Genomic DNA, 54,267 nt, shown 5'->3' with positions numbered 1-54,267 from the left:
CAGTCGGTCACGTACGTTAGTACGCTCCCTCTTTCGCTCGATCGCTTCCTAGCACTCCACAATGTCTCGCCAGTCAGTAGAATGAAAATTCGATTAGCTCGAGTTTCATTTGCTGGCATCAATTAAGATACTCATTTTGTTTATGTCAACGACAGAGTCGATGCACAAACGTTTATTTCGTTAACGTTTTGCTGTTCAGTTTTCAAGGTTCGTGTTGTACGCTTCTTTCGAAGGCGACTTCATTACAATACACTGTTCGACATAACCTGTCAACAACTTTTTCAAAAGTTATTTTTCAGTGTTTCGTGAGTGCCTCAAGCGACAAGAACTAATATACAATATAACGGATATAAAATGCAAGCCTTTTATGCAAAAAGTTTTTTCTTTATCGCTTTGAAGTCAATCACAAACAGCATAATCCCCGTCAGGACAACGATTGCACCTATCAATTGTGAAAATGAAATGCTTTCACGGAATATAAAATAGGCTGCTATAGAAGCAATGACCGGTTCGAATAATATAGCTATAGAAATTACATTTGTACTTACCCACTTAATCGCCCAGTTAAATAATGTGTGTCCTAATAAGTTAGGTAAGATGGCTAATGCTAGAAACCAGCCCCAATCGGATGCTGGATATTGTATAAATGATTGTTGTGAGCTGAGCACATAAAAAAACAAAGCAATTGAACTTGCCGAGTAAACAAGAAATGTATACGTCACAAGAGACACTCTCTTACGCACATCTTGTCCTACCAATAAGTAAGCTGTAATAAAAGCACAGGCTAATAAGGCAAGGGCATCACCAAATAGCGCAGATCCGCTCACCTGAAAATCGCCCCAACTGATAATGACACTTCCCGTTAATGCAATTAGAACAGAGATAAGCATTTTACCGCTAATGATCTCTTTAAAGAAGAGAGCTGTACCTGCCAATGCAAATATAGGTTGTAATGTGACTAAGACTGTTGAACTTGCAACAGACGTATAGTTGAGAGATTCAAACCAAAGGATGAAATGAATGGCTAAAAATATTCCTGCAATTGCAGAAAACAACCAATCCTTTTTAGTTAACTCATTTAACTCATGTCGGTAGGAATGTAAAAACAAAGGAAGCATAATAACTACCGAGAAAAACATACGATAGAAAGCAATGACTCCCGCATCAGCTGTTGCTAGTTTTACGAAGATCGCTGATAGTCCAACCGTTATAACGCCAATTGTAATCATAAGATATGGATTGACAACGGATTTATTCATTATGAATCACTTCTCTTTCATTCCCTATAACTCCTATACTAAAAAGGTAAGGCGCGTTTAGGGCAAATAACGTATGATAGTAGTATATAGGCAATCTCCCTATTTTGTCTGCAAAGGAGGAGGAACTATGCTCACCATACTAACAGAGTCATTAAATTTGGAATCAATCTTCAAAATCACAATTGCACTTTTACTAAGTATTATTATCGGTGTCGAAAGAGAAATTAAAAAGAAACCGATCGGCTTAAAAACGAGTGCAGTCATCGCCACTTTTAGTTGTTTACTAACTATCATCTCTATGGAAGCAGCTTATCTCGTACCCGCCCGTCCTGATATCAACATCACAATGGACCCACTACGTTTATCTGCACAAATTGTCAGCGGAATTGGGTTTCTAGGCGCCGGGGCTATTCTGCGAAGAGATAATGACAATATTACCGGACTCACAACAGCTGCTATGATTTGGGGGGCAGCTGGAATAGGAATCGCTGTTGGTGCGGGATTCTATTTGGAATCACTTTTCACAGTTATCAGCGTCATGATTGTAATTGAACTCATTGCACCATTTTTAAGCACATTCGGTCCAAAGCGACTTCGGATGAAAGAAGCTAATTGTACTATCATCATTACGGATAAATCCAAAATCGAGGCACTTATTCAATATTTACGAAAAGAAAGTATGGATATTGACCATATGCGCATCAAACAATTTCAAACAGCCGACCATCGCTATCGACATGAACTACAGTTTAAACTTTCCGCCTTACCTAAAAAATCAACTTCTTCGCTTTATGTAGAACTCACTACTCTTTCTTATGTAGAGTCTGTCGAATTGGTTATTTTTCCATAAAACGCGCCAAGTCCTATTCACTTGGCGCGTTTTAATCGTATATGAACATGTCATTCCTACAAACAAGCTTTTAATAACGTTAAAACTTCTTCTTGCGACAACTGTGCGTAACTACCGAGCGGTCCGTTGATAGCTGCTTTTTCAGCAATCAATTCCAATTTACTGTCATCTATATCGTAATCTGCAAGCGAAACAGGCGCACCGATTTTCTTCCAGTAAGCGCTCAAGCGATCAATACCTTCCATCGCAATCTCTTCATCCGTTTTGCCGCTTGGATTCACTCCAAATACATTGATCGCTAACTGCACATAACGCTTTGGATTACGTGAATAAGTTTGCTTCATCCAATGTGGGAAGAGGATCGCCAATCCACCTGCGTGCGGGATGTCGTAGACTGCCGATATAGCATGTTCGACATCATGCGTCCCCCAATCCCCTCTAGTTCCCATAGATAAGAAGCCGTTCAATCCCCAGACGCCTGATAGCATCATTGTTTCACGTAATTCTATATTGTCCGGATCTTCTACTAACTGTTCACCGGTAGCCATTACAGAACGTAATGCCGCTTCACATATTTCGTCTTGGAACGTTGCATTGTCTGAAGTATGGAAGTATTGTTCGAAAATATGCGACATCGTATCGACTATCCCATTTATCGTTTGATCCAAAGGTACCGTCAATGTGTACGTTGGGTCTAATATAGAAAACTTAGGATAGTTGAACGGACCGCCCCAACCATATTTTTCTTGCGTCTCTTCGTTTGTAATAACGGAACCTGCGTTCATCTCTGAGCTTGTTGCTGTTAGAGTCAAGATGGTACCGAAAGGCAACGCTTCTTGCGGGCTAGCTTTCCCCGTCACGAAATCCCACGCATCTCCATCATACTTCGCTGCGGAAGCAATCAATTTCGTACAGTCAATAACTGAACCGCCACCAGCCGCTAAGATAACATCTATATCATGTTGTTTACAAAGGTCTGCACCTTTTTTCGCAGTAGATAATCGTGGATTTGGCTCTACTCCAGCCATTTCAACTACTTCAAAATCATGCGCGCTCAACAAACTCATCAATTCATCATATAAACCATTACGCTTAATACTGCCACCTCCGTACACTAGTAGCACCTTTTTCCCGTAATTCGCAAGCTCTTCAGGTAATTTTCGTAACTGATCTTTACCGAATATTAATTTAGTAGGATTATGAAAAACGAATGTATTCATCTGTACTCCTCCTTTTCCTTCTCTCTATTATGAAAAAGATGTAATCACGATGCAAGTATACTGTTTCAAAATCGGGATATACTTAATAGTAGGAGGAGATCGTATGGAAACACTTCAAAAACTAGCACTAGCCATCACGATTATCGGGTCTTTAAATTGGGGAGTCGTCGGGATTTTCAAATTTGACGTGATTGCGCAATTGACGGATGGCGCATATCAACCGTTAGCACGATTCTTATATGTCATCATAGGATTATCCGGGTTGATGACGCTAAGTGTATTATTTAATTATTGGCAACGAACCGACGAGCCTGCTACTGTTCCTACAACAGACTAAAAAGGTGTCTCTTCTACTGTAGAAGAGACACCTTTTTAAAAATTATACCCAACCGCGGAAGCGACTTGCTTCGGCTGTTCTGCGTACACCAATCATATATGCAGCTAGACGCATATCAATATTACGTGTAGTTGCTATATTGTAAACGTTTTCGAAGGCCACAACCATTTTTTCTGTCATTCGTTCACGTACTTCTTCTTCCGTCCAGTAGTAACCCATATTGTTCTGAACCCATTCGAAGTAGGAAACCGTTACGCCTCCCGCACTTGCCAATACGTCTGGAACTAATAAGATACCACGATCTGTCAAAATCTTTGTTGCTTCTGAAGTTGTAGGACCATTCGCTGCTTCTACAACAATACTAGCTTTAATATTATGAGCATTTGCTTCAGTAATTTGATTTTCAATTGCTGCTGGGACTAGAATATCACAATCCAATTCAAGCAATTCCTCGTTTGTTAGCGTGTTGTCGAATAAAGTAGTGACTGTCCCGAAACTATCACGACGATCGAGTAAATAGTCGATATCCAAGCCGTTCGGATCATGTAACGCACCATAAGCGTCAGAAATCCCGATAACTTTGGCACCTGAATCATGAAGGAACTTAGATAAGAAGCTACCAGCATTACCGAATCCTTGAACGATGACACGTGCACCCTTCATATCGATATTGCGTCGTTTTGCCGCTTCGTTAATAATGATTGTAACACCTTCTGCAGTTGCACGTTCACGCCCATGAGAGCCCCCAAGCACAACTGGCTTCCCTGTAATAAATCCAGGGGAGTTAAATTCATCCATTTTACTGTACTCGTCCATCATCCATGCCATAATTTGTGAATTCGTGAAGACGTCCGGTGCTGGGATATCTTTCGCAGGTCCCATTACTTGACTCAGTGCACGCACGTAGCCACGGCTCAAACGTTCCAACTCACCCATAGACATTTCACGTGGATCACAGATAATTCCACCTTTACCGCCACCATATGGTAAATCCACGATACCCGCTTTAAGCGTCATCCACATAGAAAGCGCCTTCACTTCATCGGCATTTACACCAGGGTGGAAACGAACGCCACCTTTTGTAGGTCCAACTGCATCGTTATGCTGACAACGGTAACCAGTAAATACTTTTACTTTTCCATCGTCCATACGGATAGGAATCCTTACTTCCACCATACGTAGTGGTTCTTTAAGTAGTTCATACATCCCTTCATCATAGCCTAACTTTTCAAGTGCTTCTTTGATGACAACTTGCGTAGACGTAAATAGATTCAGGTTTTCTGTCATTGTATGGTTCGCCTCTTTATTTGGTATTGTCTTTCTCGCCCACATTGTAACACGTGGACAATGATATTTCCACCCTGCAATTCCAAACCTTTTCTGAATTCATTCAGAAGCACCTAGGAACCTTAGGGTGAACGTTTAATTACTTCGCAAAAACTGAACGGATTTTCTCAAGTGCCCAGTCTAATTCTTCTTTTGTGATGATCAAAGGTGGTGCAAAACGAATGACTGTATCATGCGTTTCTTTACATAACAATCCTAATCCCTTCAACTCTTCACAGTATGGACGAGCTGCTTCTGTTAATTCCATACCAATGAACAATCCACGGCCACGTACTTCCTTAATCGATGGGTGAGAAATTTTCTTCAACTCATCCATGAAGTAGTTACCTAACTCCTCGGATCGTTTAGCTAATTCTTCATCTTCCAATACTTCAAGTGCTGCAATAGAAACTGCACACGCCATTGGATTTCCACCAAACGTCGAACCGTGTGAACCAGGATTAAATACGCCTAGCACGTCGTCGTTAGCTAATACGCAAGAAATAGGGAATACACCGCCACCTAGCGCTTTTCCTAGAATATACATATCAGGTGTTACACCATCATACTCACAAGCGAACATTTTCCCTGTACGGCAAAGGCCTGCTTGGATTTCATCAGCAATGAATAGTACGTTTTCTTTTTTACAAAGATCAGAAGCTTCCTTCAAGAAACCAGCTGGTGGAATGATGATTCCAGCTTCCCCTTGGATCGGTTCAATAAGGAATGCAGCTGTGTTTGGCGTAATCGCCGCTTTTAACGCTTCGATATCACCGTACTCCACTAATTTAATGCCTGGCAATAAAGGACCGAATCCTCTTTTATACTCTTCATCAGATGATAATGAAACCGCACCAAGTGTACGACCGTGGAAGTTTCCAATACATGCGATGATTTCTGCATGATCTCCTTCTACACCTTTCACATCATACGCCCAACGTCTTGCTGCTTTCAAAGCTGTTTCTACAGCTTCTGCTCCTGTGTTCATTGGGAGCACCATGTTTTTGCCTGAAAGTGCAGCAATCTTTTCGTACCACGGACCTAATTGGTCATTGTGGAACGCACGTGATGTTAATGTCACGCGGTCCGCTTGGTCTTTTAGTGCTTGGATAATTTTCGGGTGACGGTGACCTTGGTTGACAGCCGAGTAAGCTGCCAACATGTCCATGTATTTATTGCCTTCTGGATCTTTTACCCAAACGCCTTCCGCTTCCGCAATTACAATTGGAAGTGGATGATAGTTGTTTGCACCGTATTTTTTCGTTTGATCTATAATCTCTGTTGTTTTTGTCATATTGTTACACTCCTCTTTATATCATTCGTTTTCTTATAGCATTTCAGATGTTGTTTTACCTTGCATATGCAATTGAAGGTAATCTGGACCACCTGCTTTGGAGTCCGTACCTGACATATTGAATCCGCCAAACGGCTGGTATCCAACGATCGCGCCTGTACATCCTCTATTGAAGTACAAGTTACCTACGTGGAAATCTTCACGCGCTTGTTCGATATGGTGACGATTATTCGTAATTACTGCACCCGTCAAACCGTAATCTGTATCGTTCGCGAATTCGATTGCCTCTGTAAATGAAGAAGCTTTAGAAATCGCAACTACTGGACCGAAGATTTCTTCTTGAGAAATACGTGCTGTTGGATCTACATCTGCAAATACTGTTGGCGCAACGAAGAATCCTTTAGAATCATCGCCTGTTCCACCTGCTACTAGACGACCTTCTTTTTTACCGATTTCAATATACTCCATCACTTTATCGTATGCTGCTTGGTCGATTACAGGACCCGCTAAGTTATCGCCTTCTTCTGGGTTACCCCATTTGAATGATTGCGTAATTTCTTCGACACGATTTACTACTTCATCGTAGACATCTTCATGAATGATCGCACGAGAACAAGCAGAACATTTCTGACCGCTGAACCCGAATGCAGATTTAACGATGGATTGTGCCGCTAGTTCTAGATCTGCTTCATTATCTACTACAATCGTATCTTTACCGCCCATTTCTGCAATTACGCGCTTCAACCATATTTGACCATCTTGTACTTTTGCTGCACGTTTGAAAATACGCGTTCCTACTTCACGAGATCCTGTGAATGAAATGAAGCGTGTAGATGGGTGATCTACTAAATAGTCACCGATTTCTGAGCCAGAGCCTGGAATGTAGTTCACAGCGCCTTTAGGCATACCTGCTTCTTCTAGTACTTCGATGAACTTATACGCAACTACCGTAGTTGTTGATGCCGGCTTCAATAGTACAGTGTTTCCTGTAACCAATGCTCCAACAGTCGTTCCTGCCATGATTGCGAATGCGAAGTTCCATGGAGATATAACAACGCCTACTCCTAACGGAACATAATCAAAACGGTTGTACTCACCCGGTCTGCTCTCTACTGGCATACCATCTTTTAATTTCAGCATTTGACGTCCGTAGTATTCTAGGAAGTCAATTCCTTCCGCTACGTCTGCATCTGCTTCATTCCACGGCTTGCCCGCTTCTTTTGTTAGCAATGCAGCGAACTCGAATTTACGACGTCTAACGATTGCCGCCGCTTTGAATAAAACATCCGCACGGAATTCCGGCTTCACTTTTCTCCACGTTTCGAAAGTTTCTTTTGCAGTTTCCATCGCCTTTTCAGCTAATTCACGACTAGCTTGCGACACATTACCAATTAGTTCTTCTTTATTTGAAGGGTTAGTGGATGCCAACTTCTTATCCGTCATGATGCGTTCGCCGCCAATAATTAACGGGTAATCCTGTCCCAAATAGCTTTCTACTAGTTTCAAACCTTCTTCATAGGCTTTGCGATTATCCTCATTTGTAAAATCAGTGAATGGTTCATGTTTGTATGGAATCATTAGTAATCAAATCCTCCTTCATATTTTAAACGCAAAATATACTTGCGTTTGTTTACGTTTACATTTATAATAATGCAAGAAACCATTGCACTTTGCAAGTGTTTTCGTAAAAAAAATTTTCTTTTCATTAAAATCATGCATTCTAGTGATGAATTTCCCAAGGAAGGTGTACTATATGAGCACAACAAATATGCTAGTTACTCTTTGTAATCAATTCGCTGTAGATCATGCCAATATAGGAATTCATGCGGTCGATCATAGCGGACGAACGATTATCTATAACCGAAAAATGAAAGAAATTGAAGGTTTGAATCTAGAAGAAGTCAAAGATCGTTCCATTTTAGAATTATTCAACTTCGATAAGGATGAGAGTACGTTGCTAAATGTTTTACAAAGTGGGCAACCGGCATTACATGTAAAACAAACCTATTGGAATACAAAAGATATGGAAATTACAACGATGAACGATACGTATCCTATCTATCATGAAGAAGAGTTGCTCGGTGCCATCGAATTCGCCCAAGACATTACCGCATTAGAAAAGTATGTCTTACAACCGTTACGAAGAACGAGCGGGCCTATGACATTCGATCAAATTACAGCCCAATCCGCTGCAATGAAATCTGTTCTTTCAACAGCAGAAAAGGCAGTAGACGCCGGTTTACCTGTTCTACTTATCGGGGAAACCGGCGTAGGTAAAGACCAAATTGCGGAAGGTATTCATCATGCGGCATCCACTACTGAGCGTATATTCCATACTTTTCATTGTTTAAACACGGATATCGAAGCCATTCAACGACTTGAACTGTTATTACAAGAACAGCCTGATATGACGCTATTTTGTGAACGAATCGATCGTTTGTCAATTCCGTTACAGCAAACGTTAGTTCATGTTTTGCAACAGGCAGATACAAGTCATCAGTTCATCGCAAGTATTGGCGATGATCCAGTTGAGTTGATCGCTTCAGGCGCATTAGTAAAAGAGTTGTATTACTTTTTCGCATCATTTGCGATCAGAATTCCCCCTCTTCGCAAGCGACCAGAAGATATACTACCCTTTGTTGAAGCATATATAACAAGTCGAAAAGAGATGCTAGGTATTGCGCTATCCGCAATTGACGATGAAGTTATGACACTCTTCTCCAGTTATAGTTGGCCAGGCAATTTGCGTGAATTGGAGCTTTTATTGGATGAAGTTTCGTCTATGTGGGCAATGGAGCAGACGTTGACAGCGGATATGCTACCTGCGCAATTTCGAGCGAAGATAGAAAAAAATTCAAACACAGAAGCTCAGCCTAGCGACTTTATCATTCAAAGCGAATCCAAGTTAGTGCCGCTAGATCATTATTTACGTGAAGCCGAAACGTATTATTTAGAAAAGGCGATGAAATTACATGATGGCAATATTACAAAAACCGCAAACGCCCTTGGGATGAGCAGACAAAATCTGCAATATCGATTAAAAAAGTTAAAACATTAAAAAAGTCACGGAAGCAGCTAACCGCTTCCGTGACTTTTTAGTGACCGGATTGTTCGATCCAGTCTTTCAACTTATCTTTCAGTGAGTTGAAACCATCTGCATCTTGTTGATCCACGCGTTCTTGTAGGGATTGGCGAGGACGTTGATAATTCAGATAGGAGCTTGGTGGTTCTTGTAATGCGCGAATGGATAAGCTAATCTTACTTGCACTGTCATCCACATCCAACACTTTTACTCGAACTTCTTGCCCCACTTCTAAAAATTCATGAATATCTTTGACGAATCCGTACGTGATTTCAGAGATATGTACCAATCCTTGCGTTGAAGCATCTAGTGCCACAAACGCACCGTACGGCTGGATTCCGGTTATTTTCCCGGTCAGCTCATCTCCTACTGCAAATTTGTGAGACATGTTAAACAGCTCCCAATCTATAGTAGTATCTAGTCTGCCAATATGGCCGCTTCATAGTATACCATATTTTAAAGTGTTGAACAAAAAACCGCCCTCTGTTGCAGCGGCGGTTTTGTTCTATATGGTATTAGACGATAGACTTAGCTTCGTATTTTACTGCTAAAAGTTTATATGAAATATCCATACACTTTTCTAAAGGTATCCAAATTTCATAGGAATGTTCATATACCTCACGAATACATTTCGCTAGGTCTGTCGGATGGTCGATGCGCTCAAGTTCTGACACGACGTCAGCAATTTCCAAGTCATATCCATCTTTGCCCGCTTGGAAAGGATCCCATTCCTTTAGCAACACAACAGCTCTTTTGTTCATTTCCATGGTTTGCACGATTCGTCACCTGATTTATTTTTTCTTTTTATCATAGCATAGCGTATCGAAAGAGCAAAGAGAGATGCCACATTTTCGACAAATTTAAAGTATTTCTTGATTTGTTTATAAAGGAATTGAAGTGGTAGAGGATCCCCTTATTCGAGAGGGCCTTTTATGAATATAAGCGTAGCGTTGGAAGCACATCTTTATCTTAAATCCCGGGCCACTACATAATTTAACTTTCCAATATTTATTACATAATTTCAAAGAAAAAACTGCAGAACAGGCGTCTGCAGTTTAGGTATACTTTTTAGTCTATAGTATGATGTGTTTCTTTACTTTGTTGACGTTCTCTCAAAATGCGTTGCTCAAGCTCTTTCGTTTCTTCTTCTTGCCGTTTGGATTTCTTGATGATCCAACGAAATACTAGCAGCATCAATGTCATGAAAATAACGAATGAGATGGCTGCTGGGATGTATTCTGATTTGTCTTCAGGAAAGTATAAGAATGGCATTAATAGAACGAAATCCATGCTAGTTTCCCCCCATTTGATATGTCAGGATTATTTTTGAAGGATTTCCACTGATTGAATTGAAATTTCTTCTTTCGGCTTGTTGTCCCGGTTACATTTCACACCAGCGATGTTATCTACAACGTCCATACCTTCGATGACTTGACCAAAAACTGTATGGCGCTGATCTAGGTGTGGTGTACCGCCGTTTGCAGCATATGCTTCAGCGATTTCATCCGGCCATCCACCTTTTTTCAATTGGTCAGGTGATGCACCAGCTAGTCCTGCGTTTTGAACGATGAAGAATTGACTTCCGTTCGTATTCGGTCCTGCGTTCGCCATAGATAGTGCGCCACGCAAGTTAAATAGATCCATTGTGAATTCATCCTCGAATGTGTTACCGAAGATACTTTCTCCGCCCATTCCAGTTCCAGTTGGGTCTCCACCTTGGATCATAAAATCAGGAATTACACGGTGGAAGATGATGCCATCGTAATAGCCATTTTCAGCGTGAGTCAAGAAGTTCTCAACTGTTTTAGGTGCTTTTTCTTTAAAAAGTTTTATTTTGATAGACCCCATTGTCGTATTCATGACAACTAGCGCTTCATTTTCTGCTACTTCGTTTGATAATTGTGGATACATGGAATTCCTCCTCTAATTTACGTGCATTGTTACTATCTACTCTGTTTTGTGCATGGAAACAGTCTATCATACATAGCTGGAAATTTCGATGTTTGTACTTGTGACAATTAGTTGACAATAGACAAGTCAAAACGGTTTCCTTCGCTTACCGAATTGTTTTATACTAGTGAATATACAAATACATGAGGGTGATCCCACTTTGAGTAGATACAAGAAGAATTTTATTATTATCTGGATTACCAACTTCCTCGTTGCAGGTACGATGACGATGATCATGCCCTTTCTTTCTCTGTATATAGAGACTTTTGGAGATTTTTCGGAAGAGTATGTTCAAAAATGGGCAGGGTTAATTTTTGGAGCGACATTTATTACAGCTTTAATCATGTCACCCATTTGGGGACGTTTTGCTGACCGTTATGGGTTTAAGCCGATATTGCTAATTAATGGTTTCGGGATTGCAATTTCTGTCTTTTTGATGGGGTTTGTCGATTCAGTTGGAGCCTTTCTTGTTTTACGGCTAGTGAATGGCTTAGTGACAGGTTTCTTACCGACTTCATTAGCATTCATTTCGTCCCAGACTCCGCGTGAACAAGCAGGAAAAATGCTCGGGACGCTACAGATGGGTGGTGTAGCGGGGATGTTGTTCGGTCCTGTGCTAGGCGGACTTATGGCAGATAGCTTTGGCTTTAGTTATACGTTTATCATTACGTCGGTTTCTGTTGTCATTGCTGCGTTGCTTGTATTAGTTGGCATTAAGGAAGAGCATCGCGTCAAAACACGGAAAGTCGTGGCTTATTCCCGGAAAGTTATTTTAGGTGGACTGTTCAAGCACCGCTTGATGTTCAATATCATGGTAGTGACAACGTTGATTCAAGTCGGGAACTTCAGCATTCAGCCTCTACTATCGCTGTATGTCGTAGATTTGACACACGCCGCCACAAACGTTGCCTTCCTTGCTGGTTTAACGTTTAGTGCGACTGGACTTGGAAATTTATTATTCGCACGGATGTGGGGGAAATTTGGCGATACCTTCGGCTACGAGAAAGTACTCGGGGTCTTACTTATCCTGTCTTTCGTCTTCATCATCCCGCAAGCCTTCGTTTCCTCATTATGGCAACTGGTGTTATTGCGTTTCCTATTCGGTATTTCTACCGGGGGGATGATTCCTATTACAACTGCACTCGTCAGACGAGAAGCGCCGCTTGAAGTGCAAGGTGAAGTAATGGGCTATAACACCAGTTTCCGTTTTCTCGGAAACATCATCGGTCCAATGTTCGGTGGGATCGTCAGCGGCTACATTGGCATTCCAGCCGTCTTCATCGTCACGGGGGTCTTATTCGTTATTGGTTATGGTTTCTTAACTTATGCTATGAAGCGACCAACCCAAGACTTTGAACATTACTTGGAAGACCAACAAGTAGCCGCCAATCACAAGGTTTAGATTGCATATAACTTATAGACAGCAGACAAGCTCTAGAAATACAGAGTTTGTCTGCTGTTTTTAGTTTGTTAGGCTGAGTTTGGCGAGTGCATGGGGATTTCCGTTCCGAGCGGGACGTTTCGCCTTCGCAAGCATAAGCAAAGCATTAAGAACACAACTTTAATAAAAATCCTTGACCACTTACTTTATCTCTATCCAACTATTCTGTTTTAATAATTCTGTTTTCTCTCATTCTTTGGAAATTCATGTTATATTTCATGCAATACACTATGAACTTTTTCTTGTAGGTAAGGAGGTAACCCCTTGAGGCAGTTACTTGGTTTATTGATCACGCTAGCATGCATTCCGCTCTTCTTATTCATCCAAAATCAAATACAAGCTGAGATCGTGCAGACGGAGGCGCTTCATGAGAATATTCGCGAAGCTGTGCAACTACAAGCGCCTGTCATCGAGGCACCTATTCAGATGAAAGATCGCAACGGGCAGTTGTTTGCGGAAGAGTATGTGGAGTGGCGGCGCCCTATTGACTTAACAGAGATGACATACTTCACTCGTCAAATCTTTCTACAAAGCGAAGACCGTTCGTTTTATGAACATCGTGGATACGATATTGCAGCTATCATCCGTGCCTTTACAATTAACGCGGCAGCAGATGATAAACGGCAAGGTGCATCTACGATTACGCAGCAAGTTGTACGTATGCGTTATTTAACGACCGAGAAAACGTATGAGCGGAAGTTTAAGGAATTATTTCTCGCAGCGGAACTAGAGAAACAATCATCTAAAGACGAAATTCTTGAGATGTATTTGAATGAAATGTACTTCGGTAACCAAGTCTACGGGATCGGCGGAGCAGCGACTTACTACTTCAGTAAACCACTGGAGAAATTAAATGAAGGTGAAATTGCCTTCTTAGCAGCTATTCCAAATAACCCTTCCCTTTACGATCCATTGAAACATTTCGATCGAACGAAAGAACGGCAAGAACGGATGCTAAATGTACTCGTCAACCAGCAAATCATTACGGCTGAGCAGTATGAAGAGTACCGTCAATTGCCGATTAGACTACATATCAAGAAAAAAGAACAAGATTTCCCGATGTATAGCTCGTATGTACTCGAAGAACTAAAACAATTAATTGCACGTGCAGAAGGACTGGACGTCTCGCTTGTAAAAGCAAAAACGGTGGAAGAACGTCAACACTGGCAAAATGTGATCAACCAACGCGTGGGTGAAATCATCAAGCAAGGGTTACTTATTGATACGGCATTGAATCCAAGTAAGCAACTACATGACCAAAACAGACTATCCGCCCTCATTGGTAACAGCGGTGTGCAAGCTGGAGCCGCCATTATCGATAATGAAGCGCGTGAAATCGTCAGTCTCTATGCAGGTGCTAGCTATAAGAGAGCAGACTTCAATCGTTCCTATCAAGCAATACGCCAGCCAGGTTCAGCGATTAAACCTTTGCTCGTCTATGCACCATTTTTTGAAAGCGGACCGTTTCATGCGTATACTCCAATTAACAGTAGTGATATTTGTATCCAAGGGTATTGCCCTCGCAATTTCGGAAAATATCAATTTGGAACGACATCGATTCGAGAAGCATTTATTAACAGTTACAATACAACAGCTGTTCGTTTGTTGCAACGGGTAGGTATAGACAATGCGTTCGCTCATTTGAAGCCTTTCCGCTTCCAGCACGTGTCAGAGGAAGACTATAGCTATCCAGCCGCATTAGGTGGTTTTTCAAAAGGTGTGACACCACTTGAGCTTGCGCGTGCCACGACCAGTTTTATAGACGGTATGTATTCAACGCCTTATGCGATACGAGCCGTGAAAGATTTAGACGGCAACATCTTATACAAATGGAATGAGTCGCCAGTAAACGTTTGGTCTAATTCTACGGTCAAGAATATTCGCTCGTTAATGCAAGACGTTGTGCTGAATGGTACTGGTAAAGGAATATCCTACACAACTAGTTATACCGGCGCAAAAACTGGCACGACCGATTCCTTTAAAGACTTATGGGTCATCGGCATGAACGACCGCTATACGTCAGCTGTTTGGATTGGGTACGATAAACCAACCCCGATTCCTAAACTACGCGACCAAAAATTGCATCTGCGTGCATTTTCCGCCACGATGCGCGAATACCCCCCCTTGATGTTCCGATGACTTCCGGAGCATCAGGGGTTTTTAGTTGACCGGATTAGATAACGGAACGCTAGCTAATACACCGTTATACAAACGTATTAAAATATAGACAAGCGCTACCAATAAGACACTCCACATAATGATTTGAAAGAATATCAAGCCGATTGTCTGGGTTAAAGACATAAACGGACTTAATTTATAGACGACGTAAATGAAGTAGACAAATGAAGTGATGACGAAAATAAACACCAGTGTCTTCCACGACTGAATACCTGCCGCTGAAGCAAGCGCACCGATAAAGTAAATAACAGCTCCAGACTTCGATGCACTATAGGATGCATCTGCCTCTTCTCTTAAAAAGAACAACAATGCCGTTTCGTGTATGGTCACAGCGATTAACTTAAGCGCGGCGAATACCATAAAGAATACTAATGTATACATTGTCAATAAAAAGATCCGTAGCTGGAAATCAGATAAAAACTCACGCATCCCTTGATATAGTCCAATTTCTTTAAAAAAAGTCATTGATTCCCCTACACTGTATACGCCAAACGTCAAACTGAATAACACGACAGTGACGAAAGGTAAATAACCGAACAAATATGGATTCTTCATACGACACCTCAAAAATATTTTTTACCCTACTAATAATATAGGAAGGAAGTCGAATAAAGCAATAATTGGTCAGTTGTTGACTATGCAATTTAAAATGTTTTGCGCTATACTAACAAATACGTCCACGCATATGCCTCTGGACTTTTAATTATGTATAGAAATTGTGCGGAAGGAGGATTCTTTTGGAATTCGTGTTATTGATTTTTTTACCTGTAATTTTTGCAATACTTATTCCTTTTGCTTATAAGCAAGTTAAGGGAATACATACGGGTTGGCTAGTGTTACTTGTCCCACTAGCGTTGTTCAGCTACTACCTTAGCTTCATACCGCTGGTGATGGATGGTGGTCATGCTATATCTGAACTAAAATGGATTCCCTCACTTGGAATTACGTTTACTTCTTACATAGATGGTCTTAGTTTATTATTCACGTTGTTAATTACCGGTATTGGTTCATTAGTTGTATTGTACTCTGTATTCTACATGGATAAGAAAAAAGAAGACCTAGGTAGCTTTTATGTCTATTTACTACTCTTCATGACTGCCATGCTAGGTGTTGTACAGTCAGACAATACGATAACGCTTTATCTATTTTGGGAATTAACATCCATTTCATCCTTCTTATTAATCGGGTTTTGGTATACGCGTGACAAATCACGTTTTGGTGCATTGAAATCGATGATGATTACCGTTTTCGGTGGTTTGATGATGCTTGGGGGATTTGCATTACTCAGCATTATGGGCAATACGTTCTCCATTCGAGAATTAATTGCACAAGCACCTGAATTAGTGAATCAACCTTACTTCACGTTAGCGTTAGTACTAATCTTACTTGGTGCATTTACGAAATCCGCGCAATTCCCTTTCTATATTTGGTTGCCGGATGCAATGGAAGCGCCTACTCCTGTCAGCGCGTATTTACACTCCGCAACGATGGTTAAGGCGGGTATTTATTTGGTCGCACGTTTTACACCGATTTTCGGTACATCGTCCACTTGGATTTGGCTCGTTACAGGCATCGGTTTACTGACGTTGTTCTGGGGTTCGTTTTTCGCTGTAAAGCAAACGGATTTGAAAGCAATCCTTGCGTTCTCAACTGTGAGTCAGCTTGGTTTGATCATGTCTTTACTTGGTGCAGGTGCGATTTCCTATCATACGACGGAAGCGATGTTCGCGTTCGCAACGTATGCAGCAATCTTCCATTTGATCAACCATGCAACCTTTAAAGGCGGACTATTCATGATTGCCGGAATTATCGATCATGAAACTGGCACCCGAGATATCCGTAAACTCGGTGGACTCATGAGTGTTATGCCGTTAAGTTTTACGGTTGCGTTGATAGGTTCATTATCAATGGCGGGCTTACCTCCATTTAATGGATTCTTAAGTAAAGAGATGTTCTTGGATTCCATGGTTGCCCTTCAACATTTTGAACTATTCAATTTTGATACATGGGGTATTTTATTCCCAATTATTGCTTGGGTTGCAAGCGTATTCACGTTTACGTATAGTTTGTATTTCGTTTTGAATACGTTTGTTGGTCAGAAGAAATTTGAACAGTTACCAAGACAGCCACATGAAGCACCGATTGGTATGCTAATTGCGCCAATGATTTTAGCTAGTTTGGTACTTATCATTTTCTTCATTCCAAATCTTGTCGGCAAATGGATTATCAAACCCGCTGTGATGGCTGTGCAACCTACTTTATATGCAAGCCCCGATGCGATCGATATTCATGTACAAGCATGGCACGGTTTTGGCTCAACTGCTCTTTGGTTGACTGTCGGTATCGTAATTGTCGGTTCGTTATTCTACGTAACGATTCCAAAATGGCAACCACTGTATAAAATTCAACCTGCAAAACTGTCGCTAAATGAAGGATACGATGCCTTAATGCGCGGAAGTGAAAAGGGAATGAATCGCTTATCACGTTTCTATATGGATGGCGTGATCCGTTCCTATTTACTGTATATGTTCGCGTTTCTTTCCGTCACAGTGATCGCGGTATTGTTCATCAAAGATGCGTTTGTTCTAGATATGACTAGCTTCGCTGCGCTTTCACTTTATGGCGTACTGAATGCTATCATTTTAGTATTGGCTGTTGGGTTCGTTGTGTTTGCTAACTCTCGTTTAGCTGCGATTATTGCACTTGGTGGTGTCGGCTATTCCGTCGCGTTGTTCTTTGTTATTTTCAAAGCACCCGACTTAGCGTTAACGCAACTAGTTATTGAAACGGTTTCAGTCGCATTGTTCTTGCTGGCGTTTAAGCACTTACCTGCGCTCAGTTCACACGGTGAAACAGCGAAGACAAAAATCGTTAACTTCGTGGTTGCTTTGAGTGTCGGTGTCATGGTGACATTAGTCGCCCTATCGAGTCACTCTCAAAAATTGATTCCTTCGATTTCACAATACTATAAAGATACGGTCGCAACGGAGGCGGGAGGCGGAAATATCGTCAACGTCATTCTCGTAGATTATCGTGGATTTGATACATTTTTTGAGATCGGGGTACTGGCAATTGCCGGGATCGCGGTACTCGGTATGATTCGCTTGCGTGTATCGAGAAAGGAGACTACTGATGAAAACAAATGATGTCATTTTACAAACAACAGCTAAAGTAGTGTTTTTCATCATCTTCTTATTCTCGATCCATATTTTCTTCACAGGACATTATGCACCAGGTGGAGGATTCGTTGGTGGTCTGTTGACGACCGGTGCCATTGTACTGTTGTTATTGGCGTTTGATTTGCGGACCATTCAGCAAATTTTGCCATTTAACTTTACCATTGTTACTGCGATTGGTTTATTATTGGCACTCGCTACGGCCGCAGGTTCTATTGTTTTCAATGTACCGTTTTTCACACACGCTTATGACTATTTTACGTTGCCGTTGTTCGGGAAAACTTCTCTTCATACGGCCATGTTGTTTGATAGCGGTGTGTATTTAGTAGTCGTCGGTTCCGCCATTACGATTATTCAATCGATTGGAGGAGATGACTGATGGAACTAGTACTTTCGATCATTATCGGTGTGTTATTTACAGCGGCTGTTTACTTGATACTTTCTCGTAGTTTATTGAAAATAATCTTAGGGACAGGTTTGCTAAGTCACGGTGCGCATTTACTAATTTTAACAATGGGTGGACTTGGCGGTTTAGCTCCTCCAGTATTGATTGATGGAGTCACTGATTTTGCCGACCCCCTACCGCAAGCCTTGATCTTAACAGCAATCGTCATCAGCTTTGGTGTAACTGCTGTGATGCTCGTCATGGCGTACCGCATGTATGCCGTGCACCAAACAGATAATATGAATGAATTGAGAGGGAATGATGAACATGATTAATCTTCTTTTATTTCCGATCATTATTCCTTTCTTTTTCGCGATGGTTTTATTGTTTTTCAAAGAGCAGGTGGTCGTCCAGAGAGTTTTAACACTGATCGGATTGGCTCTCAGTCTAGTTGCCTCTTGTTGGCTTGTCGCGACAGTGAAAGCAGAAGGAATCCAAACAGTGACTCTCGGAAGCTGGCCTGCACCATTCGGAATTACGATGGTGTCAGATATGTTCTCTGCCCTGCTCGTCACTACTACAATTTTACTCACTTTCTTTATTGTGCTGTATAGCTTTAAATCCATTGGTGTAGAAAGAGAGAAATTCTTCTACTATCCGGCAATTTTATTTATGATTACGGGTATTAATGGTGCATTCACAACAGGTGATATTTTTAATCTGTTCGTATTCTTCGAAGTGTTGCTCATTGCTTCATACTTACTAATTGTCCTTGGTGGCGAGAAAAGACAGCTTCGGGAATCGATCAAATATATTTTAGTGAATGTCATTTCCTCTGCACTTTTCGTCATCGCGGTTGCTTATCTTTACTCCGTGATTGGTACATTAAGTATGGCCGATATTTCTGTGAAGATTGCAGAAATTAACCAACCAGGTATAATCTCCGTAATTGCGATCTTATTTTTGATCGTCTTCGGAATTAAGGGTGCGATTTTCCCTCTATACTTCTGGTTGCCAGGTTCGTACGCAGCTCCACCAATTCCTGTATTGGCGTTGTTTGGTGCGTTGCTGACGAAAGTTGGTGTCTATGCGATTACGCGTACATATACGTTATTTTTCGTGCATGATATTGCATTTACGCACCAATTCTTGCTTGTACTGTCGTTGTTGACGATTGTAGCAGGCTGTATCGGAGCGCTTGCGTATTTCGATTTAAAACAAATTATTATTTACAACATCATTATCGCGGTAGGTGTCATTCTGTTTGGTGTAGCACAGATGAACACGTCAGGTATGGAAGGTGCCGTCTATTATTTAATTCACGATATGTTAATCAAGGCTGCATTGTTTGTCTTGATTGGGATAATCATTTTTATAACAGGCACTTCAAATTTACGCGAAATGGGTGGGCTCATTAAGACACACGCATCGCTTGGATGGATTTATCTGATTGCGGCATTTGGCTTGGCTGGAATTCCGCCGCTGAGTGGATTCCTTGGTAAATTGCTTATTGTCAAAGGCGGTTTTGAAGCGGATCATGCAGTCGGTAGCATTGTTATTTTAGCTTCCAGTTTAATCGTCTTGCTATCTGTGATTCGGATCTTTATCTATGCTTTCTGGGGCGAACCGACTCAACCATTGCCAGTGACGAGCAAAGGGACGTACCGTGCGATGATGATACCCTCTGTTGCGCTCGTCGTGATTTCGATTGCGTACGGTGTCGGTGCAGAATGGCTAATGCCTTATATGTCGGATGCGGCTAACGTGCTTACAGATCCGTCCATCTATATTGATGCGGTGTTAAAGGAGTAGATGTCATGGCTTTTCAGATACTATTAAATTTCTTCATTGCTGTCGTTTGGATGTTCATGACGAGTTCATTAACACCTTCTACGTTTATCATTGGATATATTATCGGTTTGTTAATGATAATTATGACACGCCGTTATTTCAAACATCGCCTGTACGTTTGGCGAATATGGTCCGCAGTTAAATTGACTTCTATTTTCTTGAAAGAGTTAGTCATGTCGAATATCTCGGTGCTCCTGTTAGTCATTAAACCTGACCTTTCTAAGATGCAACCGATGATATTCGCCCTACCGACTGAACTCGAACACGACTGGGAAATTACGTTGTTATCAAGCTTGATCACGCTGACACCTGGAACAATGGTTATCCATGTTTCAGACGATCAGCGGACGTTATATATTCATGCAATCGATGTCGATGACGTGGATGAAGCAATCGATTCGATTAAAAATACATTCGAGAAAGCGATTATGGAGGTGAGTCGGGGATGAATATGTTTTACTCAGTATGCTTAGTGTTAGTGATTCTTTCCATGCTCGGATTACTCTACCGTGTCTGGAAAGGTCCATCTACGCCTGACCGACTCATTGCACTGGATGCAATTGGCGTAATGCTCATCTCCGCCATCGCCTTGCTTTCTATCTTGTTTGACACGCCGTTCTTTATCGATGTGATTTTATTGATTGCGATTATGTCATTCATCGGCACGGTGTCCTTCTCGAAATTTATTGAGAGAGGAGAGATTATCGAACGTGGATCTGATCGCTAATATCATTATTGTGTCTCTCGTCATAGTGGGAATCATCTTTACGATTATCACAGTCATTGGGGTTTTACGATTGCCTGACGCATATACACGCGCGCATGCAGCTTCAAAAAGTGCAACGCTTGGTGTCATGAGCTTGTTACTCGGTGTGTTCTTGCACTTTTGGTGGAATGAAGGACACTTCAGTATTCAGTTATTGCTCGGGATTGCATTTTTGTTCATCACGTCTCCTATTGGCGGTCACTTGATGGCGCGGGCGGCTTATATGTCAGGTGTTGAGCCTACTAAATTAACGGTTGGCGATGCGTTAAAAGTAGACCTAAAAAAACAACGAGAAGAAATGGAAAAAAACACGCAGAAGGAGTAATTTCCTCTGCGTGTTTTCTCGTTTAATAGTATGGATAAAATGAATGATAGTACGGCGGATAGTATGGCATGTTGTAGTATGGTGGGTAGTAACCTCCATATCCACCGCCGTAGCCTCCACTATAACCGCCACCATAGCCGTAACCAGGGAAAAAGGCGTTACCTAGAAATCCTCCGACTAGACCTCCGAGGAATGGACCACCAAAACCGAAACCTCCTCCAAAGCCGCCGCCATGGCCACCACCGTGACCACCTCTATAATTGTTTCTCGACATATATGCTCCCCCTTTCTCTTTATCCTATGCCCAAGATAAATTGTGGTTTGGGGAAAGTGCCTATATGTGTTTATTCCTGTTGTTCTACAGCTAAGCGCTCAACGAATGTTGCAAGCGTACGAACCATTACGCCTGTTCCTCCTTTAGGTCCAAGAACGTGCGGGCTCGCTGCCTCTGAAGTTCCTGCGATGTCCAAATGAATCCATGGTGTATCTCCCGCAAATTCTCCTACGAAACCGCCACCGAAAATCATATGACCGTCGCGTCCTGGTGAATTGTTCAAATCTGCTACTTGGCTTTTACGGATCCGTTTCTTATCACTTTCCGTCAGTGGTAACTGCCAGATAAATTCCCCTGTCTCTTCTGCCGCCTCTTCAAACTGTTTGTAGAAGGCTTGATCATTCGTCAATGTTCCAGTCTTGTCGTGACCAAGAGCGACGATTACACCTCCTGTAAGCGTTGCTACGTCGATTAAATATTCAGCACCTGCTTGCTTTGCATACGTCACCGCATCCGCTAGTACTAAACGTCCTTCAGCGTCTGTATTCAACACTTCAATCGTCTTGCCGCTTAATGAAGTAATAACATCATCCGGTTTGAAAGCTGTGCCGGAAATCATATTATCTGTTGATGCAATGACCGCAATGACGTTTTTCTTCGGGCGTGACTCTCCTATAATGCACATAGCGCCCAGCACGGCCGCTGCACCGCCCATATCACCTTTCATACCGACCATACCTTCACGCGGCTTCAGCGAGTAGCCACCCGTGTCATACGTGATTCCTTTACCGACTAAGCCGATGACATCTTCCCATTGTTCTGTCGCTTGATATTTAAGCACAATCAGTTGTGGCTCTTCTACAGACCCCTGATTGACCGCGAGAATGGCACCCATCCCCAACTCTTCCATTTCTGCTTTGCCTAACACGTCGATTTCGAAATCATAGCTTTCCGCTAACTCACGTGCATAGTCTGCCATTTTAGTTGGCGTTAATAGGTTCGGTGGCACATTAACTAGTGTCCTTGCTTCGTTCACAGCATAGGCGCTGATCATACCGACTTCCCCTGCCGTTTTGACTTCTTGCTCGTCTGCGGTAGTAATAAACGTTACCGAAGCCAATGATACATCGACTTCATTGGATGACGTTCGGAATCCTTCGTATGTGTATGCTCCCATGCTAATTCCTTCTGCTGCTAAATAAGCGACATCAACACATGTCAACTCTTCATTACAGAAAGGTGCTGTCCATACCGCAACCGATCGCACACGGTCTGTATGCACTTGTTTACCTACTGTCGCAAATAGTTCACGCACATGTTGCTCCGTTAACTCTTTTTGCTTACCGACCCCCACAAAGTACACACGCTCATAATTTCTCTTCGATAATGCAGGCATCTTCGTTAATTGTTTGAAGTCTTGCTTAATATCCCGTGACTTAATCCATTCTGATAATGACGGATGAAACGCTTCTACAACCGCATCCCAACCTTCAACATTCTCCGGATGGTCAGGTACCCCAATAACTAATACTTCAACTTCTTGCTGTTCTAGTGTGGATGCTGTTGCAATTGTAATCATCTGATGATGTCCTCCCTTTTCTATCAACTCTCCCCTACAGTATAGACTAGTCAGATGTACCGTTCCAATGACAAGGATTGTTGTTTAAACCAACGATTTCAACTAGATTATGGTATACTGTCCCTATTATCTTGCCTGAAAGGGTGTGGAACCATTTGGCTATATTTGAAAACGTACCGCTTCTTGCAGCGTTATTCGCCATTCTATTTGCTCAATTTGTAAAAATTCCGATTCACTTTTTATTGACACGTAAACTTGATTTTGGACTGATGACATCCACAGGCGGCATGCCTAGTTCGCACTCGGCTGCTGTTACCGCACTGACGACTGCCATTGCTTTTGAAGCAGGATTAGATTCACCTTTGTTTGCTGTATCTGCTATCTTTGCGGTGATTGTTATGTTCGACGCGACAGGTATACGTTACCAAGCAGGTCAACAAGCAGTCATCATCAACCAAATGCGCTCAGATTTCCAAATATTCGTGGAGGACATTAAGGGCTGGCCTCAAAAGGACAACGAAACAAAAATTCAAGAGCTCAAAACCTTACTCGGCCACAAGCCAAATGAAGTATTTTTCGGCGCACTAACTGGCATCATCATCTCAATTATTACGTATTCTTGGATTCTTTAAATGGGAGAAAAAGTAATAAACACTTACTAAGCGGTCCGAGATTTACTCTGTAGAAGGGGAAGGTTGGCTCACCGCCCGCGCGACCATAAGACACACGTCCGTCTGAAACGTAGCGTAACGTTTTTTGTTCCAACCACTCCTATATTACTAGACATAGAAAAACACCAATGAGAAATTCTCACTGGTGTTTTTCTGTACTATTAGTTTGTCAAAACATTTGATAGCCTGCCTTGCGTAGTGCCTTCATGACGAATCCTGAGATGATCGCTCCGACAAGACCACTCGCCAAGATGACGATATCTACTACATGAAGCGACATAATACTTGCTCCAAGTTCACTAAAAGCATGGCCCGGCTTCGTAATGTAATGAAACATTGGTACATCGTCAATAATGAAAATGACGATAATCGGATAGACGATTGCCATAAGCCACGTCATGCGTAACAGCATATTGATTAAGAAACCAATACCAAAGAACATAACAATAAATATTAAGATCGATAGCAATACTTGCGCTATGGATATAGTTTGCATTGCCGATAACCTCCAGTTCATCACTTTAACATTTTACAGCATGGTGCAATGGCTTTCAATAGAATGAGATAGAGAACATGAGCCGTTCTCTTCAGTTGTCATGAAATCTTAAAATATGAAACTTCAAATAAGGGAGCAAATCATACGTCAAATTTGACTTACTAGACGTTTCATTGAAGATGACATAAAAAAGACTGTAGACACTCTCTAACTAAGAGCTTGTCCACAGTCTCAAACATTCACTAGGATACATATTTTTTACAGAATGTTAAATTTACCTTTTTTGATTGTTAATCCGACGCCGCCTACCATGAATAGCGCGCGGTTATCAATCATTTTCTTCATAAATGAAGCTTTTTTACCAGTCAATTTCTTATCGAATACGACACCGATCGCATCGTCATCACCTAATGAACAAACACTACCTTTTATATCAGGTACGAATTCCATCGTCGGCTTGCCTTTGATCAACGCGATAATGTTGTTTGCACATACATCACCTTGTTGCATCGCAATTTGAGCTGTTGGAGGGAATGGACGATTAATTGCTTCGTTAATCATTAATGAACAGTCACCGATTACGAACACATTATCATAGCCAGGTGCGCGCAAATCTTTATTCACTTTAACTCTAGCACGCATATTTTCGATACCAGACTCTTCGATTAAACGGTTACCACGTACACCAGCTGCCCATACAACTGTTCCAGCTTTGATGAATTCGATATCATCTTCGCCTTCGCCAGTTTTAATCATAACACCTTCTGCAGTAGCTTCAACAACCGGTGTACCGATTGAGAATTCTACTCCTTTAGCGCCTAATTGACGAACTGCATACTCAACAAGTTCTGGGTCGAATGATGGTAATACCATAGGTGCTGCTTCTACGCAAAGGATACGTACTTTTTTAGCAGGTACGTCATATTCTTTACATAGTTCTGGCACACGGTTTCCTAGTTCACCAAGATACTCAATACCTGTGAAGCCTGCTCCACCGACAATGATTGTTAAACGGCTATCGTCTTTTACTTCTTCCGTAGACCATGTAGCGAATTGATATTCCATATGATCACGAATTTGACGAGCTGCTTTTACATTAGCGATAGATAATGCATATTGATCAAGACCTTTAATACCGAATGTTTCGCCTTCGAAACCAAGAGCAATTACAAGGTAGTCATATGTATGCGAACCAAGGTTTGTCTTCACATTTTTCGCTTCTACATCAATACCTGTAACTTCTGCTTCGATGAATTTCACTTTGTTGTTGTTGATTACACTAGCAATATCATAACGAACTTGCTCTGGTGTAAGAGTACCGGCTGCTGCTTCGTGCAACCATGTAGATTCATAGTGATAGTCATTTTTGTTGATTAAGACGATATCAGCATCGTCTGCCCCCAATGACTTTTGTAAATTAACAACGGTCATCAAACCACCGTAACCTGCACCCAATACTAAGATTGTCGGCCTTTTCACGTAAATCGAAACCACCTTTTAGTTTATTAAATGCCGAGTACGTGTAAAATCGATCAATCATTGGTTTTACGCGATGTCGGCATTTAGTTTTAATATGAAATAACTTTTCCTACTTAATATTAGACCTTTTGGGCACTATTTTCAATAGGATTCTAATAGTGCAAATAATCAATTATACAAGGAGTTTGTAACTACTATTTTATTCGCAATCTGCCGGTGCTCCTGCTTTTTGAGCCGTACGGAAAGACGTGCCGCATCCACAGTTCGCAATCGCATTCGGATTATCGATTGTAAAGCCTCCACCCATCAAAGATTCTTTATAATCTACTTTCGTACCGACTAAAATAGCCGCATCCTCACCTTTGACTAGTACAGGAATCCCATGTTGCATATAAAACACATCATCTTCTTCCTTTTCTGCCGTAAAGCCTAGTCCGTATGTTAATCCGCTACATCCGCCTCCATTGACGGAAACGCGTAAATAAGAGCCTTCTTCTTCATTATGAGTCATCATTTTCTTTACGTGAAATGCTGCTGCTTCTGTAATTTCTACTGGATTGTTCATTGACCTCACTCACTTTCCACGATTTGTTCTATCATATCAATCTTTTCCACCAAATTGCAAACAAACTCCTCCACACTAGGACTATTTTTCTGTATACTAAGTCTTAGGTATGAAAGGAATGAATATAGTGGAAATTAGCCCATTTTACGAAAAAAGGATGCAGTGTTTGCTCTGTAAAGAACATTTTCCCACTACCCGCATCCGTTCTAGACAAGTCAGAGTTTCACAACATGATAGTGATTTTAGGCCTATATATATCAATAAGGAAATCAATCCTATTTTTTATAATGTTGCTGTATGCCCGCAGTGTGGCTTTGCTTATACAGATGATTTCTCCCCTTATTTTGGTCCAGGCGTAAAGGAAAAAATCGCTAAAAACATTACTGCTAAATGGCGTAGTCGCTCATTTGGTCATTTGCGCTCAAAAGAAGAAGCCGTTCAAACTTATAAGCTAGCGTATTTAAGTGCTAATTTCAAAAAAGAAAAGCATTTAACGATCGCGGGTATGATGCTGAGGATCGCATGGATTTATCGAGAATCGAAAGAAACTGAAAATGAAATGCGCTATATACGAATTGCGCGTGATCTATATATACAAGCCTTTTCAGAAGGCGACCACGTCGGTACACAAATGTCAGAAACACGTGTACAGTATCTCATTGCCGAGCTTTCATGGCGCATTGAGGATCGACCAGAAGCGATTAGAAACTTCTCGCGGGTAATAGAAGCTCAAAAGAGATCTACTGAACCGAACATTATCCAATTGGCTAAAGATCGTTGGCAAGAAATTCGCGAAGATGAAGCTACCAACACACTAGCAAAATAAGGAAAGCCGTGCAGAGAAGGTTTCACTTCTTTACACGGCTTTCAAAATAATAGGTAGGAAATTAAAAGACCTGTTCTACCTCTACGACACCTGGAACTTCTTCAAGTAACGCACGTTCAATACCTGCTTTTAATGTGATCGTTGAGCTTGGGCACGTACCGCATGCACCGAGTAAACGCAATTTGACGATCCCTTCGTCAATGTCCACAAGTTCGCAGTCCCCTCCATCGCGCAATAGGAATGGGCGTAATTTATCTAGAACTTCTTTTACCGGCTCATATAATTTCAAATCTGTTGTCATTGTAATCGATCTCTCCTTTCCTTATACTTATTATAAACTGCCGAGCAGAAAAAATCCAATAATGAATCGGAGGATTGATTTTTTTGTCACAATTACCTGTAATAATCGAAGTGTACGGTGCAGAAATTCAATGCGCAAGCTGTGTCAATGCCCCTTCTTCTAAAGATACGTACGAGTGGCTTGAAGCTGCTCTTTCAAGAAAGTATCCTGACCAGCCTTTTACGATTACGTACATTGATATTGACCAGAAAATCACTGAAGTGTATCAACAAGAAATTGCGCATAAAATTCGAGAAGATGAGTACTATTATCCACTCGTAATGATCAATAACGAGATGGTCGGAGAAGGTCACATCCAGCTAAAACCTGTTTATCAGGCAATGGAAGCTAACGGCTACTATGCAGGATAAAATGATAATTTTGTCGATTAATTGAGAACTGAGCTAGCCTTTAATGATATCTATCAGAAAATGTGCGACCGCCATGTTGGCTGGTCGCTTTTTGTTAGGCGTCTTTTATATAAATTGTCCAGCCATACTTTTTGCGTAACAAATCAGCTGCTTTTTCTGCCGCAACTTTCGTCTTAAAGGTTCCGGTGACCAATCTGTATTCGGTCGTCGTTTGATTGGCCGCTCCAACGTTCCCTATCTCTACTGTTTTTTTCTTCAACTTAAAGTAAGCAGCCAATCCATCCGCGACCGCCACTCCTTGCGCTATCAATCTGTTGGATGATCGTAACGCTTGTATATCGGTCAACGAATCGTAAAAGCCACCTTCAATTAAAATCGCGGGCATATTGGACTCTCTTAGCATATGCAGATTTCTTTTCTTAATTCCACGATCGCGTAAGCCCATCGCTTGAACAACTTTCGGATGAATTAGCTCTGCTAATTGGAATGATGTTTTACTAGCGGTAGGATATACAAATGTCTCCACCCCACCCCAATTTCCCCACTTTCCCGTATTTGCATTATGATGAAAAGAAATTAACACATCTGCCTTCCATTGATTAGCACGGTCGGTGCGGTTTTCCAATGGCTGATCTATTTTACCACTTGCATCATCTAAGCGGAGTAGAGAAACATTTTCATACTCTTTTAGTCTTTCTACACAAGCTAGCAACACTTGATTATTAAAAAACCATTCTCTTTCTCCTATCGGCGAACGTTTCCCGGCTGTAAATAAGCCATGACCTGCATCTAAAGCAATTCTAACCATTTCATTCACCTCCCACGTCTGTCCTACTATTTTATGAAGTCCTAAGAGTAAGTGTATGTATTTTAAGGCAATAGAAATAGCCACCAAGATTTTTGATGACTTCGTTTGTTTTAATTAATTTATGAAACTTTTCATCAACTTCGACAGATTTAGTATATAATCATAGAGGATAACAGTCATAGGGGGAATAGGATTGACCGAAACAAAAAAACCGCTTTATAAAAGACTTTGGTTCATTGTACTTATAGTGATTTCTTTATTTAGTTTTGTATTAGGGGTTTTGGATTCAAAAAATAAACGAGCAGAAGAAAATAGACTTCCTATAGAAGAACAAATAGCAAACAGTAATAAATATATTGATGAAGCAACTTTCGATGAAGACGGATTGTTAACTTTGGTTTCTACCATTACGTCCACAACGGATGAAGTTTCAATTGCACCTACTTCTGTCACGTGGTCTTTCAAAACTTTGCAAGCCTCATTTGAACATCCGGAAGTTAAACAAACGAATATCCTGATCAAGGTAAATATAATTGATGAGCAGGAGAATTCAACAATAAAAGATTTAGCCAGTATCCTTTACACACGTGAAGAGTTCCAAAAACTAACTTATAAAGAATTCGCTGATGCTGTGATTAACCAATAATGTTCAAAAAAATGAACTACCTGCCACTTCAAATAACCGATCAGGTTAGTAAAGGGTAAGTAGTTCATTTTCACACTATAGAAACGTTTAGCCATTATGCCATTTGTACATCCAAAGTAAACCGGATTTCATCAAACGCGCGATTCGACCGGTAACGGTACGATCCGCCAAATATGCAAATCCTTGCTTCTTCCCTAATGAACCCATAAAGCCTTTTAGTTTCAACTCTGGCATCTCAGCCATTAGCGGCTGATCTTTCCAAATCAAACGAAGCACTTGGACAATTTGTTCCGCTTGCACTTCCGCTAATTGAGCACTTGGTGCGTGTGGAAGTGCAGCGATATCACCGACCACATAGACGCTCGGATACGTTGGTATTTGATGATATTGGTTCAGTACGACGCGTCCGGAACGGTCTTTTTGAACAGCCATTTCATCAATGACTTGACTCGGCTTAATACCAGCCGTCCAAACGACCGCGTCAACTTCAATCGTCTCTTCATGATTGTAAAGTGCAAACTCTCCAACTTTTGTGATATTCGAATTGGCGACCACTTCTACTTCATTTTGATCAAACCAACCTTTGACGAAATTACTTAAGCGTTCTGGGAAATCACGTAAAATACGCGGACTGCGGTCAAATAGTTTAATTTTCAAATCTGGTCGACTTTCACGTAGTTCACTCGCTAATTCAATACCACTTAAACCCGCTCCAACGATTCCTACTGTAGCTCCACCACTTAGTCCTAAAAGCGTTTGATATGTAGTTCTAGACTTACCGATTGTCTGGATGCTTAATGTGTGCTCTTCTGCACCTGGTACGCCGTGAAAATTATCTACGCTACCTAAGCCGATAACTAGATCATCATACGTAAGTGTCTGTCCATCTACTAGTACAACTTCTTTTTCTTCTGGCTTAATTTCTTTAATCTCGCCTTCTACTACTGTTAATTGCGGATGAGTAGGAATCGCCACTCGCATATCCGAATCAGGAGCCGTTCCCGCTGCCAATGCATAAAATTCTGTTTTCAGACTATGGAATGGCGTTCTGTCCACGAGCGTTATTTCAATATCGCTTGGTAGTTCTTTATTCAGTAGACGTAGTAATATTCGCATATTACCATAACCGGCACCTAATAATAGTAATTTCCTCATAATGTTCTCCTTCTATGTGTAATGTCAATTTTTCGATTAAACCTCATTTGTAAGTATATCAGTTTGTGATTCCTTTCACAATATGTCTACTCATTGACGGACTACTTAAAAAAGAGTACCATTTCTAGTAGGCGAGGTGAGAAAGATGAATCCCATCGTGGAGTTTTGTATTAGTAATTTGGCGAATGGAGCCTATCCGGTATTTGAAACTTTGGAAAGAGACCCGAATATAGATGTGCTCGAGTATGGTTGTTTGAGTTATTGCACAAAATGCGCAGATACCTTATACGCACTTGTCAACGGCGAACTTGTCGAAGCGGATACACCCGATGAATTGACTAAACGCATTTATCAATTCATCGAAGACAATCCTCTTTTTTAATTATATAATGAACGCTAAAAAGACTGTAGATAAACTCTTGGGTGAGTTATTTACAGTCTTTTATTTAGTGAGGTTGCTATAGCTTATCGCAGGGGATTTAAGGTAAAGATGTGTTCCCAATGCTATCGAAAACCCGTTTCAAGTCACGACTTTCGCTCTCAGCTGGCGCGTTCAAGAGCGCCCGCGGTAAGCCTCCCATGCGAAATATTATGCCCAGATCACACACAAAATCATTCTCCCCAGTCAGCAAGTGTAGAAAGCACGTAGGTCGGTTGGATTTCCTTTTGTAGTAGTTCTTCGACTGGCGTGACACCCGTTGAGACATAGGCTGTGTCGATGCCGTAGCGGATGCCTGCCAAGATATCAGTGTCGTAGTTATCACCAATTAGCACCATGTCTTCTTTTGCGTAGTTCCCTTGCTGCTGGATGAACTGCAACATAAAAGGTTCTGGCTTTCCTACGATAAATGGTTTCGTGTCGGTAGCTGCTTCCATCAATTGAAGGAATGAACCATTGCCTGGTACGAGCCCTCTTTCAGTAGGAAACCTATAATCAGGGTTAGCCCCTAAGAAATGCGCACCGTTGCGAATCGCAAGACAAGCTTCTGACAGCTTACTATACGTAATCTGACGGTCGAGACCCATCATTACAACGTCTGGATTCGTCGTTGTGACGGTAATCTGCTCTGCCGCTAACGCTTCTTCTAGTCCTTCTTCACCAATCATCATCACGCGTGCACCTGGATACTGCTGTTTGCAGTATTTAGCCAGAGCCATCGGAGAATTCATAATATACTCAATGTCCGTTTGTACACCGAAGCCTGCTAATTTCTGTTGCTGTTCCGATCGAGTATATGCTGCATTATTCGTAATAAAATATGTCTCTGCGCCCTGTGCCTGACAGCGAGACACGAAATCTACAGCTTCTTGAATAGGTTCTTTTCCACGATACATTGTCCCATCTAAATCGAGACAATACGCTTTATATGATTTCATCGCTGTCACTCCGTTGGTAAAAATGCAGATACCGGTCCTAATTCATTCGTCAAATAATCTCGGACTTGTTGTGGGAACATTTTTAGTTCATTCACTGTTTGGCGGATAGAGTTTTCCACTTCTGCGGTCTCAACTTCTGTAAATTGACGGACGATCATCGGACGAATGGATATAAATGTTTTTAGCGGCACAGCTTGTTTTGTTTGAATCACTTTTTCATCTTCTAAAATATCGATAATATCGTCGTAACTCCCAGGATCACGCATGATAAATCCATCGATCATGGCATTCCCTACGTCGATAATTCCTTCAATCAATCCATGTGCAATGCGTTCCACCGCTAGCTTTTTCACTTCATTTTCATGCCAGTTACTTTCACTTTCAAAAGTTCCGATTAATTGCTCCATATAATCAAGTGTTTTACTAATTTGTTTTTGATCGACAAAATACATAATATCTCTTCCTCCTCATGTTGTACTCACTCTATCTTACCATATTTTCAACGAAACGAATAAAAGCTCCGAGCCATTGCCCGAAGCTTTTATTCTATTCCTTCTCTCGTGTTTCAATCTTCTTTTCAGCTACGGTTTCTAGTTCAGTTTCAGGTTTCACTTTACCTATTTTCTTTAGAATAAAATAGGCACAACCGAAGTTGCAGTATTCATAAATATAATCCTGCACGGTACTGATTTTCGTTTCATACGTAGATTTGGAATTGCGATCTTCAAAAAATCCCTTTAACCGCAATTGTCCGTATCCCCAGTCGCCCAAAATATAATCATACTTCAACAATACTTCGCTAAAGCGTTCGTTCAATACTTCTTCCTCAAAGCCTTCCCGAAACTCTGCCACTATTTCATATCGTGTGTTCTCTAAAATGACCATCTGTTTCACTTCCATTTAACTGCTCGCTTGTCGTTCTAGTTCCAGTTGCTCGTCGCCTTGACGCTGCTTTTCTTTCGCTGCAGCATTCACTTGTTCATCTGCATGATAGCTAGAGCGTACAAGCGGCCCTGCCTCACAATGAGAGAACCCTTTAGACATCGCAATTTTACGCAATTCACCAAACTCATCAGGAGAATAATATTTTACCACTTTTGCATGTTTTTTTGTCGGTTGTAAATACTGGCCGATTGTCATAATATCCACGTTATGTGCACGCAAATCATCCATTGTTTCAATAATTTCTTCCACAGTCTCACCAAGCCCTACCATCAACGACGACTTCGTAGGAATTTCTGGATACATTTCTTTTGAACGTGCTAATAATTCCAATGAACGATCATACGTTGCACGCGCACGAATTCTCGGTGTAAGACTGCGCACCGTTTCGATATTGTGATTTAAAATATCTGGTTTTGCATCCATTAAACGCTGTAGATTGTCACGGTCGCCACCCATATCAGAAGGCAATACTTCAATCGTCGTAAACGGATTTCTACGACGAATTGCACGAATTGTCTCCGCAAAAATAGCAGATCCGCCATCTTTCAAGTCATCACGTGCTACTGCTGTAACGACTACGTGCTTTAAGTTCATTAATTCAACTGATTCTGCCACGCGCTCTGGTTCTGCCGTGTCCAGTTCATTTGGTAGGCCCGTTTTAACTGCACAGAAGCGGCAAGCTCTTGTACATACAGCTCCTAAAATCATGAAAGTTGCTGTTCGACGCTCTCCCCAACATTCATGGATGTTTGGACAACGTGCCTCTTCACAAACTGTATGTAAATTTTTCTCACGCATTAATTTCTTTAAACCTGTATAGTTCTCATTGGTGTTCAGCTTAATCTTCAGCCAATCAGGCTTCTTTACATGCTCTGATTTTCTTCCTGTTTCAGGTCTACATGACAACGCTACCGACTCCATTCTGTTCATAGTTTCTACTCATGTCAATGTAACATAAATTCCGATAAGCTTCAATTATAGATGGTGCTAAGAAGCTGTAGATAATTGAAAAGGGATGTGCAAAGATCTCGTTTCACTGCGCTCCAGGCGGACGCGTTCAGGAGGGCCCGCGGTGAGCCAACCGGTCGCTTCTCTCCCCTGGTTGTCTCACCTGTCGGGCTAATCCTCCCTGAGTCGCCGCCTTGCGCTACGTTTCACTGATGTGTTCTTCTGAATATAGCGAGGGAATGTTCAGCTTTTGACTTAGACCTTTCATTTGGACTTAAAAAATAGGGAACAGACATTAAGTTACTTGATCGCTACATATGAAGTCTCAAATTAGTAGAGTCTAAGTGTAGGATTTAAGTGATAGAAGGGGCGAAATGCAAAGATGTGCTTTCAACGCTTCGCTTCCTTTTAAAGTCTAATTTGAATTTTACTATGTACAAAAGATGACCAAAATTACACTGTACTCATTAGCGTAGGCACAACTGCGGGGTCGGCCGGAGCCATGAGACAACTAGCGCGCCCTTTGCTAGCTGGCTCATGGCGGGAGGCAATCCCCCACGTGCCGCAGTGGCGATAGAAAGCTGGCCTTCATGAAAATTAGTATCGAAAAAGATTCGATCAACGACCCAACACAAACTGGTTTTCTCCTGTAAGCGAGTAAAAGCGTAGCGATAGGAGCAAAGTTTCCTTAGGCCACGCCCATAGGACTAGCGTCCGCCCCTAAATCATAAATCCCGAACCACACATTCACTTCCCACTTTTTCTTTTCTTTTACTGACAAGCAAAAAACGTCCGCAACCAATTCCCCGGTTGCGGACGTTTGTTGTATTTACTGTTCGACCTTAAATTTCTTCTTAAATTTCGTCAGTATAGAGGCATAGAAGACACTCAAAAATAGACCGCCCCAGATAATGATTATGCCAACGATCATCATGAGAATCGCAGAACCACTCATTCCAGTAACCATTTAATGTCCTCCTTTGTCATCTTCATAATCCGTAGAAATACGTGTATTGTTTTTCCACTTCAGAGAGGTGAAGACGATTGCCATTACAAACGCACCAATCGCAACCGGCCATCCAATCGTCCATAAGAACGATGTTGGATACCCTTCGTAGTTTTCAGCAATATTATCTTTAATCAAGAAGAATAACATCGTACCAAGTACTAATGGCGTGATGAATGTTAAGGAAACTTTCCACCACCAGCCTAAACGAATATCTGATACGGCATTCGCATGTTGTTCGAAAACGCCAAGTTTTCTGAATACCCATGCCAGCAAGATGACTTCGACTAGCCCGATGACCGCAATACCGAATTGGTTGATGAAGTAATCTGCTACGTCTAGGAAGTATAAACCGCCATTTGTTGCATATAACAAGGAAATGGCTGCCGATAGTCCAACACCGATCGTTACGGAACGACGTCTAGAGATATTGAATTTATCTGACATACCTGCGATATACGTTTCACATATTGAGATGAGTGAAGTAATCCCTGCAAGTACGAGTGACAGGAAGAAGAATGTACCGAACAGGCCATTCAATCCTGGCATTTGATTGATGATTTCAGGGAACACAACGAACGCTAGACCTACTCCAGCAGTTGCTACATCCCCCACGTCTACTCCTTGTGTAGTTGCCATGAATCCTAGTACCGCAAACACTCCGATACCTGCTAATAATTCAACAGATGAGTTCGCAAAGCCTGTGATGAAAGCATTGTTTGTTATGTCCGACTTTTTCGGCAAATAACTGGAATACGTAATCATAATAGCAAACGCGATGGATAGACTGAAGAAGATATGTCCATAAGCTGCAACCCACACACGTGGATTCAATAACTTATCTACATCTGGTTTGAAGAATGCATCCAAACCTACCATCGCTCCATCAAGTGTAATCGCACGGATCACGACGAATAAAAAGAGAATAAATAGGACAGGAATAAATATTCGATTTGCAAGCTCGATCCCTCTTTTAACTCCGCCTAGCAAGATGATGTAACAAATGACCCAAACGAGTAGTAAAGGAAGAGCTACGCCTCCAACTAATCCGCCAACATCTCCTGGATTATCTGCTAATTTTAGGACATCCCCGAAGAAAAAGTCTTGTGGCTTATCGCCCCACGATAAACTAAATGAATAAATCGTGTACTTCATTGCCCATGCAATGATAACCGCGTAGTAAGTAGAAATAACGAAGGATACGAAAATCCCCCACCAACCTAGAAACTCTGTCTTCCTTCCATTTAATCGGAAGAAAGAAAGTGGTGCCGATCCACGATACTTATGACCGATTGTGAACTCCATGATAAGAATAGGTATTCCGGCTGTTAAAAGTGCAAATAAATACGGGATGAAAAATGCGCCGCCGCCATTCTCATATGCAACATACGGAAAGCGCCAAATATTACCTAGTCCGATTGCCGAACCAACTGCAGCCAATATAAAACCGGCTCTCGTTCCCCACTGTGAACGATTTTCCATACACCTTTCTCCTCTCTTTTTGTTATTTTACAAAACTTATCACCATTTTATTTATTCTGACAACTCGAGTTCTGTATATTTAGTATAAACAGGTGATTCATAGATGTCAAAACAAATTTAGACTAAGAATGATGTGCACACCACTCTTAGTCTACTGTTGTAATTTTATATTGTACTGGCTTCGCTTCGTTTTCCTTTTATACTCCAGAACGTAAATAATACTATTAAGACAATAATAACTGCTACTAATCCAATCCACACAGAACCTGTTAACCCAAGAACGAAGTACCCTGTAGTCGCCACACTTGCCGCAACTAATGCATATGGCAATTGAGTCGCTACGTGATCCATATGATTACAGCCTGCTCCTGTAGACGAAAGAATCGTTGTATCTGAAATCGGTGAACAGTGATCGCCAAATACCGCTCCAGCTAGCACCGCTGCTAATGCTGGTAATAATAGCTCTGGTGCCGCGTTCACCATGATCGTACCTGCAATCGGCATCAGTATTCCAAATGAACCCCAAGATGTTCCCGTAGAGAATGCCATCAGCCCAGCTAATATAAAAATCAGGACTGGTAAGAATGCTACTGGAATATTTAATCGTTCCACGGTTTGTGATAAGAATAATCCCGTATCTAGCGTAGCAATTAATTCCGTTAACCCCCATGCGAAAATTAAAATTAGAATCGCTGGCATCATCGCTCTCAATCCGCTAACAAACGCGCGGCCCATCCACGAAGCACTCGCTGTTTCATTATCCTTCATTTGAGCTACATATAATAGCATCGCAAGCAGAGTCGCTGTGACGCCACCTACTACTAATGACTTTGGTACGTCCGTATTTTCGAAAATAGCCCAAATATCGAATACGCCTGCTTCTTTATAGCCTGTGAAAATCATCATACCTAGCGTCACAAAGATTAACGTCACGATCGGCAACACTAAATCACGTACTTTTCCGTGCGTATGTTCAGGAAACTCTTCCTTTAATTGACCTGGAATTTCTTTTGCCGGATCAAATAATTCACCTTCTTTGTTTGCACGATCTTCATGCTTCTTCATTTCAAAGAAGTCATTATTCGTCCAAGCGAAGAAGAATACTATCGATAATGTCGCAATGACGTAGAAATTCATCGGTGCCATCATGATAAACGCCGTCAACGGTGAATAGCTAACCGCTGCGGTTGTTCCTAGAATGATTGCCAATTGTCCAATCAAGAATGCCCCCCAGCTCGAAATCGGTGACACTACACAAATTGGCGCAGATGTAGAATCAATAAAATAGGCCAATTTCGCACGTGAAATCTTGTGTTGATCTGTAATTGGTCGTGCAATCTGTCCGACCGCAAGTGCATTAAAGTAATCATCTACGAAAATCGCAATTCCTAGAATCATCGTCAGCAACTTCGCACCACGTTTCGTCCGAATGCGTGTAACAGCCCAGCGCGCAAATGCCGCACTTCCTCCCGACAAACTAACGAATGCTGTAATCACTCCAAGTAGCAATAAAAATAGCATGATGAATATATTATACGTATTTAGGCCATCATCCCAAAACGAAATTGTCATCGCCGTCCAAACGCCCTTTAATGTTTCTGTTGGGGCAAATTCAGCGATGAGTAAAGCGGCTGTAAGAATCCCAGCGCCTAAAGATAATAACACTCTCCTCGTCACCAACACCATCACAATGGCGACTACAGGAGGTAATATGGAAACCCATGTTCCAATCATAGTAATTCCTCCTTTTTCTAGTTGCAGATTCTATCGAACATGTAAAAAGGTCAAACGAAAGCCGACTCCAACAAGTTGTAACTAACGAGTAGGAGTCGGCTGTGCAGTGCATCTGCATATCATCAATGTGTGCGGATCATCTGGCGGTTGTAGCTCTCCATACATTATCGCTGTATGACAGTGCCATTCCTCTTCGAAATGACCCCAACTTGGGAAGTGGACCCTTCCCAAACTTCGGCATCGCTTCCTTTCACTCGCGGTCTTAGACGTCACTCTCTCGCAAATTACTTATAAACTATGCAGCCTCTACGGTAGTCTCGATATTCTTCTAGTAACAAGTGTAGCAATAATCGACATTGTACACAACACTCATTTACTCCAGATCCTGCAATGGTACTTCGATCTGTGCAGGCAACTGCTCCCCTTTCGAATAAATTTGTGGAACTTTTCCTCTGATTAATCCTATAGCTACTGGAATCCTTTGCTCTACGACACTTTTACTCGTTGCGAGCGGTACGATAATCTGGACATTAACTTGGATAATGACATTGACTTCTACATGTGCATTATTAATACCAAATTCAGTGATTTTCGTATCTACTGTAGCATGGACATCACCGACGACATGGAAGCGAATGGGTATTTTCGGACCTAAATTACCGATCAACGGAATATTCGTCGCTTGCCCGAGTGGAACGAAGAAAACAATTCCTTGACCTTTTGCTGTCATATCAGGGTTATATTCTAACTCTCCAAGTGGTGGTAACATATCTAACTCCCCACCTTCCGCACGTTCTAAATGATCTTCCACTAATTGATGAATTTCAGCCATCACATGACCAATAATATCTGCATTAAACTTCGTTGTGACAGTATCTTTCGAGTCATCCGGCACGTTTTCTATAATGTCATTGACGTCATAAACACTTGTCGAACGCGATTTAATTGCTTGGCTAATGACGTGACTCGCTATTTTCTGTGTTTGTACTTCCGCATATTGTGTATAAATAGGAGTCAGCTGTTTATTGACTATATAAAAAAACAAGGCCACTGCCACAAAAATAGTTGGAATGATAAAACGCAGGATATTTTTCGCCTGACGATTTTTTCTCGGTCGTTGGTGATTAGTATAAAACCGCATAAAAACGCCTCCTGCTTCACTTTATGCGAAGCGGGAGGCGTACATTCTGTTATTCATTGAAATATTTTTTTCCATACCAGCCAAGTATATCACGAATCATTTCGGGCATGATATATTGTTTTGGCGCTTCTTTCAACAGCGGAAAGAAGTAGCCGAATGTGAACATATCAAGTGTTGCGAGTGAATAGTTTTCACCAGGTTTTACTAGCCGATTGCCCGCAAATAATTGTCCTTCATAATTGCGGAATAAATGTTCATGTATCATGCTGCCCATGAACGTTCCACGAAAACCGAGACCTTTAATTTCAAGCTCTGTCCATTTCGGATTGAGTGATTGTTCATAGATTTCTAGTAAATCCGCACCGTCCAATTGTACGATACATGGATTAATCGGATGTGGCAGTAATGAATGTAAACTGCCTTTCGTTACCCAACCTTCGTCTAAACTACCAAGGAAAATCCCCGCATTGAAAAGCGCACAATCGGCTTTCGTATAAGCAAGTAGCGCACGTCCGAAAAATGAAGACAATGGGCTATCTCCTGTTAGACGTTGGGCTAGTGGTGATGGATTATAAAATACCGGCACCTGTAATGCTTGATCACCCGCTGTGATATAGCTGTTGATTTCTTTCACATCTTCTACCGTTCGCTCCATTGTGTCGGTAGGAAATACTTCCGCTTCCATATGGACGACTTGATTTGTTAAGCGATCAATATCCACTCGTATATGCCCAACGTATTGACCGAACTTTCCTGTTGCTGCAATGAGTGTATCATCTGACCATTCACCCGTTTGCAGAAGGTGATGTGTGTGTCCACCTAAAATAATATCTAGTTCAGGACATTCAGCAGCGAGCAGACGATCTTCATTGATACCTAAATGCGACAGACAAACGATAACGTCCACTTCTAGCCGCAACCCGCGAGAAATCTCTCCAATTTCAGCACGGGGTTCCAATACATCCCAGCCCAGTTGACGGTAAAATGCTTTATAGGGCGCAGTAGCCCCGACAAGTCCGATTCTCACGCCATCCGTAGTTTCCATGATTTTGGAAGACTTCGACCAATAAGGCTGCTCCCCGTTCAGTTCTTTTAAATTACATAGCACGACGTCGAACATAGCTTCTTCATATAAGGAATCCAGCTCTTGTTTAGACATAGTAATGCCTTCATTATTACCGATTGTTACGGCGTCATAACCCGCTTCATTCAATAAAGCGATATTGCCTTTTCCTTCCGTACCTTCTGTAAACGGATGGGATCGATCGACATGATCACCGATATCAAATAGAAAAACAGCTTCTCCCGCTTCTTCAGCTTGCTCTTTCCGTTGCTGCAAAAACCGCTTGATTTGCGGCCAGTTTTCGAAATGACTATGTATATCATTCGTATGATAAATATGAATCGTCGTTACCGTTTCTTTCATATACGTCAACCCCAAATCCCCTCATAAATGGAACGTAATCCAAAGACGAGTAAAATGATGCGTATGACTAAGACGAGTGTTTCTGATTTCATTTTGCCATTTAAATAAGCTCCTAACATCCCTCCAATGTACGCTCCAGGTACAACAGGAATCGTATAGAGCCACGGCACATGCCCGAGTGAAATATGCGAAATCGAGTTCACGACAGCAGATAAGAACACCATCAGCATCGAAGTCGCAACTGCTACGTGTGGTGGGAATAGGAATAGCAAAATCATTGCGGGCACAACCATTGTCCCGCCACCGATACCGAATAATCCCGATGTTACCCCGATGAATAGTGACAAGATGATCGCGAACCAGATTGGATAACCGTAAATATGCGTTTTCCCTTGTGGATCGGTAAACTTAATCTTTTTACCGTTATCTACAAACCAACGTATCGGCTTTAAATATTTCCTTGTCAGTAATAGTGTTGACAAGACGATCAATAAAATCCCAAAATATAGATTAAATGATTGCAAACTTACACTTTTATTAATCCATGCACCGAATATGATACCTGGTATACTTGCGACGAAAAATAGAAAAGCACTGCGATAATCGATTGTTCTCACTTTCATATAAGAAACCGTCGAGCCGAGTCCATTCGCTATCATCATGATGACCGACAAGCCAACAACACTTTGTGGCGTGATGCCCGGAATCATCCCTAGATTTAGACCTACAAATAATGTGACAGGTACTAAGATCGTTCCACCACCAAGGCCAGCGATTGAGCCGATGACACCTGATGCCAATCCAATGAGCGCGAGTATTACAAATTCCATTACTGATCCTCCTCAAACAAATCCATCTGCTTCGTAAGCGGCTGACCATACTTTATGTTGACTAGACTCGCAAACTGCTTCGCGTTCTTCGCTGCATGCTGACCGGAGTTGTTATTAAAAATGACAAATACGTCTTGCGCTTGTCGCTGAAGGGTATTGATGATTTCACGCATTCCTTGAAGTTCTTTTTCATTGTAATCATATAAATAGCGGACTTTGCGCCACGCTTGGTTGTCTTTCATCGTATTGACCCAGCCTTTGTCATTGCGACCATGCAAACGCAACAACACTTTCGGATCTGTCGCTACTGGAACAAGCGGCACACTACCATCCCCTACTTGCGGTTCATCACAGACTACGTGGATAATGTTTAGGCTTTTAAGAAAATCCAATGTCTTCTGGCGGTATGCCGGCGAGTACCACGATTGGTGGCGGAACTCAACCGCGATCGGCAACGGCTGCAATTGCTCCTGGACATAACGGATGCGATCAACATTTTCCTTCTGACAATCAAACCACGGAGGAAACTGTACGAGAACCATCGCTAGTTTACCAGATTCTGCAAATGACGTCAGCGATAGTTTAAACAGCGAAAACATCTCTTCTTCAGAATCATAAGGTAGTTTACCACGCTGATGTCCTGTAATGCCTTGATATGCTTTGACGATGAATTGGAAATTCGCGGGTGTTTCCTCAGTCCACTTATCCATCACTTTTTTAGATTGTATCGCGTAAAATGTCGAGTCCAGCTCGACAATCGGGAAATGTTTGCTGTAGTCTACTAGTTTTTTATTCGCTACTGTACTTTCATTATAGAGGCTCGGATGGTCTCCCCAGCCTGTCAACCCTACATGAATCATGGAAAGCCCCCTCCTTTTACCTTTAGTTTAGTGTATCATATCCTATGTATTTTCGGAAAAATCGATGCTTTTGATTTGGAGGTGACTTAGTAAGCATGGTGGGTGATTGTAGAAACGCGGTGGGCAATCTATTGGATACCACGACTCAACGCTCATAGAAACACCTCAAGCGATCATAGAAGCCGGATCAACGCTCATAGAACTCCCTCAAGCGATCATAGAACCCGCCCCAACGCTCATTGAAACACCCCAACCGATCATAGAACCCGGGATCAACGCTCATAGAAACACCCCAACCGATCATAGAACCCGGCTCAACGCTCATAGAAACACCCCAACCGATCATAGAACCCGGACCAACGCTCATAGAAACACCTCAAGCGATCATAGAACCCGGACCAACGCTCATAGAAACACCTCAAGCGATCATAGAACCCGGACCAACGCTCATAGAAACACCCCAACCGATCATAGAACCCGCCACAACGCTCATAGAACTCCCTCTAGCGATCATAGAACCCGGCTCAACGCTCATAGAAACACCTCAAGCGATCATAGAACCCGGCTCAACGCTCATAGAACTCCCCAAGCGATCATAGAACCCGGACCAACGCTCATAGAAACACCCCAACCGATCATAGAACCCGCCACAACGCTCATAGAACTCCCTCAAGCGATCATAGAACCCGGACCAACGCTCATAGAAACACCCCAACCGATCATAGAACCCGCCACAACGCTCATAGAACTCCCTCAAGCGATCATTAAACCCACTCTAACGATCATAGACCACTCTCCTCCCCACAAAAAAAGCATCTCGGGCAATCCCCCCGAAATGCTTCTCTATTCAGCCTTGCCATGCACTCATTCCACCACGAACATTCGTGACGTTCGTAAATCCCGCCTTTTTCAATTGGCCGGCTGCTTTTAAACTACGCATACCGCTTTGACAAATAACTACTACTTCCTGATCTTTCTTCAAACTGGCGACTTTGCTATTTAACTCGTTCAAAGGTATATTGTTAAACTTTTTAATATGTCGTCCTTTATATTCTGCTGGTGTTCGCACATCTACAAACTGAACGTTCTTGTCTCTCAACAGATTTTTCAGTTCATCCGTTGATATGGTGCGTACACCTTTTGCTGGCTTCATTCGCCAAATGAAAAATACGACGACGAGCGCAAATAAAATCCAACCACCCATTGTTGTGGCCTCCTCTTATTAGTGAGTCAATTCCATGATGACTAGGAACACGCCCATTGCCGCGAATGCTACATGACCGATGCAGAAGCGGGGAAAGAACTTTTTCTCTAGTTCCTCTGACGTTTCCAAGGTGCACGTCCTGCAAACGAAAAGTCGTTTAATCCAATTCATGCGTCTAATGCAGCTTTCACGCCTGCCGGATCAAACCCTAAAATCCATTGACCGTTTAACTCTGTTTGCGGAACTCCCATCTGGCCGGTAGTTTGCACTAAACGCTGACCCGCCTCTGGATCCGTCGAAACATTGATTGTTTCATAAGGTACATGGATCTCATCTAAATAATTCGTCATCATCGTACAATATGGGCAAGTGGATGAAACATAAACCGTTGCTTTTGCTGTCACAAATAAATCCCCTTTTCTATTAGTTTGTACTTACATTATATACCCCCGTTGGTATACAAGCAACTAATTAGTTTCCTGAATGTAATGGGCGTAGCGTCGTTGCAACATCAAAGAGACGAACTCACTTCAACCTCAAGACTATTCCCACGTAATACATATAGAAGAAACCGAAGTATCAAAAATGACACTTCGGTTTCTTCTATATAAAATTTTCGATAGTTTTATATCGTTCAACGAAAGGAAAGACGTCAGTTATGAGCTCATAATCCACTTTGCATTTCATTTGATTGAATCACTGAATAACGTGCGTTTCCAAAATTATCTGCTTGATGTGTTCACCTTGTCGCCTACTAATTTATCTTTCGCTTGATTGTATTGGTGCACTAATTGGGCGACATAGTCTTTTGTAGGCTGTACTTTGTCGATTACACCAATTCCTTGGCCGCATCCCCAAATATCTTTCCAGGCTTTTTTTCCGGCATCTCCACCAAAATTCATTTTCGTCGGATCACTTTCCGGCAAGTTGTCTGGATCCAAGCCAGAAGCACGAATGGACGGAGCTAAATAATTCCCGTGTACACCAGTGAAATAGTTGCTGTACACGATATCATCGGAATTTGCGTCTACAATTGCCTGCTTGTATTCTTCAGCAGCTCTTGCTTCTTCAGTAGCAATAAACGGTGACCCAATATAAGCAAAGTCCGCCCCCATTGCTTCCGCTGCTAAAACACTTCCTCCGGTTGCAATTGAACCTCCGAGCGCCAATGGACCATCAAACCATTCACGAATTTCCTGAATGAGAGCAAACGGACTTTTCAAGCCTGCATGCCCCCCTGCTCCTGCGGCTATAGCGATTAAACCATCTGCACCTTTTTCAATTGCTTTCTTCGCGAACATATTATTAATTACATCATGCAAGACAATCCCACCATAGCTATGAGCAGCTTGATAGACCTCTTCTCGCGCCCCAAGAGATGTAATAAGGATTGGAACCTTATACTTCACACAAATCTCCATATCTTCTTGAAGTCTTTCATTTGACCGGTGAACGATTTGGTTAATCGCAAACGGTGCTGCCGGTTTATCTGGATTTTTTGCATTATAGTCTGCTAATTCTTCCGTAATCTCTGCCAGCCACTCATCGAATTGAGATGTCGGCCTAGCATTCAGAGCCGGCATAGAGCCGATAATTCCTGCTTTACACTGCGCAATTACCGTTTTAGGATTACTAATAATAAACATTGGTGAAGCAATCACCGGAAGACTCATACTCTTTTTCAGTTCCAGTACATTCATCATGAACACTCCCCTTCGTTTGTAAACGTTTTCAATTATCCCTCTACAAATTTCTCTTGGAAAGTATATAACCAAATACTTTCTTTCGGTAATTCTGCAAAAATACTATCCTTCAAAGAATCTAGAATACTGTAAGCAACTTCACAATACATGTATATGCATGTATTTTACTTGATTTTTCCAACTTGTCAATCAATTTATGAATCAATCTTTATATTTCCGCATGAAGATAGCTGACCCCATTTTAAATATAGTACCAGCTCACACATTTCCTGCTACTTAACTTTCATAATTGTCTATCGCTTTCTGCAATTCCCCTAGTTTGTTTAATAAATTCATATATTCTTCATTTCCGATAGAGCCTTCAATCTGTTCTTGTACTTGCATCCAGATGGGTGTCGCATGATTTAATTTCTCATACCCCAACTCTGTGATAGTAACCACTTTTGTTCGAGAATCATACTCAGCTCTCTTAACTTTGACATAGCCGGAGTCCTTAAGAATATTCAAATTCCGGGTTACTGTTGTTTGATCGAGCAACATAATCTCCCCCAGTTTACTAATCGAAAGATTTGGAGAGGTATAAATATTCCCGAGCATATAGTATTGGGTGATTTTTAATCCAGTAGGTTTTAACAGCTTATTGTATAGCTGCGTCAGAGATCCTGTTACTGTTCGAAGGTTTGCACACGCACAAACTTGGATAATATGATCGGCTTGGTTCTGATCTAAATTACTTTTCATGAGCCTTTCTCCTTTCCCAACGAGAAAATTATCTATCTTTTCAGTTATTCTTGACAAATTATCTATACACTCTACTATTGTACATGTACAGATACTTATTTGAAAGTTAGATTTACTAGCATGGTTGTTCATTTCCACACCGACACATGCATAGTGTTAGATGGCTATTTACGTGAAAAACATTGTTACATATCTAGAAAGTGAACGAAGCGACAGTATTCATCAAATAGAAGGGAGAGGAAATTATGAAAGTACTTAATTTATTATTTGAAAATGATTTGGACGAGACACTTATTGGCGCATTAGGAATTACATTCAAAGAGGCGGGACCTGACAAGGTAGTATGCGAAATGCCTGTAGGACCAAAAACTATCCAGCCGATGGGATTATTGCACGGAGGTGCTTCAGTCGCTCTTGCTGAAACGGCTGCCAGCATAGCCGCTGCCTTGAACCTAAATCTAGAGACTCATTATCCAGTAGGTCTGGAAATAAACGCAAACCATATAAGAAGTAAAAAAGATGGCGTCGTTACCGCAACTGCCGTCCCTTTTCATAGAGGTCGCACATCCATGGTATGGGAGATCCAAATAACTGATGAAGAAGGTAAATTAATCAGTGTTTCAAGATGTACGATTGCTGTTGTGAAGAAAAATAAGGATGAACGTTAAAACCTAAAAATATGAATTCTTTTGTTTCCAATAAGAAAAACCCTGCCGCGTCTGGCAGGGTTTTGTTGCATTATCCGATAGAACCTTCCATCTCGAATTTAATCAAGCGGTTCATCTCTACCGCATATTCCATCGGTAGTTCTTTTGTGAATGGTTCAATGAAGCCCATAACGATCATTTCAGTCGCTTCTAGTTCAGGAATTCCGCGGCTCATCAAATAGAAGAGCTGCTCTTCCGAAACTTTTGATACTTTTGCTTCGTGTTCCAATGAAATATTGTCATTCAAAATTTCATTGTACGGAATTGTATCAGAAGTTGATTGCTTATCCATGATCAATGTATCACATTCAATGTTCGCACGCGCGCCGTCCGCTTTACGTCCGAAGTGGACAATTCCGCGATACGTTACTTTTCCGCCGTGTTGAGCGATTGATTTGGATACAATCGTTGAAGATGTGTTTGGAGCTAAGTGCATCATTTTCGCACCTGCGTCTTGGTGTTGGCCTTTGCCAGCCAATGCGATGGATAATGTTAAACCACGTGCGCCTTCACCTTTTAAGATGACCGCTGGGTACTTCATCGTTAACTTAGAACCGATGTTGCCGTCGATCCATTCCATTGTCGCGTTTGCTTCACATACTGCACGCTTCGTTACCAAGTTGTAGACGTTGTTCGCCCAGTTTTGGATCGTCGTATAACGGCAATATGCGTCTTTTTTGATGATGATCTCAACGACCGCACTATGCAATGAGTTCGTTGTGTAAACCGGTGCTGTACATCCTTCTACGTAGTGAACGCTTGCGCCTTCGTCTACGATGATAAGTGTACGCTCGAACTGTCCCATGTTTTCCGAGTTGATACGGAAATACGCTTGTAGCGGCGTTTCTACTTTGACGCCAGGTGGTACATAGATGAAAGACCCACCGGACCATACCGCAGAGTTTAACGCTGAGAATTTATTGTCTGAGTTCGGAATAACCGTACCCCAATATTTTTTGAATAACTCTTCATTTTCACGAAGTGCGGAATCTGTATCTTTAAAGACGATACCGAGATCTGTAAGTTCTTCTTTCATATTGTGGTAAACCACTTCAGATTCATACTGTGCAGATACACCTGCCAAGTACTTTTGTTCTGCTTCAGGAATACCTAGTTTGTCAAACGTACGCTTGATTTCTTCAGGTACTTCATCCCAAGAACGTTCTGTAGCTTCAGATGGTTTTACGTAATATGTGATCTCATCAAAATTCAATGATTTCAAGTCTCCGCCCCACTGTGGCATCGGCTTGCTATAGAAAATTTCGAGTGATTTCAAACGGTAATCCAACATCCATTGTGGTTCGTCTTTCATACTAGAGATTTCTTCCACTATTTCACGTGTCAGTCCACGTTCTGAACGGAATACAGATACGTCTTTGTCATGGAAACCATATTTATAATCGCCGATTTCAGGCATTTGTTTCGCCATTATTATTCCTCCGTCCCGTAATTGCTCGTACTATGGCCAAGGTCACTGCGACTCACCAGAGACTCCCTTTTCCATCGCCTTCCAGCTCAATGTAGCACATTTAATGCGGGCAGGGAATTGTGCGACACCCGACAATGCTTCTAGGTCATCAAGTTCAATCGAATCATCCAAATCTTTGCCTAACATCATATCTGAAAAGGTGTGAGCTAATTTTACTGCTTCTTCTGTCGTTTTGCCTTTGATCATTTGTGTCATCATGGAAGCAGATGCCATCGAAATGGAACACCCTTCCCCTTCAAACTTCACTTCTTTAACAATATTGTCTTCCACGTTCATTGTTAAATGAATGACATCACCGCAAGTGGGGTTGTTCATGTCGATTGTGACATTGCCACTTTCAAGAATCCCTTTGTTTTTCGGGTTTTTATAATGATCCATAATGACTGAACGATACAGCTGGTCAAGTTTGTTAGTAGACATCGTTAAAATACTCCTTTGTTGTGCGAAGTCCTTCCACGAGGCGGTCTACGTCATCCGTGGTGTTATATAGATAAAAACTTGCGCGTGCGGTCGATGAACATTCTAGCCATTTCATCAATGGCTGTGCACAGTGATGACCTGCACGTACAGCAATTCCATTCATATCGAGTACAGTTGCGACGTCGTGTGGGTGAACATCATTCAAGTTGAATGTAACTAGCCCTGCACGTTTTTTAGGATCAGTCGGACCATAAATAGTCAAACCGTCGATTTCAGACATTTTTTCCATCGCATAGCCAGCCAATTCATGTTCATGCTGTTCAATAGCGTCCAAACCGATTTCTTCCAAGAAGTCGATCGCTGCACCGAGTCCGATTGCCCCTGCAATGATTGGTGTACCACCTTCAAATTTCCAAGGTAGTTCCTTCCAAGTAGATTCGTATAAACCGACGAAATCAATCATCTCGCCACCGAATTCTACTGGCTCCATTGCGTTCAACAATTCCTTTTTACCGTAAAGAACACCGATTCCGGTAGGTCCACACATTTTATGTCCGGAAAATGCTAGGAAATCGCAATCTAGTTTTTGTACATCTAATTTTACGTGTGGTGCTGCTTGCGCCGCATCCACACACATAATCGCGCCATGTTCATGGGCAATTTTTGTAATTTCTTCAATCGGGTTCATCGTGCCGAGAACGTTTGACACATACATGATCGATACGATTTTTGTACGATTTGTAATCGTCTCACGTACTTTCTCAAGCGACAGTGTACCGTCTTCTTCTAAATCAATATATTTCAACACAGCGCCTGTTTCTTTAGCTAATTGTTGCCACGGAATGATATTGGAGTGATGCTCCATATGCGTGATAACAATTTCATCACCTTCCGCGACATTAGCACGGCCATAGCTTTGAGCGACTGTATTTAATGCTGTTGTTGTACCGCGCACGAAAATAATTTCTTGCGTGGATTTTGCATTGATAAATTTACGAACTTTTTCACGCGCGCCTTCATAACCATCTGTCGCACGATTTCCAAGTGTATGCACACCGCGGTGAACGTTGGAGTTATCTAAGCGATAGTAGCGATCGAGTGCTTCGATGACTTGGACAGGTTTTTGCGATGTTGCCGCACTATCCAAGTACACGAGTGGATGACCATTAATTTCCTGATCTAATATAGGGAAATGATTGCGGATGTCTTTACTGAGCATTAGCGCACTTTCCTTTCAATAACCTCCGTCAATTGCTTTCTAACACCTGCGATTGGCAATTTGCTGACCACTGGCGCTAAAAATCCATGAATGATGAGGCGTTCTGCTTCTTCCTTTGAAATCCCGCGGCTCATTAGATAGTACATCTGCATCGGATCTACTCTACCTACTGAAGCAGCGTGACCTGCTGTTACATCATTTTCATCGATAAGTAAAATTGGGTTCGCGTCTCCACGTCCTCTTTCACTCAACATTAGAATACGAGATTCCTGTACAGCGTTTGAACGAGTTGCACCTTTTGCGATACGGCCAATTCCGTTAAAAATTGCTGAAGCTGATTCTTTCATCACACCATGCTTCAAGATGAAACCGTCTGTATCCAGTCCCCAATGAACGATTTCGGAAGTGAAGTTTTGCTTCTGGCTTCCACGTCCAACGACCACTGTTTTCATATCACTAGATGAGCCGTTTCCGACCAAGTGTGTAATATTTTCTGAAATGGTATTGCCATCATTCATCAAGCCAAGTGCCCACTCGATACGCGCATGTGTCCCTGTAACGCCGCGACGATTGACGTATGTTGTCAAACCTTCTGCAAGTACGTCAACTGCACCGTAGACGACTTTAGCATTATCATGAGCGAATACTTCAGACACGATATTTACTTGTCCTTCTGCATGCTCCATTGTAGAAAGGTAGGTTTCTACGTAAGTAATTGAACTATTCGCTTCTGCAACGATTAGTACATGGTTAAACAATGAAGCTTTTTCATCGTCGTGAATGAATAGCACTTGAAGTGGATCTTCAATGACAACGTTTTTAGGTACGTAAACAAATACCCCACCGTTAATCAACGCTGCGTGAAGAGCTGTTAGTTTATGCTCATCCACTTTTACTCCGTCAGTCATTAAATATTTTTTCACTAACTCACTATGTTCACGAGTCGCTGTAAAGATATCCGTCAAGATCACGCCTTGTGCCTGAAGTTCAGCTGACAATGAGGTGAAAGCAGGTGTATTGTTGTGTTGCACGTAAATGTTTTGTTGATTTTCTTCATCAATCAACGCAATCGCTTCTGTCGGTAATTCCGTCAGTGTAGCGTAGATTGAACTTTCCACTGTATGTGAAGGGAATTCCGTGAAATTCCAATTAGTAATTTTAGTTTTATCTGGTTTCGGCATTGCAAGCACTTCTGCTTTCGCTAAAGCGTTCGCACGAAAATCTGCCATCCAAGCAGCTTCCTCCACGTTTGCGGAATAAGAGCGGACGTCTTGTTCGGTCAATGCCAATGTTGTTTCAACCGTCATTTTGAGTCGTCCCCTTTCTTATGCTTCTGCCCCAACCGTCTCATCTTCAATCCCAAGTTCTTCTTTAATCCAGTCATAGCCTTGCGCTTCAAGCTTCATAGCTAATTCAGCGCCACCGGATTTAACAATTTTACCTTGCATAATAACATGCACTTGGTCAGGTTTGATATAGTTCAACAAACGTTGATAGTGAGTGATCATTAGGCAGCCGAAACCTTCGCCGCGCATTTCGTTAATTCCTTTAGAAACGACTTTCAATGCATCTATATCTAATCCGGAGTCAATTTCATCTAAAATTGCAAATTTTGGTTTTAACATCATCATTTGAAGAATTTCGTTACGCTTTTTCTCTCCACCAGAGAAGCCTTCATTCAAGTAGCGAGTAGCCATATCTTCGTCCATCTCTAGGAACTCCATTTTGCTATCTAGTTCACGGATGAATTTCATCAATGAAATCTCATCGCCCTCTTCACGACGTGCGTTCATTCCAGAACGAAGGAAATCAGCGTTTGTTACGCCTGTAATTTCACTTGGATATTGCATCGCTAGGAATAGACCCGCTAACGCACGCTCATCAACTTCCATTGCTAAAACGTCTTCACCATCGATTGTGATAGATCCAGATGTAACTTCATATTTCGGGTGCCCCATGATTGCAGATGCAAGTGTGGATTTCCCCGTACCATTGGGTCCCATGATTGCATGGATCTCATTTGTATTAATAGTTAAGGATAAACCTTTTAAGATTTCTTTGCCCTCAATTTGGACATGAAGATCTTTAATTTCCAAAGTTGCCATTCCAATACCTCCAGTATGATCGCGTCGAATGGGTAGCCATTCTCTATTTAGTATCATTCTAATCTTAACCCATATTAGAGTGAGTTGCAAATCATTAAGAACCACTACATATCAAGAGCGAAATCATTGATTTGGCGCGGCTCAGAGTGTTTCACATTATATTTATTTTTCAATTGACTAGTATTGAATGAGAATCAATGAACGATTGGTACATAAGAATCAGACAAAAAAATCGGCAACATTCGCCGATTTTTTTATAAACTATATTTTTTTCGTGAAACGGTCAACGATCATCGCAAGGGCGCCGTCACCTGTAACGTTTGTTGCTGTTCCGAAACTATCTTGTGCTAAATACAGTGCTATCATCAGCGCAACCATGCCGTCTGAAAAGCCGAGCATCGTCGTCAAAAGTCCTGTAGCCGCCACAACTGCCCCACCTGGTACCCCTGGAGCTGCAATCATCGTGACGCCTAACATGAAGATAAATTGCAAGTAGCTGCCAAAGCTAATATCGAAACCGTTCATCAGCATGACACCGATTGAACAAGAAACGATTGTGATAGTACTACCTGACAAGTGAATCGTTGCGAATAGAGGAATCGAAAAGTTCGTCACTCGCTCAGACGCACCTGTTTTCTTCGCCTGACGAAGCGTAACTGGAATCGTCGCTGCTGAAGACTGCGTACCAATCGCTGTTAAATACGCCGGCAACATCGTTTTCATTAGCACAAATGGATTGCGCTTATTCAACGTACCCGCCACGGTGTACTGGAACGTCAGCATGATCAAATGAAGCGCGATGATCATAATGAAGACTAATACAAAGACTGAAAGCACATTCGCTACTTCCCCAGTGTACGTCATATTCAAGAAGATCCCGAAAATATGAAACGGCAATAGAGGGATAATAACGACCGAAATGGCTTTATCAATAATGAGATTAAACTCATCGAAAAACGACAGCATCGTCTTTCCTTTAATCGCCGCCATACCGATACCTAGCAGAAACGCCAGTAAAAGCGCAGTCATAATACCCATCATTGGATCCATTTCTACTTGGAAGAATGCTTTGCCTGCCTCCCGTGCGCCTTCCGCAATCTCTGTATCTGTTGATTGATGAATAAAGTTCGGCAAAATCGTAGTTGCCACAAAAAATGCTAGTAGTCCTGCAATGATTGTAGAACCATAGGCAAATGCTGCAGACATACCAAGCAACTTACCTGATCCTACTCCGAGCTTCGCAATACTTGGTGCAATGAACGCAATAATGATCAATGGCACGATAAAGTTCAAGAATCCGCCAAACAACATATTAAATGTAGCTGCTAACCTAACGAACCAATGAGCAAACCCCTCATGAATAGCGGGTAACAGCAAACCAAGCCCAATCGCTAACGCAATGGCAATCAAAATACGCCAAATAAGTCCTAATTTAAACTTCACAATACGTCCTCCTCATATACACATCTGTCTAACTGAAACAAAATAACTTTATCACAAGTGGCGAGAGTATAGAAGGTGTTAAGGGAATTTGTAATTATCTGAAATTCTATTTTGAGTGGGGGTTTGTGAGCGTGGGGGTGGGTTCTATGAGCGTGGGCGTGGATCCTATGAGCGTGAAGGACAGTTCTATGAGCGCGGGGGTGGGTTCTATGAGCGTGAAGGACAGTTCTATGAGCGCGGGGGCGGATCCTATGAGCGTGAAGGACAGTTCTATGAGCGCGGGCGTGGATCCTATGAGCGTGAAGGCCCATCCTATGAGCGCGGGGGCGGGTTCTATGAGCGTGAAGGACAGTTCTATGAGCGTGGGCGTGGATCCTATGAGCGTGAAGGCCCATCCTATGAGCGCGGGGGCGGGTTCTATGAGCGTGAAGGACAGTTCTATGAGCGTGGGCGTGGATCCTATGAGCGTGAAGGACAGTTCTATGAGCGTGGGGGCGGGTTCTATGAGCGCGGGGACCCATCCTATGAGCGTGGAGGCCAGTTTTATGAGCGCGGGGGCGGATCCTATGAGCGTGAAGGACAGTTCTATGAGCGCGGGCGTGGATCCTATGAGCGTGAAGGCCCATCCTATGAGCGCGGGGGTGGGTTCTATGAGCGTGAAGGACAGTTCTATGAGCGTGGGCGTGGATCTGCCTTACACCCTGTCAAGTAGACATCTTTAGAAACCGCTCACTATTCTCTTTCCGCTTGTTTATTCCGTTGCTATTTCTATCAAAAGGGCGACTTGACATGGAGCCTCCACAGGCATGACTTCCACGTCTGGAAGCCAGCTGTTGT

Annotated in this window: 60 protein-coding genes and 1 riboswitch; of the genes, 19 read left to right on the top strand and 41 right to left on the bottom strand. The window is 42.0% G+C overall.

Annotated elements, in window-relative coordinates:
• Window positions 1-365 precede the first annotated feature (365 nt).
• A complete protein-coding gene (locus tag ORD22_RS12085; protein WP_317646272.1) occupies window positions 366-1,259 on the bottom strand; it encodes a DMT family transporter in 894 nt (297 codons plus the stop codon).
• Between the two features lie 127 nt (window positions 1,260-1,386).
• Between ORD22_RS12085 and ORD22_RS12080 the strand changes: the two genes are divergently transcribed.
• Window positions 1,387-2,109: an MgtC/SapB family protein gene (locus ORD22_RS12080; RefSeq protein WP_317646271.1), complete on the top strand. Its 723-nt coding sequence runs from the start codon at window positions 1,387-1,389 to the stop codon at window positions 2,107-2,109.
• 56 nt (window positions 2,110-2,165) lie between these two features.
• Here ORD22_RS12080 and ORD22_RS12075 read toward each other — a convergent pair whose 3' ends face one another.
• Entirely contained in the window at window positions 2,166-3,329 is a 1,164-nt protein-coding gene (locus ORD22_RS12075; protein ID WP_317646270.1) for an iron-containing alcohol dehydrogenase, read from the bottom strand.
• Between the two features lie 103 nt (window positions 3,330-3,432).
• On the opposite strand from ORD22_RS12075, the gene ORD22_RS12070 reads away from it, so the two are divergent.
• Entirely contained in the window at window positions 3,433-3,666 is a 234-nt protein-coding gene (locus ORD22_RS12070; protein WP_317646269.1) for a DUF378 domain-containing protein, read from the top strand.
• Between the two features lie 42 nt (window positions 3,667-3,708).
• On the opposite strand, the gene ORD22_RS12065 is transcribed toward ORD22_RS12070, so the two are convergent.
• The 3 genes from ORD22_RS12065 to pruA form a co-directional block, all read right to left on the bottom strand.
• Window positions 3,709-4,953, bottom strand: a complete 1,245-nt coding sequence (locus ORD22_RS12065; RefSeq protein WP_317646268.1) for a Glu/Leu/Phe/Val family dehydrogenase — start codon at window positions 4,951-4,953, stop codon at window positions 3,709-3,711.
• A gap of 139 nt (window positions 4,954-5,092) precedes the next feature.
• Entirely contained in the window at window positions 5,093-6,286 is a 1,194-nt protein-coding gene (locus ORD22_RS12060; protein ID WP_317646267.1) for an ornithine--oxo-acid transaminase, read from the bottom strand.
• 33 nt (window positions 6,287-6,319) lie between these two features.
• Window positions 6,320-7,864 (bottom strand): L-glutamate gamma-semialdehyde dehydrogenase, encoded by a 1,545-nt coding sequence (gene pruA, locus ORD22_RS12055; RefSeq protein ID WP_317646266.1) that lies wholly within the window; start codon window positions 7,862-7,864, stop codon window positions 6,320-6,322.
• 175 nt (window positions 7,865-8,039) lie between these two features.
• On the opposite strand from pruA, the gene ORD22_RS12050 reads away from it, so the two are divergent.
• Window positions 8,040-9,344: an AAA-type ATPase lid domain-containing protein gene (locus ORD22_RS12050; protein ID WP_317646265.1), complete on the top strand. Its 1,305-nt coding sequence runs from the start codon at window positions 8,040-8,042 to the stop codon at window positions 9,342-9,344.
• Window positions 9,345-9,381: 37 nt separating this feature from the next.
• Here ORD22_RS12050 and yugI read toward each other — a convergent pair whose 3' ends face one another.
• The 4 genes from yugI to ORD22_RS12030 all read right to left on the bottom strand — a co-directional run bounded on the left by yugI (window position 9,382) and on the right by ORD22_RS12030 (window position 11,279).
• The gene (yugI, locus tag ORD22_RS12045) at window positions 9,382-9,756 is read right to left on the bottom strand and encodes a S1 domain-containing post-transcriptional regulator GSP13 (protein ID WP_317646263.1); all 375 of its coding nucleotides are present in this window, start codon (window positions 9,754-9,756) and stop codon (window positions 9,382-9,384) included.
• A gap of 127 nt (window positions 9,757-9,883) precedes the next feature.
• On the bottom strand, window positions 9,884-10,129 hold the full coding sequence (locus tag ORD22_RS12040) for a DUF1871 family protein (protein ID WP_411567651.1): 246 nt from the start codon (window positions 10,127-10,129) through the stop codon (window positions 9,884-9,886).
• 307 nt (window positions 10,130-10,436) lie between these two features.
• Complete coding sequence (locus tag ORD22_RS12035) at window positions 10,437-10,658, bottom strand: hypothetical protein (RefSeq protein ID WP_317646261.1); 222 nt, start codon at window positions 10,656-10,658, stop codon at window positions 10,437-10,439.
• A 30-nt stretch (window positions 10,659-10,688) separates the two neighbouring features.
• Window positions 10,689-11,279, bottom strand: a complete 591-nt coding sequence (locus ORD22_RS12030) for a peptidylprolyl isomerase (protein WP_317646260.1) — start codon at window positions 11,277-11,279, stop codon at window positions 10,689-10,691.
• A 199-nt stretch (window positions 11,280-11,478) separates the two neighbouring features.
• On the opposite strand from ORD22_RS12030, the gene ORD22_RS12025 reads away from it, so the two are divergent.
• Window positions 11,479-12,720 carry an MFS transporter gene (locus ORD22_RS12025; protein ID WP_317646259.1) on the top strand — a complete coding sequence of 414 codons (1,242 nt, stop codon included), beginning with the start codon at window positions 11,479-11,481 and terminating at the stop codon, window positions 12,718-12,720.
• Between the two features lie 303 nt (window positions 12,721-13,023).
• A complete protein-coding gene (locus ORD22_RS12020; protein ID WP_317646258.1) occupies window positions 13,024-14,898 on the top strand; it encodes a transglycosylase domain-containing protein in 1,875 nt (624 codons plus the stop codon).
• 21 nt (window positions 14,899-14,919) lie between these two features.
• Here the strand turns inward: ORD22_RS12020 and ORD22_RS12015 are convergent, their stop codons facing one another.
• Window positions 14,920-15,492, bottom strand: coding sequence for a YufK family protein (locus tag ORD22_RS12015; protein ID WP_317646257.1), 573 nt, complete (start codon window positions 15,490-15,492; stop codon window positions 14,920-14,922).
• Window positions 15,493-15,674: 182 nt separating this feature from the next.
• Between ORD22_RS12015 and ORD22_RS12010 the strand changes: the two genes are divergently transcribed.
• From ORD22_RS12010 to mnhG, 7 genes are read left to right on the top strand one after another with little or no spacing between them, the layout of a single operon-like run.
• On the top strand, window positions 15,675-18,083 hold the full coding sequence (locus tag ORD22_RS12010) for a Na+/H+ antiporter subunit A (protein ID WP_317646256.1): 2,409 nt from the start codon (window positions 15,675-15,677) through the stop codon (window positions 18,081-18,083).
• Window positions 18,070-18,492 carry a Na(+)/H(+) antiporter subunit B gene (locus ORD22_RS12005; protein WP_317646255.1) on the top strand — a complete coding sequence of 141 codons (423 nt, stop codon included), beginning with the start codon at window positions 18,070-18,072 and terminating at the stop codon, window positions 18,490-18,492. The genes ORD22_RS12010 and ORD22_RS12005 overlap by 14 nt, the downstream gene beginning before the upstream one ends.
• Window positions 18,492-18,833 carry a Na(+)/H(+) antiporter subunit C gene (locus tag ORD22_RS12000; RefSeq protein ID WP_317646254.1) on the top strand — a complete coding sequence of 114 codons (342 nt, stop codon included), beginning with the start codon at window positions 18,492-18,494 and terminating at the stop codon, window positions 18,831-18,833. Before ORD22_RS12005 ends, ORD22_RS12000 begins: the two co-directional genes overlap by 1 nt.
• Window positions 18,826-20,310 (top strand): Na+/H+ antiporter subunit D, encoded by a 1,485-nt coding sequence (locus ORD22_RS11995; protein ID WP_317646277.1) that lies wholly within the window; start codon window positions 18,826-18,828, stop codon window positions 20,308-20,310. Before ORD22_RS12000 ends, ORD22_RS11995 begins: the two co-directional genes overlap by 8 nt.
• A 5-nt stretch (window positions 20,311-20,315) precedes the next feature.
• Window positions 20,316-20,798, top strand: a complete 483-nt coding sequence (locus tag ORD22_RS11990; protein WP_317646253.1) for a Na+/H+ antiporter subunit E — start codon at window positions 20,316-20,318, stop codon at window positions 20,796-20,798.
• Window positions 20,795-21,076 carry a Na(+)/H(+) antiporter subunit F1 gene (locus ORD22_RS11985; protein WP_317646252.1) on the top strand — a complete coding sequence of 94 codons (282 nt, stop codon included), beginning with the start codon at window positions 20,795-20,797 and terminating at the stop codon, window positions 21,074-21,076. Before ORD22_RS11990 ends, ORD22_RS11985 begins: the two co-directional genes overlap by 4 nt.
• Window positions 21,060-21,440, top strand: coding sequence for a monovalent cation/H(+) antiporter subunit G (gene mnhG / locus ORD22_RS11980; RefSeq protein WP_317646251.1), 381 nt, complete (start codon window positions 21,060-21,062; stop codon window positions 21,438-21,440). The genes ORD22_RS11985 and mnhG overlap by 17 nt, the downstream gene beginning before the upstream one ends.
• Window positions 21,441-21,462: 22 nt before the next feature.
• On the opposite strand, the gene ORD22_RS11975 is transcribed toward mnhG, so the two are convergent.
• Both ORD22_RS11975 and ORD22_RS11970 read right to left on the bottom strand, forming a co-directional pair.
• The gene (locus ORD22_RS11975) at window positions 21,463-21,714 is read right to left on the bottom strand and encodes a hypothetical protein (RefSeq protein ID WP_317646250.1); all 252 of its coding nucleotides are present in this window, start codon (window positions 21,712-21,714) and stop codon (window positions 21,463-21,465) included.
• Between the two features lie 70 nt (window positions 21,715-21,784).
• Window positions 21,785-23,293 carry a leucyl aminopeptidase gene (locus tag ORD22_RS11970; protein ID WP_317646249.1) on the bottom strand — a complete coding sequence of 503 codons (1,509 nt, stop codon included), beginning with the start codon at window positions 23,291-23,293 and terminating at the stop codon, window positions 21,785-21,787.
• 155 nt (window positions 23,294-23,448) lie between these two features.
• Between ORD22_RS11970 and ORD22_RS11965 the strand changes: the two genes are divergently transcribed.
• Window positions 23,449-23,925 carry a divergent PAP2 family protein gene (locus ORD22_RS11965; protein ID WP_317646248.1) on the top strand — a complete coding sequence of 159 codons (477 nt, stop codon included), beginning with the start codon at window positions 23,449-23,451 and terminating at the stop codon, window positions 23,923-23,925.
• A 208-nt stretch (window positions 23,926-24,133) separates the two neighbouring features.
• Here the strand turns inward: ORD22_RS11965 and ORD22_RS11960 are convergent, their stop codons facing one another.
• The 3 genes from ORD22_RS11960 to ORD22_RS11950 all read right to left on the bottom strand — a co-directional run bounded on the left by ORD22_RS11960 (window position 24,134) and on the right by ORD22_RS11950 (window position 26,504).
• Entirely contained in the window at window positions 24,134-24,460 is a 327-nt protein-coding gene (locus tag ORD22_RS11960; protein ID WP_317646247.1) for a YuiB family protein, read from the bottom strand.
• Between the two features lie 258 nt (window positions 24,461-24,718).
• Window positions 24,719-25,939, bottom strand: coding sequence for an NAD(P)/FAD-dependent oxidoreductase (locus ORD22_RS11955; RefSeq protein WP_317646246.1), 1,221 nt, complete (start codon window positions 25,937-25,939; stop codon window positions 24,719-24,721).
• 199 nt (window positions 25,940-26,138) lie between these two features.
• Complete coding sequence (locus tag ORD22_RS11950; protein WP_317646245.1) at window positions 26,139-26,504, bottom strand: HesB/IscA family protein; 366 nt, start codon at window positions 26,502-26,504, stop codon at window positions 26,139-26,141.
• A gap of 109 nt (window positions 26,505-26,613) precedes the next feature.
• Here ORD22_RS11950 and ORD22_RS11945 point away from each other — a divergent pair, with 109 nt between their 5' ends.
• Window positions 26,614-27,330: a DUF2225 domain-containing protein gene (locus ORD22_RS11945; protein ID WP_317646244.1), complete on the top strand. Its 717-nt coding sequence runs from the start codon at window positions 26,614-26,616 to the stop codon at window positions 27,328-27,330.
• A 61-nt stretch (window positions 27,331-27,391) separates the two neighbouring features.
• Here the strand turns inward: ORD22_RS11945 and ORD22_RS11940 are convergent, their stop codons facing one another.
• Window positions 27,392-27,631 carry a NifU family protein gene (locus tag ORD22_RS11940; protein WP_317646243.1) on the bottom strand — a complete coding sequence of 80 codons (240 nt, stop codon included), beginning with the start codon at window positions 27,629-27,631 and terminating at the stop codon, window positions 27,392-27,394.
• A gap of 83 nt (window positions 27,632-27,714) precedes the next feature.
• On the opposite strand from ORD22_RS11940, the gene ORD22_RS11935 reads away from it, so the two are divergent.
• Window positions 27,715-28,041, top strand: a complete 327-nt coding sequence (locus ORD22_RS11935) for a YuzD family protein (RefSeq protein WP_317646242.1) — start codon at window positions 27,715-27,717, stop codon at window positions 28,039-28,041.
• A gap of 94 nt (window positions 28,042-28,135) precedes the next feature.
• Here the strand turns inward: ORD22_RS11935 and ORD22_RS11930 are convergent, their stop codons facing one another.
• Complete coding sequence (locus ORD22_RS11930) at window positions 28,136-28,849, bottom strand: N-acetylmuramoyl-L-alanine amidase family protein (protein WP_317646241.1); 714 nt, start codon at window positions 28,847-28,849, stop codon at window positions 28,136-28,138.
• Between the two features lie 193 nt (window positions 28,850-29,042).
• Here ORD22_RS11930 and ORD22_RS11925 point away from each other — a divergent pair, with 193 nt between their 5' ends.
• Complete coding sequence (locus ORD22_RS11925) at window positions 29,043-29,495, top strand: hypothetical protein (RefSeq protein ID WP_317646240.1); 453 nt, start codon at window positions 29,043-29,045, stop codon at window positions 29,493-29,495.
• An 87-nt stretch (window positions 29,496-29,582) separates the two neighbouring features.
• On the opposite strand, the gene ORD22_RS11920 is transcribed toward ORD22_RS11925, so the two are convergent.
• Window positions 29,583-30,650, bottom strand: a complete 1,068-nt coding sequence (locus ORD22_RS11920; protein ID WP_317646239.1) for an NAD(P)/FAD-dependent oxidoreductase — start codon at window positions 30,648-30,650, stop codon at window positions 29,583-29,585.
• A 145-nt stretch (window positions 30,651-30,795) separates the two neighbouring features.
• On the opposite strand from ORD22_RS11920, the gene ORD22_RS11915 reads away from it, so the two are divergent.
• The gene (locus ORD22_RS11915; protein WP_317646238.1) at window positions 30,796-31,032 is read left to right on the top strand and encodes a YuzB family protein; all 237 of its coding nucleotides are present in this window, start codon (window positions 30,796-30,798) and stop codon (window positions 31,030-31,032) included.
• Between the two features lie 230 nt (window positions 31,033-31,262).
• Here the strand turns inward: ORD22_RS11915 and ORD22_RS11910 are convergent, their stop codons facing one another.
• The 17 genes from ORD22_RS11910 to ORD22_RS11830 all read right to left on the bottom strand — a co-directional run bounded on the left by ORD22_RS11910 (window position 31,263) and on the right by ORD22_RS11830 (window position 46,047).
• Window positions 31,263-32,027, bottom strand: a complete 765-nt coding sequence (locus tag ORD22_RS11910) for a TIGR01457 family HAD-type hydrolase (protein WP_317646236.1) — start codon at window positions 32,025-32,027, stop codon at window positions 31,263-31,265.
• Between the two features lie 5 nt (window positions 32,028-32,032).
• Window positions 32,033-32,479: a DUF86 domain-containing protein gene (locus ORD22_RS11905; protein WP_317646235.1), complete on the bottom strand. Its 447-nt coding sequence runs from the start codon at window positions 32,477-32,479 to the stop codon at window positions 32,033-32,035.
• 94 nt (window positions 32,480-32,573) lie between these two features.
• A complete protein-coding gene (locus ORD22_RS11900; RefSeq protein ID WP_411567650.1) occupies window positions 32,574-32,927 on the bottom strand; it encodes a YutD family protein in 354 nt (117 codons plus the stop codon).
• Complete coding sequence (lipA, locus tag ORD22_RS11895; protein WP_317646275.1) at window positions 32,928-33,893, bottom strand: lipoyl synthase; 966 nt, start codon at window positions 33,891-33,893, stop codon at window positions 32,928-32,930. It lies immediately after the preceding gene.
• A gap of 856 nt (window positions 33,894-34,749) precedes the next feature.
• Window positions 34,750-34,887: a methionine/alanine import family NSS transporter small subunit gene (locus ORD22_RS11890; RefSeq protein ID WP_233201464.1), complete on the bottom strand. Its 138-nt coding sequence runs from the start codon at window positions 34,885-34,887 to the stop codon at window positions 34,750-34,752.
• Window positions 34,888-36,408, bottom strand: a complete 1,521-nt coding sequence (locus ORD22_RS11885; RefSeq protein ID WP_317646234.1) for a sodium-dependent transporter — start codon at window positions 36,406-36,408, stop codon at window positions 34,888-34,890.
• Between the two features lie 165 nt (window positions 36,409-36,573).
• Window positions 36,574-38,142: a Na+/H+ antiporter NhaC family protein gene (locus ORD22_RS11880; protein ID WP_317646233.1), complete on the bottom strand. Its 1,569-nt coding sequence runs from the start codon at window positions 38,140-38,142 to the stop codon at window positions 36,574-36,576.
• Between the two features lie 142 nt (window positions 38,143-38,284).
• Window positions 38,285-38,459, bottom strand: a riboswitch (Lysine riboswitch).
• Window positions 38,460-38,515: 56 nt separating this feature from the next.
• On the bottom strand, window positions 38,516-39,283 hold the full coding sequence (gene yunB, locus ORD22_RS11875) for a sporulation protein YunB (RefSeq protein WP_317646232.1): 768 nt from the start codon (window positions 39,281-39,283) through the stop codon (window positions 38,516-38,518).
• 49 nt (window positions 39,284-39,332) lie between these two features.
• Window positions 39,333-40,709 carry a bifunctional metallophosphatase/5'-nucleotidase gene (locus ORD22_RS11870; protein WP_317646274.1) on the bottom strand — a complete coding sequence of 459 codons (1,377 nt, stop codon included), beginning with the start codon at window positions 40,707-40,709 and terminating at the stop codon, window positions 39,333-39,335.
• Window positions 40,710-40,714: 5 nt separating this feature from the next.
• On the bottom strand, window positions 40,715-41,539 hold the full coding sequence (locus tag ORD22_RS11865; RefSeq protein WP_317646231.1) for a sulfite exporter TauE/SafE family protein: 825 nt from the start codon (window positions 41,537-41,539) through the stop codon (window positions 40,715-40,717).
• Window positions 41,539-42,399 carry a DUF72 domain-containing protein gene (locus ORD22_RS11860; RefSeq protein WP_317646230.1) on the bottom strand — a complete coding sequence of 287 codons (861 nt, stop codon included), beginning with the start codon at window positions 42,397-42,399 and terminating at the stop codon, window positions 41,539-41,541. Before ORD22_RS11860 ends, ORD22_RS11865 begins: the two co-directional genes overlap by 1 nt.
• Before the next feature lie 187 nt (window positions 42,400-42,586).
• A complete protein-coding gene (locus tag ORD22_RS11855; RefSeq protein ID WP_317646229.1) occupies window positions 42,587-42,766 on the bottom strand; it encodes a hypothetical protein in 180 nt (59 codons plus the stop codon).
• Window positions 42,767-42,943: 177 nt separating this feature from the next.
• Window positions 42,944-43,156, bottom strand: a complete 213-nt coding sequence (locus tag ORD22_RS11850; protein WP_317646227.1) for a hypothetical protein — start codon at window positions 43,154-43,156, stop codon at window positions 42,944-42,946.
• 90 nt (window positions 43,157-43,246) lie between these two features.
• The gene (locus ORD22_RS11845; protein WP_317646226.1) at window positions 43,247-43,603 is read right to left on the bottom strand and encodes a rhodanese-like domain-containing protein; all 357 of its coding nucleotides are present in this window, start codon (window positions 43,601-43,603) and stop codon (window positions 43,247-43,249) included.
• Between the two features lie 167 nt (window positions 43,604-43,770).
• Window positions 43,771-44,007, bottom strand: coding sequence for a glutaredoxin family protein (locus ORD22_RS11840; RefSeq protein ID WP_317646225.1), 237 nt, complete (start codon window positions 44,005-44,007; stop codon window positions 43,771-43,773).
• A gap of 318 nt (window positions 44,008-44,325) precedes the next feature.
• The gene (locus ORD22_RS11835) at window positions 44,326-45,306 is read right to left on the bottom strand and encodes an NAD(P)H-dependent flavin oxidoreductase (RefSeq protein ID WP_317646224.1); all 981 of its coding nucleotides are present in this window, start codon (window positions 45,304-45,306) and stop codon (window positions 44,326-44,328) included.
• Window positions 45,307-45,582: 276 nt separating this feature from the next.
• Window positions 45,583-46,047 carry a MarR family winged helix-turn-helix transcriptional regulator gene (locus tag ORD22_RS11830; protein WP_317646223.1) on the bottom strand — a complete coding sequence of 155 codons (465 nt, stop codon included), beginning with the start codon at window positions 46,045-46,047 and terminating at the stop codon, window positions 45,583-45,585.
• Between the two features lie 245 nt (window positions 46,048-46,292).
• Here ORD22_RS11830 and ORD22_RS11825 point away from each other — a divergent pair, with 245 nt between their 5' ends.
• The gene (locus tag ORD22_RS11825; protein ID WP_317646221.1) at window positions 46,293-46,715 is read left to right on the top strand and encodes a PaaI family thioesterase; all 423 of its coding nucleotides are present in this window, start codon (window positions 46,293-46,295) and stop codon (window positions 46,713-46,715) included.
• A 70-nt stretch (window positions 46,716-46,785) separates the two neighbouring features.
• On the opposite strand, the gene sufB is transcribed toward ORD22_RS11825, so the two are convergent.
• The 6 genes from sufB to ORD22_RS11795 all read right to left on the bottom strand — a co-directional run bounded on the left by sufB (window position 46,786) and on the right by ORD22_RS11795 (window position 53,430).
• Window positions 46,786-48,183, bottom strand: a complete 1,398-nt coding sequence (sufB, locus tag ORD22_RS11820; RefSeq protein ID WP_317646220.1) for a Fe-S cluster assembly protein SufB — start codon at window positions 48,181-48,183, stop codon at window positions 46,786-46,788.
• A 42-nt stretch (window positions 48,184-48,225) separates the two neighbouring features.
• Window positions 48,226-48,663 carry a Fe-S cluster assembly sulfur transfer protein SufU gene (sufU, locus tag ORD22_RS11815; protein ID WP_317646219.1) on the bottom strand — a complete coding sequence of 146 codons (438 nt, stop codon included), beginning with the start codon at window positions 48,661-48,663 and terminating at the stop codon, window positions 48,226-48,228.
• On the bottom strand, window positions 48,653-49,882 hold the full coding sequence (locus ORD22_RS11810; protein WP_317646218.1) for a cysteine desulfurase: 1,230 nt from the start codon (window positions 49,880-49,882) through the stop codon (window positions 48,653-48,655). Before ORD22_RS11810 ends, sufU begins: the two co-directional genes overlap by 11 nt.
• Entirely contained in the window at window positions 49,882-51,189 is a 1,308-nt protein-coding gene (gene sufD / locus ORD22_RS11805) for a Fe-S cluster assembly protein SufD (RefSeq protein ID WP_317646217.1), read from the bottom strand. Before sufD ends, ORD22_RS11810 begins: the two co-directional genes overlap by 1 nt.
• 18 nt (window positions 51,190-51,207) lie before the next feature.
• Window positions 51,208-51,987, bottom strand: a complete 780-nt coding sequence (sufC, locus tag ORD22_RS11800) for a Fe-S cluster assembly ATPase SufC (RefSeq protein ID WP_411567649.1) — start codon at window positions 51,985-51,987, stop codon at window positions 51,208-51,210.
• A gap of 261 nt (window positions 51,988-52,248) precedes the next feature.
• Window positions 52,249-53,430, bottom strand: a complete 1,182-nt coding sequence (locus tag ORD22_RS11795) for a dicarboxylate/amino acid:cation symporter (RefSeq protein WP_317646215.1) — start codon at window positions 53,428-53,430, stop codon at window positions 52,249-52,251.
• 115 nt (window positions 53,431-53,545) lie between these two features.
• On the opposite strand from ORD22_RS11795, the gene ORD22_RS11790 reads away from it, so the two are divergent.
• Complete coding sequence (locus ORD22_RS11790; RefSeq protein WP_317646213.1) at window positions 53,546-54,142, top strand: hypothetical protein; 597 nt, start codon at window positions 53,546-53,548, stop codon at window positions 54,140-54,142.
• Window positions 54,143-54,267 lie beyond the last annotated feature (125 nt).

This window comes from Sporosarcina sp. GW1-11 (assembly GCF_033088395.1).
GTDB lineage: Bacteria > Bacillota > Bacilli > Bacillales_A > Planococcaceae > Sporosarcina.
Note: the sequence above shows the minus strand (reverse complement) of the source record. Positions and strands in the feature narration are given on the sequence as shown.

What these genes read in the sequence shown, in the direction of transcription:
- ORD22_RS11915 (WP_317646238.1), top strand. Translation starts at nt 30,796, where the DNA reads ATGAATCCCATCGTGGAGTTTTGTATTAGTAATTTGGCGAATGGAGCC.
- ORD22_RS11920 (WP_317646239.1), bottom strand. Translation starts at nt 30,650, where the DNA reads ATGAGGAAATTACTATTATTAGGTGCCGGTTATGGTAATATGCGAATA.
- ORD22_RS11905 (WP_317646235.1), bottom strand. Translation starts at nt 32,479, where the DNA reads ATGTATTTTGTCGATCAAAAACAAATTAGTAAAACACTTGATTATATG.
- ORD22_RS11890 (WP_233201464.1), bottom strand. Translation starts at nt 34,887, where the DNA reads ATGGTTACTGGAATGAGTGGTTCTGCGATTCTCATGATGATCGTTGGC.
- ORD22_RS12030 (WP_317646260.1), bottom strand. Translation starts at nt 11,279, where the DNA reads ATGTATCCACAATTATCAAACGAAGTAGCAGAAAATGAAGCGCTAGTT.
- sufC (WP_411567649.1), bottom strand. Translation starts at nt 51,987, where the DNA reads ATGGCAACTTTGGAAATTAAAGATCTTCATGTCCAAATTGAGGGCAAA.
- ORD22_RS12035 (WP_317646261.1), bottom strand. Translation starts at nt 10,658, where the DNA reads ATGGATTTCGTTCTATTAATGCCATTCTTATACTTTCCTGAAGACAAA.
- ORD22_RS11990 (WP_317646253.1), top strand. Translation starts at nt 20,316, where the DNA reads ATGGCTTTTCAGATACTATTAAATTTCTTCATTGCTGTCGTTTGGATG.
- ORD22_RS11950 (WP_317646245.1), bottom strand. Translation starts at nt 26,504, where the DNA reads ATGAACAATCCAGTAGAAATTACAGAAGCAGCAGCATTTCACGTAAAG.
- ORD22_RS11830 (WP_317646223.1), bottom strand. Translation starts at nt 46,047, where the DNA reads ATGAAAAGTAATTTAGATCAGAACCAAGCCGATCATATTATCCAAGTT.
- ORD22_RS12000 (WP_317646254.1), top strand. Translation starts at nt 18,492, where the DNA reads ATGGAACTAGTACTTTCGATCATTATCGGTGTGTTATTTACAGCGGCT.
- ORD22_RS11930 (WP_317646241.1), bottom strand. Translation starts at nt 28,849, where the DNA reads ATGGTTAGAATTGCTTTAGATGCAGGTCATGGCTTATTTACAGCCGGG.
- ORD22_RS11865 (WP_317646231.1), bottom strand. Translation starts at nt 41,539, where the DNA reads ATGGAATTTGTAATACTCGCGCTCATTGGATTGGCATCAGGTGTCATC.
- ORD22_RS11870 (WP_317646274.1), bottom strand. Translation starts at nt 40,709, where the DNA reads ATGAAAGAAACGGTAACGACGATTCATATTTATCATACGAATGATATA.
- ORD22_RS12075 (WP_317646270.1), bottom strand. Translation starts at nt 3,329, where the DNA reads ATGAATACATTCGTTTTTCATAATCCTACTAAATTAATATTCGGTAAA.
- sufD (WP_317646217.1), bottom strand. Translation starts at nt 51,189, where the DNA reads ATGACGGTTGAAACAACATTGGCATTGACCGAACAAGACGTCCGCTCT.
- ORD22_RS12070 (WP_317646269.1), top strand. Translation starts at nt 3,433, where the DNA reads ATGGAAACACTTCAAAAACTAGCACTAGCCATCACGATTATCGGGTCT.
- ORD22_RS12015 (WP_317646257.1), bottom strand. Translation starts at nt 15,492, where the DNA reads ATGAAGAATCCATATTTGTTCGGTTATTTACCTTTCGTCACTGTCGTG.
- sufU (WP_317646219.1), bottom strand. Translation starts at nt 48,663, where the DNA reads ATGTCTACTAACAAACTTGACCAGCTGTATCGTTCAGTCATTATGGAT.
- ORD22_RS11975 (WP_317646250.1), bottom strand. Translation starts at nt 21,714, where the DNA reads ATGTCGAGAAACAATTATAGAGGTGGTCACGGTGGTGGCCATGGCGGC.
- ORD22_RS11995 (WP_317646277.1), top strand. Translation starts at nt 18,826, where the DNA reads ATGATTAATCTTCTTTTATTTCCGATCATTATTCCTTTCTTTTTCGCG.
- ORD22_RS12085 (WP_317646272.1), bottom strand. Translation starts at nt 1,259, where the DNA reads ATGAATAAATCCGTTGTCAATCCATATCTTATGATTACAATTGGCGTT.
- ORD22_RS11985 (WP_317646252.1), top strand. Translation starts at nt 20,795, where the DNA reads ATGAATATGTTTTACTCAGTATGCTTAGTGTTAGTGATTCTTTCCATG.
- ORD22_RS11960 (WP_317646247.1), bottom strand. Translation starts at nt 24,460, where the DNA reads ATGCAAACTATATCCATAGCGCAAGTATTGCTATCGATCTTAATATTT.
- ORD22_RS12005 (WP_317646255.1), top strand. Translation starts at nt 18,070, where the DNA reads ATGAAAACAAATGATGTCATTTTACAAACAACAGCTAAAGTAGTGTTT.
- ORD22_RS11910 (WP_317646236.1), bottom strand. Translation starts at nt 32,027, where the DNA reads ATGAAATCATATAAAGCGTATTGTCTCGATTTAGATGGGACAATGTAT.
- sufB (WP_317646220.1), bottom strand. Translation starts at nt 48,183, where the DNA reads ATGGCGAAACAAATGCCTGAAATCGGCGATTATAAATATGGTTTCCAT.
- ORD22_RS12065 (WP_317646268.1), bottom strand. Translation starts at nt 4,953, where the DNA reads ATGACAGAAAACCTGAATCTATTTACGTCTACGCAAGTTGTCATCAAA.
- ORD22_RS11825 (WP_317646221.1), top strand. Translation starts at nt 46,293, where the DNA reads ATGAAAGTACTTAATTTATTATTTGAAAATGATTTGGACGAGACACTT.
- ORD22_RS11885 (WP_317646234.1), bottom strand. Translation starts at nt 36,408, where the DNA reads ATGGAAAATCGTTCACAGTGGGGAACGAGAGCCGGTTTTATATTGGCT.
- ORD22_RS11940 (WP_317646243.1), bottom strand. Translation starts at nt 27,631, where the DNA reads ATGACAACAGATTTGAAATTATATGAGCCGGTAAAAGAAGTTCTAGAT.
- ORD22_RS12050 (WP_317646265.1), top strand. Translation starts at nt 8,040, where the DNA reads ATGAGCACAACAAATATGCTAGTTACTCTTTGTAATCAATTCGCTGTA.
- ORD22_RS11835 (WP_317646224.1), bottom strand. Translation starts at nt 45,306, where the DNA reads ATGATGAATGTACTGGAACTGAAAAAGAGTATGAGTCTTCCGGTGATT.
- ORD22_RS11900 (WP_411567650.1), bottom strand. Translation starts at nt 32,927, where the DNA reads ATGGAAGTGAAACAGATGGTCATTTTAGAGAACACACGATATGAAATA.
- ORD22_RS12060 (WP_317646267.1), bottom strand. Translation starts at nt 6,286, where the DNA reads ATGACAAAAACAACAGAGATTATAGATCAAACGAAAAAATACGGTGCA.
- yugI (WP_317646263.1), bottom strand. Translation starts at nt 9,756, where the DNA reads ATGTCTCACAAATTTGCAGTAGGAGATGAGCTGACCGGGAAAATAACC.
- ORD22_RS11845 (WP_317646226.1), bottom strand. Translation starts at nt 43,603, where the DNA reads ATGGGTGGTTGGATTTTATTTGCGCTCGTCGTCGTATTTTTCATTTGG.
- ORD22_RS11855 (WP_317646229.1), bottom strand. Translation starts at nt 42,766, where the DNA reads ATGAGCGTTGGTCCGGGTTCTATGATCGGTTGGGGTGTTTCTATGAGC.
- ORD22_RS11860 (WP_317646230.1), bottom strand. Translation starts at nt 42,399, where the DNA reads ATGATTCATGTAGGGTTGACAGGCTGGGGAGACCATCCGAGCCTCTAT.
- ORD22_RS11880 (WP_317646233.1), bottom strand. Translation starts at nt 38,142, where the DNA reads ATGATTGGAACATGGGTTTCCATATTACCTCCTGTAGTCGCCATTGTG.
- ORD22_RS11810 (WP_317646218.1), bottom strand. Translation starts at nt 49,882, where the DNA reads ATGCTCAGTAAAGACATCCGCAATCATTTCCCTATATTAGATCAGGAA.
- ORD22_RS12040 (WP_411567651.1), bottom strand. Translation starts at nt 10,129, where the DNA reads ATGAACAAAAGAGCTGTTGTGTTGCTAAAGGAATGGGATCCTTTCCAA.
- yunB (WP_317646232.1), bottom strand. Translation starts at nt 39,283, where the DNA reads ATGCGGTTTTATACTAATCACCAACGACCGAGAAAAAATCGTCAGGCG.
- pruA (WP_317646266.1), bottom strand. Translation starts at nt 7,864, where the DNA reads ATGATTCCATACAAACATGAACCATTCACTGATTTTACAAATGAGGAT.
- ORD22_RS12080 (WP_317646271.1), top strand. Translation starts at nt 1,387, where the DNA reads ATGCTCACCATACTAACAGAGTCATTAAATTTGGAATCAATCTTCAAA.
- ORD22_RS11970 (WP_317646249.1), bottom strand. Translation starts at nt 23,293, where the DNA reads ATGATTACAATTGCAACAGCATCCACACTAGAACAGCAAGAAGTTGAA.
- ORD22_RS11945 (WP_317646244.1), top strand. Translation starts at nt 26,614, where the DNA reads ATGAAAGGAATGAATATAGTGGAAATTAGCCCATTTTACGAAAAAAGG.
- lipA (WP_317646275.1), bottom strand. Translation starts at nt 33,893, where the DNA reads ATGGAGTCGGTAGCGTTGTCATGTAGACCTGAAACAGGAAGAAAATCA.